Source organism: Collinsella sp. AF14-35 (genome assembly GCF_003464565.1).
Taxonomy (GTDB): domain Bacteria; phylum Actinomycetota; class Coriobacteriia; order Coriobacteriales; family Coriobacteriaceae; genus Collinsella.
This window is the reverse complement of sequence record NZ_QRZD01000001.1, coordinates 115,344-171,959: the sequence shown is the minus strand read 5'-3', so window position 1 is coordinate 171,959 and position 56,616 is coordinate 115,344. Positions and strand designations below refer to the sequence as shown.

General features: G+C 61.5%; 56 protein-coding genes and 2 pseudogenes (2 of these 58 running past the window's edge). 50 read left to right on the top strand and 8 right to left on the bottom strand.

Translation table 11 applies throughout. The features are described from left to right. Positions 1 to 387: the 3' end of a PTS transporter subunit EIIC gene (locus tag DWW12_RS00780; protein WP_117854530.1), read on the top strand. 1,011 nt of this gene lie to the left of the window's left edge; only the last 387 of its 1,398 coding nucleotides appear in the window; its start codon lies beyond the left edge, outside the window; its stop codon occupies positions 385 to 387. 48 nt (positions 388 to 435) lie between these two features. Further along, complete coding sequence (locus DWW12_RS00775) at positions 436 to 1,839, top strand: glycoside hydrolase family 1 protein (protein WP_117854529.1); 1,404 nt, start codon at positions 436 to 438, stop codon at positions 1,837 to 1,839. A 157-nt stretch (positions 1,840 to 1,996) separates the two neighbouring features. On the opposite strand, the gene DWW12_RS00770 is transcribed toward DWW12_RS00775, so the two are convergent. Beyond that, complete coding sequence (locus tag DWW12_RS00770) at positions 1,997 to 2,683, bottom strand: hypothetical protein (RefSeq protein ID WP_117854527.1); 687 nt, start codon at positions 2,681 to 2,683, stop codon at positions 1,997 to 1,999. A 105-nt stretch (positions 2,684 to 2,788) separates the two neighbouring features. On the opposite strand from DWW12_RS00770, the gene DWW12_RS00765 reads away from it, so the two are divergent. The 12 genes from DWW12_RS00765 (at position 2,789) to rpsJ (ending at position 20,453) form a co-directional block, all read left to right on the top strand. Further along, positions 2,789 to 3,925, top strand: coding sequence for a pyridoxal phosphate-dependent aminotransferase (locus DWW12_RS00765; RefSeq protein ID WP_117854525.1), 1,137 nt, complete (start codon positions 2,789 to 2,791; stop codon positions 3,923 to 3,925). A gap of 504 nt (positions 3,926 to 4,429) precedes the next feature. Next, positions 4,430 to 4,951, top strand: coding sequence for a 50S ribosomal protein L10 (gene rplJ, locus DWW12_RS00760; protein ID WP_117646079.1), 522 nt, complete (start codon positions 4,430 to 4,432; stop codon positions 4,949 to 4,951). A gap of 102 nt (positions 4,952 to 5,053) precedes the next feature. Beyond that, complete coding sequence (gene rplL, locus DWW12_RS00755) at positions 5,054 to 5,431, top strand: 50S ribosomal protein L7/L12 (RefSeq protein WP_006235005.1); 378 nt, start codon at positions 5,054 to 5,056, stop codon at positions 5,429 to 5,431. A gap of 311 nt (positions 5,432 to 5,742) precedes the next feature. Next, the gene (locus DWW12_RS00750) at positions 5,743 to 6,651 is read left to right on the top strand and encodes a UTP--glucose-1-phosphate uridylyltransferase (RefSeq protein WP_117802937.1); all 909 of its coding nucleotides are present in this window, start codon (positions 5,743 to 5,745) and stop codon (positions 6,649 to 6,651) included. Between the two features lie 350 nt (positions 6,652 to 7,001). Then, positions 7,002 to 10,430, top strand: coding sequence for a DNA-directed RNA polymerase subunit beta (locus DWW12_RS00745; RefSeq protein WP_233506176.1), 3,429 nt, complete (start codon positions 7,002 to 7,004; stop codon positions 10,428 to 10,430). A gap of 6 nt (positions 10,431 to 10,436) precedes the next feature. Beyond that, positions 10,437 to 14,912: a DNA-directed RNA polymerase subunit beta' gene (locus DWW12_RS00740; protein ID WP_199570608.1), complete on the top strand. Its 4,476-nt coding sequence runs from the start codon at positions 10,437 to 10,439 to the stop codon at positions 14,910 to 14,912. Positions 14,913 to 15,223: 311 nt separating this feature from the next. Further along, the gene (locus DWW12_RS00730) at positions 15,224 to 15,742 is read left to right on the top strand and encodes an RNA polymerase sigma factor (protein ID WP_117854521.1); all 519 of its coding nucleotides are present in this window, start codon (positions 15,224 to 15,226) and stop codon (positions 15,740 to 15,742) included. Further along, positions 15,693 to 16,769 (top strand): DUF4179 domain-containing protein, encoded by a 1,077-nt coding sequence (locus tag DWW12_RS00725; RefSeq protein ID WP_117854519.1) that lies wholly within the window; start codon positions 15,693 to 15,695, stop codon positions 16,767 to 16,769. The genes DWW12_RS00730 and DWW12_RS00725 overlap by 50 nt, the downstream gene beginning before the upstream one ends. A gap of 269 nt (positions 16,770 to 17,038) precedes the next feature. After that, entirely contained in the window at positions 17,039 to 17,416 is a 378-nt protein-coding gene (gene rpsL / locus DWW12_RS00720; protein ID WP_006235012.1) for a 30S ribosomal protein S12, read from the top strand. 74 nt (positions 17,417 to 17,490) lie between these two features. Further along, entirely contained in the window at positions 17,491 to 17,964 is a 474-nt protein-coding gene (gene rpsG / locus DWW12_RS00715; RefSeq protein WP_006235013.1) for a 30S ribosomal protein S7, read from the top strand. Positions 17,965 to 17,983: 19 nt separating this feature from the next. Continuing rightward, a complete protein-coding gene (fusA, locus tag DWW12_RS00710; RefSeq protein WP_117854517.1) occupies positions 17,984 to 20,083 on the top strand; it encodes an elongation factor G in 2,100 nt (699 codons plus the stop codon). A gap of 61 nt (positions 20,084 to 20,144) precedes the next feature. Beyond that, positions 20,145 to 20,453 (top strand): 30S ribosomal protein S10, encoded by a 309-nt coding sequence (gene rpsJ / locus DWW12_RS00705; protein WP_117854516.1) that lies wholly within the window; start codon positions 20,145 to 20,147, stop codon positions 20,451 to 20,453. A gap of 115 nt (positions 20,454 to 20,568) precedes the next feature. Here rpsJ and DWW12_RS00700 read toward each other — a convergent pair whose 3' ends face one another. Beyond that, positions 20,569 to 21,345, bottom strand: coding sequence for a biotin--[acetyl-CoA-carboxylase] ligase (locus tag DWW12_RS00700; RefSeq protein WP_158564333.1), 777 nt, complete (start codon positions 21,343 to 21,345; stop codon positions 20,569 to 20,571). Between the two features lie 176 nt (positions 21,346 to 21,521). On the opposite strand from DWW12_RS00700, the gene DWW12_RS00695 reads away from it, so the two are divergent. The 25 genes and pseudogenes from DWW12_RS00695 to rplX all read left to right on the top strand — a co-directional run bounded on the left by DWW12_RS00695 (position 21,522) and on the right by rplX (position 40,163). Continuing rightward, on the top strand, positions 21,522 to 22,481 hold the full coding sequence (locus DWW12_RS00695) for a 3-oxoacyl-ACP synthase III family protein (RefSeq protein WP_117854513.1): 960 nt from the start codon (positions 21,522 to 21,524) through the stop codon (positions 22,479 to 22,481). 52 nt (positions 22,482 to 22,533) lie between these two features. Further along, positions 22,534 to 22,770 carry an acyl carrier protein gene (locus DWW12_RS00690; RefSeq protein ID WP_117797419.1) on the top strand — a complete coding sequence of 79 codons (237 nt, stop codon included), beginning with the start codon at positions 22,534 to 22,536 and terminating at the stop codon, positions 22,768 to 22,770. Between the two features lie 2 nt (positions 22,771 to 22,772). After that, complete coding sequence (fabK, locus tag DWW12_RS00685) at positions 22,773 to 23,717, top strand: enoyl-[acyl-carrier-protein] reductase FabK (RefSeq protein ID WP_117854511.1); 945 nt, start codon at positions 22,773 to 22,775, stop codon at positions 23,715 to 23,717. Continuing rightward, a complete protein-coding gene (locus DWW12_RS00680; RefSeq protein WP_117854509.1) occupies positions 23,705 to 24,631 on the top strand; it encodes an ACP S-malonyltransferase in 927 nt (308 codons plus the stop codon). The genes fabK and DWW12_RS00680 overlap by 13 nt, the downstream gene beginning before the upstream one ends. A gap of 30 nt (positions 24,632 to 24,661) precedes the next feature. Further along, entirely contained in the window at positions 24,662 to 25,435 is a 774-nt protein-coding gene (gene fabG / locus DWW12_RS00675) for a 3-oxoacyl-[acyl-carrier-protein] reductase (protein WP_117854507.1), read from the top strand. A gap of 36 nt (positions 25,436 to 25,471) precedes the next feature. Further along, the gene (fabF, locus tag DWW12_RS00670; protein ID WP_233544181.1) at positions 25,472 to 26,722 is read left to right on the top strand and encodes a beta-ketoacyl-ACP synthase II; all 1,251 of its coding nucleotides are present in this window, start codon (positions 25,472 to 25,474) and stop codon (positions 26,720 to 26,722) included. A 3-nt stretch (positions 26,723 to 26,725) separates the two neighbouring features. Then, a complete protein-coding gene (gene accB / locus DWW12_RS00665) occupies positions 26,726 to 27,202 on the top strand; it encodes an acetyl-CoA carboxylase biotin carboxyl carrier protein (protein ID WP_117854504.1) in 477 nt (158 codons plus the stop codon). Positions 27,203 to 27,211: 9 nt separating this feature from the next. Next, positions 27,212 to 27,634 (top strand): 3-hydroxyacyl-ACP dehydratase FabZ, encoded by a 423-nt coding sequence (fabZ, locus tag DWW12_RS00660; protein WP_022094192.1) that lies wholly within the window; start codon positions 27,212 to 27,214, stop codon positions 27,632 to 27,634. 10 nt (positions 27,635 to 27,644) lie between these two features. Next, a complete protein-coding gene (locus DWW12_RS00655; protein WP_117647602.1) occupies positions 27,645 to 28,988 on the top strand; it encodes an acetyl/propionyl/methylcrotonyl-CoA carboxylase subunit alpha in 1,344 nt (447 codons plus the stop codon). Beyond that, positions 28,975 to 30,699: an acetyl-CoA carboxylase, carboxyltransferase subunit beta gene (gene accD / locus DWW12_RS00650; protein WP_117854502.1), complete on the top strand. Its 1,725-nt coding sequence runs from the start codon at positions 28,975 to 28,977 to the stop codon at positions 30,697 to 30,699. The genes DWW12_RS00655 and accD overlap by 14 nt, the downstream gene beginning before the upstream one ends. Before the next feature lie 40 nt (positions 30,700 to 30,739). Next, on the top strand, positions 30,740 to 31,954 hold the full coding sequence (locus DWW12_RS00645) for a PTS fructose transporter subunit IIB (protein ID WP_117854500.1): 1,215 nt from the start codon (positions 30,740 to 30,742) through the stop codon (positions 31,952 to 31,954). Between the two features lie 150 nt (positions 31,955 to 32,104). Further along, positions 32,105 to 33,259 (top strand): cation diffusion facilitator family transporter, encoded by a 1,155-nt coding sequence (locus tag DWW12_RS00640; protein WP_117854499.1) that lies wholly within the window; start codon positions 32,105 to 32,107, stop codon positions 33,257 to 33,259. Positions 33,260 to 33,297: 38 nt separating this feature from the next. Then, complete coding sequence (locus DWW12_RS00635; protein WP_117854497.1) at positions 33,298 to 33,924, top strand: histidine phosphatase family protein; 627 nt, start codon at positions 33,298 to 33,300, stop codon at positions 33,922 to 33,924. Between the two features lie 450 nt (positions 33,925 to 34,374). Next, positions 34,375 to 34,995, top strand: a complete 621-nt coding sequence (rplC, locus tag DWW12_RS00630) for a 50S ribosomal protein L3 (RefSeq protein ID WP_035137484.1) — start codon at positions 34,375 to 34,377, stop codon at positions 34,993 to 34,995. A gap of 46 nt (positions 34,996 to 35,041) precedes the next feature. Continuing rightward, positions 35,042 to 35,668 carry a 50S ribosomal protein L4 gene (gene rplD / locus DWW12_RS00625; protein ID WP_006235032.1) on the top strand — a complete coding sequence of 209 codons (627 nt, stop codon included), beginning with the start codon at positions 35,042 to 35,044 and terminating at the stop codon, positions 35,666 to 35,668. Then, positions 35,669 to 35,956, top strand: a complete 288-nt coding sequence (rplW, locus tag DWW12_RS00620; protein ID WP_006235033.1) for a 50S ribosomal protein L23 — start codon at positions 35,669 to 35,671, stop codon at positions 35,954 to 35,956. Positions 35,957 to 36,135: 179 nt separating this feature from the next. Then, positions 36,136 to 36,966, top strand: coding sequence for a 50S ribosomal protein L2 (gene rplB, locus DWW12_RS00615; RefSeq protein ID WP_055250219.1), 831 nt, complete (start codon positions 36,136 to 36,138; stop codon positions 36,964 to 36,966). Positions 36,967 to 36,998: 32 nt separating this feature from the next. After that, positions 36,999 to 37,259 (top strand): 30S ribosomal protein S19, encoded by a 261-nt coding sequence (gene rpsS, locus DWW12_RS00610; protein WP_006235035.1) that lies wholly within the window; start codon positions 36,999 to 37,001, stop codon positions 37,257 to 37,259. A 14-nt stretch (positions 37,260 to 37,273) separates the two neighbouring features. After that, positions 37,274 to 37,645 carry a 50S ribosomal protein L22 gene (gene rplV, locus DWW12_RS00605; RefSeq protein ID WP_006235036.1) on the top strand — a complete coding sequence of 124 codons (372 nt, stop codon included), beginning with the start codon at positions 37,274 to 37,276 and terminating at the stop codon, positions 37,643 to 37,645. A 6-nt stretch (positions 37,646 to 37,651) separates the two neighbouring features. After that, on the top strand, positions 37,652 to 38,362 hold the full coding sequence (rpsC, locus tag DWW12_RS00600; RefSeq protein WP_117638027.1) for a 30S ribosomal protein S3: 711 nt from the start codon (positions 37,652 to 37,654) through the stop codon (positions 38,360 to 38,362). Then, positions 38,362 to 38,757: pseudogene (gene rplP, locus DWW12_RS00595) on the top strand (50S ribosomal protein L16); the annotation flags it as partial. The gene rpsC and the pseudogene rplP, both read left to right, overlap by 1 nt. Before the next feature lie 107 nt (positions 38,758 to 38,864). Then, positions 38,865 to 39,080, top strand: a complete 216-nt coding sequence (rpmC, locus tag DWW12_RS00590) for a 50S ribosomal protein L29 (protein WP_006235039.1) — start codon at positions 38,865 to 38,867, stop codon at positions 39,078 to 39,080. A gap of 16 nt (positions 39,081 to 39,096) precedes the next feature. Further along, positions 39,097 to 39,357, top strand: a complete 261-nt coding sequence (gene rpsQ, locus DWW12_RS00585) for a 30S ribosomal protein S17 (protein ID WP_006235040.1) — start codon at positions 39,097 to 39,099, stop codon at positions 39,355 to 39,357. 118 nt (positions 39,358 to 39,475) lie between these two features. Beyond that, the gene (gene rplN, locus DWW12_RS00580) at positions 39,476 to 39,844 is read left to right on the top strand and encodes a 50S ribosomal protein L14 (protein WP_006235041.1); all 369 of its coding nucleotides are present in this window, start codon (positions 39,476 to 39,478) and stop codon (positions 39,842 to 39,844) included. Positions 39,845 to 39,857: 13 nt separating this feature from the next. Further along, complete coding sequence (rplX, locus tag DWW12_RS00575) at positions 39,858 to 40,163, top strand: 50S ribosomal protein L24 (RefSeq protein ID WP_006235043.1); 306 nt, start codon at positions 39,858 to 39,860, stop codon at positions 40,161 to 40,163. A gap of 767 nt (positions 40,164 to 40,930) precedes the next feature. Here rplX and DWW12_RS09985 read toward each other — a convergent pair. Together DWW12_RS09985 and DWW12_RS09980 are read right to left on the bottom strand one after the other, a co-directional pair. After that, positions 40,931 to 41,032, bottom strand: coding sequence for an IS3 family transposase (locus DWW12_RS09985; RefSeq protein ID WP_231501554.1), 102 nt, complete (start codon positions 41,030 to 41,032; stop codon positions 40,931 to 40,933). Positions 41,033 to 41,324: 292 nt separating this feature from the next. After that, positions 41,325 to 41,432, bottom strand: a pseudogene (locus DWW12_RS09980) (hypothetical protein); the annotation flags it as partial. Here DWW12_RS09980 and DWW12_RS00565 point away from each other — a divergent pair. From DWW12_RS00565 to DWW12_RS00530, 8 genes are all read left to right on the top strand, one after another. Further along, positions 41,389 to 41,706 (top strand): hypothetical protein, encoded by a 318-nt coding sequence (locus tag DWW12_RS00565; protein WP_197032764.1) that lies wholly within the window; start codon positions 41,389 to 41,391, stop codon positions 41,704 to 41,706. The pseudogene DWW12_RS09980 and the gene DWW12_RS00565 sit on opposite strands and share 44 nt — an antisense overlap. Positions 41,707 to 41,933: 227 nt before the next feature. Then, positions 41,934 to 44,675 (top strand): PRD domain-containing protein, encoded by a 2,742-nt coding sequence (locus tag DWW12_RS00560; protein WP_117854495.1) that lies wholly within the window; start codon positions 41,934 to 41,936, stop codon positions 44,673 to 44,675. 123 nt (positions 44,676 to 44,798) lie between these two features. Further along, positions 44,799 to 45,272, top strand: coding sequence for a PTS sugar transporter subunit IIB (locus DWW12_RS00555; RefSeq protein WP_089572478.1), 474 nt, complete (start codon positions 44,799 to 44,801; stop codon positions 45,270 to 45,272). A 9-nt stretch (positions 45,273 to 45,281) separates the two neighbouring features. Continuing rightward, positions 45,282 to 46,067, top strand: a complete 786-nt coding sequence (locus tag DWW12_RS00550) for a PTS sugar transporter subunit IIC (protein WP_117854493.1) — start codon at positions 45,282 to 45,284, stop codon at positions 46,065 to 46,067. Positions 46,068 to 46,069: 2 nt separating this feature from the next. Next, the gene (locus DWW12_RS00545; protein WP_089572476.1) at positions 46,070 to 46,903 is read left to right on the top strand and encodes a PTS system mannose/fructose/sorbose family transporter subunit IID; all 834 of its coding nucleotides are present in this window, start codon (positions 46,070 to 46,072) and stop codon (positions 46,901 to 46,903) included. 26 nt (positions 46,904 to 46,929) lie between these two features. Next, positions 46,930 to 47,328 (top strand): PTS sugar transporter subunit IIA, encoded by a 399-nt coding sequence (locus DWW12_RS00540; RefSeq protein WP_089572475.1) that lies wholly within the window; start codon positions 46,930 to 46,932, stop codon positions 47,326 to 47,328. Between the two features lie 12 nt (positions 47,329 to 47,340). Continuing rightward, a complete protein-coding gene (locus DWW12_RS00535) occupies positions 47,341 to 48,465 on the top strand; it encodes a glycoside hydrolase family 172 protein (RefSeq protein ID WP_172676343.1) in 1,125 nt (374 codons plus the stop codon). Between the two features lie 79 nt (positions 48,466 to 48,544). Then, entirely contained in the window at positions 48,545 to 49,429 is an 885-nt protein-coding gene (locus tag DWW12_RS00530) for an ROK family protein (protein ID WP_197032763.1), read from the top strand. A gap of 115 nt (positions 49,430 to 49,544) precedes the next feature. On the opposite strand, the gene DWW12_RS00525 is transcribed toward DWW12_RS00530, so the two are convergent. Then, positions 49,545 to 49,787, bottom strand: coding sequence for a hypothetical protein (locus tag DWW12_RS00525; RefSeq protein ID WP_117639601.1), 243 nt, complete (start codon positions 49,785 to 49,787; stop codon positions 49,545 to 49,547). Positions 49,788 to 50,413: 626 nt separating this feature from the next. Here DWW12_RS00525 and DWW12_RS00520 point away from each other — a divergent pair. Continuing rightward, entirely contained in the window at positions 50,414 to 51,493 is a 1,080-nt protein-coding gene (locus tag DWW12_RS00520) for a Gfo/Idh/MocA family protein (protein WP_117854492.1), read from the top strand. A 3-nt stretch (positions 51,494 to 51,496) separates the two neighbouring features. Then, the gene (locus DWW12_RS00515; RefSeq protein WP_117854490.1) at positions 51,497 to 52,243 is read left to right on the top strand and encodes a DeoR/GlpR family DNA-binding transcription regulator; all 747 of its coding nucleotides are present in this window, start codon (positions 51,497 to 51,499) and stop codon (positions 52,241 to 52,243) included. Between the two features lie 116 nt (positions 52,244 to 52,359). Here DWW12_RS00515 and DWW12_RS00510 read toward each other — a convergent pair whose 3' ends face one another. Both DWW12_RS00510 and DWW12_RS00505 read right to left on the bottom strand, forming a co-directional pair. Further along, positions 52,360 to 53,019 carry an RluA family pseudouridine synthase gene (locus tag DWW12_RS00510; RefSeq protein WP_231501551.1) on the bottom strand — a complete coding sequence of 220 codons (660 nt, stop codon included), beginning with the start codon at positions 53,017 to 53,019 and terminating at the stop codon, positions 52,360 to 52,362. Between the two features lie 15 nt (positions 53,020 to 53,034). Next, complete coding sequence (locus tag DWW12_RS00505) at positions 53,035 to 55,530, bottom strand: U32 family peptidase (RefSeq protein WP_117854489.1); 2,496 nt, start codon at positions 55,528 to 55,530, stop codon at positions 53,035 to 53,037. A gap of 298 nt (positions 55,531 to 55,828) precedes the next feature. Here DWW12_RS00505 and DWW12_RS00500 point away from each other — a divergent pair, with 298 nt between their 5' ends. Beyond that, positions 55,829 to 56,206 (top strand): RidA family protein, encoded by a 378-nt coding sequence (locus DWW12_RS00500; protein WP_089572469.1) that lies wholly within the window; start codon positions 55,829 to 55,831, stop codon positions 56,204 to 56,206. 118 nt (positions 56,207 to 56,324) lie between these two features. Here DWW12_RS00500 and DWW12_RS00495 read toward each other — a convergent pair whose 3' ends face one another. Next, positions 56,325 to 56,616, bottom strand: partial view of a transcriptional regulator gene (locus DWW12_RS00495; protein ID WP_233505654.1) — the final stretch only. 365 nt of this gene lie beyond the right edge of the window; only the last 292 of its 657 coding nucleotides appear in the window; the start codon falls outside the window, past its right edge — the gene reads right to left on this strand; it ends in the stop codon at positions 56,325 to 56,327.

Genomic DNA, 56,616 nt, shown 5'->3' with positions numbered 1-56,616 from the left:
AATATCGACCAGGGTGCCGCGTGCGCTGCCGTAGCCTTCAAGACCAAGCACGACGAGAATCTGCGTTCCGTCGCCTCCGCTTGCGCCGTCACGGCTATCGTGGGCGGTGTGACCGAGCCCGGTATGTTCGGCGTCAACCTTAAGCTCAAGACGCCTATGTACGGCGCTATGATCGGCTCCTTCTTTGGTGCCCTCGTTGCCGGCTTTGGCCATGCCTACCTCTACTCCATGATTGGTTCCGGAGGTCTCTTTGCCCTTCCCGCATACCTGGGTGGCGACAACCCGTTTGCCAGCATGGCCTGGATGGCTGCCGGTCTTGTTGTTGGTGCCATCGTGACCTTTATCGCCACCTACATCCTCTACAAGCCCGAGGTTGCCGAGGCGTAATCGTCGATTGTTCCAATCAGTTGTCCAATTTTTAGATAGGAGATAAGCATGTCTTTCCCTGAGAACTTCCTGTGGGGTGGCGCTACCGCTGCTAACCAGTGCGAGGGTGCCTACCTCACCGACGGCAAGGGCCTCAGTACCGCCGACGTTATGACCGCGGGCGACAAGGATACGCCGCGCCGCATCACCGACGGCTGCCTGCCTGGCGAGAACTACCCGAGCCATGTGGCCATCGACCACTATGGTCACTTCAAGGAGGATATAGCCCTCTTTGGCGAGATGGGCTTCAAGACCTATCGCATGTCCATCAATTGGGCGCGCATCTTCCCCAACGGCGACGATGATGAGCCTAACGAGGCCGGTCTTGCCCACTATGACGCTGTCTTTGACGAGTGCCATAAGTACGGTATCGAGCCCTTGGTGACGCTCTCCCACTACGAGACGCCGCTCGGCCTGCAGAAGTACGGCTCGTGGGAGAACCGCAAGGTCATCAATTTCTACCTCAACTACGTCAAGACCGTCTTTACGCGCTACAGGGGCAAGGTTAAGTACTGGCTCACCTTCAACGAGATTAACTGCATGTCGATGAGCCCGTGGATGGCCGGCGGCATTGCCCCCGATGCGAGCGAGCAGGTCCGCATGACGGCCGCCTACCACCAGTTTCTGGCGAGCGCCCAGGCGGTGCAGCTGGCGCACGAGATTGACCCGGAGAACAAGGTTGGCATGATGTACGGTGGCATGTTCAGCTATCCCAATAGCTGTGATCCGGCCGACGTCAAGGCCAACGAGGAGTTCATGCGCACCAACCTGTTCTACCCGGACGTGATGTGTCGTGGCTACTATCCCGCCTACAAACTCAAGGAGTTCGAGCGCCGCGGGATCGTCCTGCCCGAGGAGCTGGGCGACAAGGAAATCCTGCGCGCCGGCACGGTAGACTTCCTCTCGTACAGCTATTACTTCACCATGGTGTGCGGTAAGAAGACCAACGCCATGGCGCTCGACTGCGGCAGCGTCGTGACGGGCTATACCAACCCCTATGTTGAGCAGACCCCCTGGGGCTGGAGCATCGACCCGTACGGTCTGCGCTACTCGCTCAACCTCTTCTACGACCGCTATCAGATTCCGCTGATGATCGTGGAGAACGGTCTGGGCACGTATGACAAGGTCGAAGAGGACGGCTCGATTCACGACCCGTATCGCATCGACTACCTGCGTGCCCATATCAAGGCCATGAAGGAGGCTGTCGAGATCGACGGCGTCGACCTGATGGGCTACACGCCGTGGGGCTGCATCGATATCGTCTCGGCCGGTACCGGCGAGATGAAGAAGCGTTACGGTTTCATCTACGTGGACGCCGACGACGAGTGCAAGGGCTCGCTCGCACGTAGCCGCAAGGATAGCTTCTTCTGGTACAAAAAGGTTATTGCCAGCAACGGCGAGGACCTGGACTAGCTTTCGGACGGGGTCGCAATCCTGCGGCCCCGTTTTGCCCCATTAAAGGCCTTAGCCTGTGCGCCGTGCGCAGCGCGGCCCGAAACCCGTGAGGGCCGGCGCCTCTAAACGCATAACGGAAATCCAAGGGCTATACCCTAAGAGCAAACCACCCCTTTTAGGGGTGGTTTTGATGCGCGGCCACTAGGTGCCAGAGCGGGGCGGGGGGCGCAGGCTTGGCCATGACGGCGCCGTCGCTGTCAAAGACGCTCACGTCGGCGCCGCCGAGCTGCTGTGCCCGTTTGACCGAGCATCCCATGCGCACGGCACCCACGAGTTTGTCGATGGCCTCGGAGAATGGCCTGCGCAGGGCGCCCATGCGGGGCGACCCGCAGAGCTTTGCCGATAGTCCGCCCATCGCGAGCACGGTGGCTCCGCCCCAGAGTATGTTGCCCGTTTGGGCGTTCCTCTGTAGCCTTGCGAGCACGCCGCGCGCTGCCTCGGGATCCGTGCCGTCGGTTTCGACGATCGCATAGAGCCGCGTGCCGTGTTGTGCAATAGCGCTAAGTGCGGAGAGCCTGGTGGCATCGAGGGCCTCTGCGGTGTTCGACCCGCCTTGCCTGATCGCCAAGACAATGGCGTCAAACGTCCCGGTCGGGTGCCCTTCTGCTAGTTTCATCGACTCAAACGAGGGCAGTTTCGTGTCCGAGATTCTGGCGTAGGCGGTATATGCGTCCTTAAAGTCCTCAAGCAAAAAGACGAGTCCGGGATCGGCATCGAAAAATGTGAGCGCGATGCTCTCCGGCGTCGAGGGCGTCTCGGCATCGAGCTCCTCCTGGTTTTCGTGCGCGCGATCGGGCGACATGGTTCCTTCTTTCTGGTCGATGGCCTCTACAGTACAACGTTACAACAAGGTTTCGGCGCTCTCGCGGCGCTATCCTTATGCAATCAAGCACTTGAGAGGAGATCCATGCGTCTGCCCATGAACACATCGCTCGCCGGCCTCAAGCCCTCCGGCATCCGCCGGATCAATGCGCTCGCCGCTCAGCACCCGGGGTGCATCGCGCTCGCGCTTGGCGAGCCCGATTTTCCCACGCCCGATGTGATTGGCGCCGAGGTGACTACCTCGCTGGTGCGCGGTGACACGCACTATCCGCCCAACAACGGTCGCCCCGCCCTGCGCGAGGCGCTGTCTGCCTACATGGGCGACGCGGGTCTTACGTTTTCTGCCGACGAGGTCATCCTGACCGACGGCGCGACCGAGGCCCTGTCGGCAACGTTCATGGCTATGCTCAACCCTGGTGACGAGGTCATTATCCCCACACCGGCCTTTGGCCTGTACGAGAGCATCGTCGTGGCCAACCATGCCAAAGCTGTCTTTTTGGACACGGAGCCCGCACAATTTCAGATTGACGAGGACGCCCTTCGTGCTTGCGTGACGCCGGCGACCAAAGCCATCGTCATTTGCTCGCCCAACAATCCCACGGGCTGTATCCTCAACGCGGCTTCGCTCGACGCCGTGGCGCATGTGGCGGAGCGGACGGGCATCTACGTGGTCTGCGACGACGTCTACAACCGCCTGGTCTATGTGGATGGCTACGAGCGCTTTGCCCAGCGTCACCCGGAGCTGCGTGAGCAGACGGTAGTCATCGAGAGCTTTTCCAAGCCATGGGCTATGACCGGCTGGCGCTTGGGCTGGCTTGCGGCGGCCGCTCCGGTGGTTGCCGAGATCGCAAAGGCTCATCAATACCTCGTATCGAGCGCTGTATCCTTCGAGATGAACGCCGCCCGCGTGGCGCTCACCGTGGACCCGTCGCCGATGCTCGAAGTCTACCGAGCCCGCCGCGAGCGCGTACTCGCAGCCTTAGACGCCATGGGCCTCGACGCAGTAGAACCAGCAGGAGCCTTCTACGCCTTCCCCAGCATTAAACAATTCGGCCTAACAAGCGAAGACTTCTGCATCAAAGCCATCGAAGAAGCCAATGTAGCCCTAGTCCCCGGAGACTGCTTCGGCTGCGAAGGCCACATCCGCCTAAGCTACTGCGTAAGCGACGAAAACCTAGACAAAGGCCTAAATCGCCTGTCCACCTTCATTTCGACTTTGTAGTCCTCAGGGATGCAACACATCAGCCCACCGACATAAGGGTTATGCGTGGGGCGCGTCGCTCAACGGACACGAGGATTCGCAGCAAAGGCAACGTAGCTCCGGCCGGGAGGGGCAGGGCGAGTTTTCCGTAGATTCCGCACGAGCCGAAGGCCACTTAATGTGGCCTTCGTGCGAGCCCAGGACTTGACCGAGCGGAAAACTCGCCCTGCCCCTCCCGACCGGAGCGTATGCAGGGTTTGTGTGCGAATCCTCGTGCCCGTTGACCGACGCCGGGGTCCCCGCCATAATACTTTCGGTTCACGCACGAATCCGCTGCCAGAGACAGCCGGTGCAAACGGGCATCGCTCGCGAGCTTAATGGGACATCCCGCCAGCCGAGGTGGTCGAGTAGATATGTCTTCTCGCCCCCGTCGCTCATGCAGCGCGGGGGCTTTCTTTTTGGACATGCCCCCGTCACGTCCTTGTGGCGGACCGTGCCCGGAAAGAAATCGAGGAGGTGTAATTCATGCCCCAGCAGTACAAAATCGACAAGGTTGCAGAGATCGAGTCCCGTATCGCCGAGAACGCCGGTCTGTTCGTCGTCAACTACAACGGTCTGACGGTTAAGCAGGCTCAGGAGCTGCGTCATCAGCTTCGCGAGTGCGGCGCCGAGATGAAGGTCTACAAGAACAACCTGGTCAAGATCGCTCTCAAGAACCAGGAGCAGCCCGAGCTCGACGAGATCCTCGCCGGCCCCGTCGCTTATGTGTTCTACGAGACCGAGCCGGTCGAGGCCGCTAAGACCCTTAAGGACTTCTCCGCTAAGTCCAAGGGCGTCCTTGAGATCAAGGGCGGTATCTCCGACGGCAAGGCCGTTTCCGCTGATGATGTTAAGGCTATCGCCGAGCTGCCCACCAAGGATCAGCTTCTCGGCCAGATCGCCGGTCTCATCTCCGGTTTCGCTCGCGACATCGCTGTCTGCGTCAACGGCGTTTCCTCTGGTCTCGCTCGTTCGATCCAGCAGGTCTCCGAGCAGAAGGCAGCCTAGTCGCTGTTTTCACCCGCGGCGGCAACGCCGCACTCCTGGCGCATTCGCGCCGTGTTTTAACTGATCTCCGTGCATTCGCACGGAAACCGAAAGGACTTAGAAATGGCTAAGCTTACCACCGATGAGATCATCGATGCTCTTAAGGAAATGACCCTTCTCGAGGCTTCCGAGCTCGTTAAGGCTATCGAGGACACCTTCGGCGTTTCCGCCGCTGCTCCTGCCGCCGTTGTCGCCGCTCCCGCTGCTGGCGCTGCTGAGGCCGAGGAGAAGACCGAGTTTGACGTCGTGCTCGAGGGCTTCGGCGACAACAAGATCCAGGTCATCAAGGCCGTCCGTGAGCTCACCAACCTTGGCCTGAAGGAGGCCAAGGAGGTCGTCGAGGGCGCTCCCAAGGCTGTTCTCGAGGGTGCCAAGAAGGAGGACGCCGAGGCTGCCAAGGAGAAGCTCGAGGCTGCTGGCGCTGCTGTCACCCTCAAGTAATCAGGCTTTCTCGCCAGATTTCTTTGCAGACGGGGTTCGCATTGCGAGCCCCGTCTTTTTCATTTTGACCCCTCTATTTTGCTGACTCGGCATGCAAATTGCTGCCGCTTGCAGTGCTTTGGGGTCGCTACCGTTGGGCGATAAAATTGCACCATTCGAGCAATAATTTGCGTTGACCTGCTGAAGAATGGCGCTTGCCTACATTAACGTTAATGAACGGCGGTAAGATAAACCGGTATCGCAATTTGGTCTGCGGCTGTGTGCCGCACGCATGGGGCGCTTTTGCGCCTGCGAAAGGATCTTTGAATAACATGAAGGCAATCATCCCCGCCGCCGGTCTTGGCACGCGTTTTCTGCCTGGCACCAAGTGCACGCCCAAAGAGATGCTGCCGGTGCTCGACAAGCCCGTCATTCAGTACGTCGTCGAGGAGGCGCTCGAGCCCGAGGAGGTCGACGATGCCATCATCGTTACTTCTCCCGGTAAGCCCGAGCTACTGAACTACTTCCAGCCTGATCGCTCGCTCGAGAACCTGCTGCGCGAGCGCGGCAAGAACGCCTATGCCGATGCTGTCGCCCACGCTGGCGGTATGCCGGTCGACTTCCGTTATCAGTACGAGCCCAAGGGCCTCGGCCATGCTATTCGCTCTGCTGCCGACGCCGTGGCAGGGGAGAACTTCCTGGTTCTTCTGGGCGACTACGTTGTGCCTAACCGCGATATCTGCGACAAGATGCTCGCCGTTTCCAAGGAGCACGGTGGCGCTTCGGTTATCGCCGTCGCTGCTTGCTCGCCCGAGGAAGTCAGCCGCTACGGCGTTATCGCCGGCGAGCGCGTCGGTTCGCTCGAGGGCGCCGAGAACGTTGCCGATGCCGAGCCGGGCGCTGTCTGGCGCATCGGCGGTCTGGTCGAGAAGCCCGCTCCCGAGGCGGCTCCGTCCAACCTGTACATCGTCGGTCGCTACCTGCTGAGCCCGCTGGTCATGGACTTGCTGGCAGATCAGCAGGCCGGCAAGGGCGGCGAGATCCAGCTCACCGACGCCATGGCCCGTTCGCTCGACCGCGAGGCCATGTACGCCGTCGTCATCGACCCGCTGTCGGGCTACGACACCGGCACTCCCTCTGGTTGGATGGCCACTAACGCCCTCATGGCTGCAAACGACCCCCGCTTTGCCGATGCCTTCTGGGACGCCATCGACGAGCGCGGCGGATTGATGCGCAAGTAAGCCATCGGGCACCGACATTTACGGGCGTGGACCTCGGTTCGCGCCCGTTTTTTATAAGAGCTGCGATTGCTGGCTCTCTGTTCACAGAAAATATATGAACAGATGTTCGATACACATACATCTACCTGCGTGTTTTCTGTCGAAAAACTTTGCTACTCCAAAAACTCAATCGCGTCAAGGCTTTTCTTGCCCAACGGTCGGTACCTGATAAACTATTAGGTTGCGATAACTGGCGAAGCTATGCCTCGCCAACCCACCGAGCATTTCCGTGAAGGAGGAAAAACCTGGTGACCTACGCATACACTGCCACTGAGCGCAAGCGCGTCAGCTTCGGGAAAATCCCGGAGGCCATGGAGCTCCCCAACCTTATCTCTGTTCAAAGGGAATCCTTTGAGCGTTTTAAGGACGAGGGCCTTCGTGAGGCGTTCAAGGAATCCAGCCCCATCCAGAGCCAGAACCATGTTCTCGAGGTTACCTTCGGCGAGCATCAGTTCGGCGACCCCGCGCACACCGTCGAGGAGTGCCGCGAGAAGGATATGACCTATCAGGCTCCGCTTCTGACCGACGTCCGTCTCACCAACAAGGAGACCGGCGAGATCAAGGAGCAGCTCGTCTTTATGGGCGACTTCCCCATGATGACCGATCAGGGCACCTTCATCATCAACGGTACCGAGCGTATCGTCGTCTCGCAGCTCGTCCGCTCCCCGGGCGTGTACTACAGCTCCGAGATGGATTCGGGCAAGCAGATCTACAAGGCCCAGATCATCCCGTCCCGCGGTGCCTGGCTTGAGTTTGAGGTCGACAAGCGCGACCAGCTCATGGTCTCCATCGACCGTAAGCGCAAGCAGAGCGCCACGATGTTCCTGCGCGCCCTTGGCATCGCCGTCACCAACGACGACATCATCGAGCTGCTCGGCAACTCCGATGTGATCAAGCGCACCCTGGAGCGCGACACCGCCCTCACCCGCGAGGACGCCCTCATCGAGATCTACCGTCGCCTGCGCCCAGGCGAGCCTCCCACCGTGGACGCTTCCCGCAGCCTGCTCGAGGGCCTGCTCTTTAACCCGCAGCGCTACGATCTGGCCCGCGTCGGTCGTTACAAGGTCAACAAGAAGCTCAACCTCACCACCGAGGAAGAGGTCACGGTGCTCACCGACGAGGATATCGTCGCGACGCTGCGCTACCTGCTGTCCCTCGCTGCCGGCGAGCAGGGCTTCAAGGTCGACGACATCGACCACTTTGGCAACCGCCGTATCCGCACCGTTGGCGAGCTCGTCGCCAACCAATTCCGTATCGGCATGAGCCGTATGGAGCGCGTCGTCCGTGAGCGCATGAGCTCCCAGGACATCGACGAGATAACCCCACAGTCGCTCATCAACATCCGCCCGATCGTGGCCTCCATCAAGGAGTTCTTCGGTTCCTCGCAGCTCTCGCAGTTCATGGACCAGGCGAACCCCCTGACCGGTCTGACCCACAAGCGCCGTCTGTCCGCACTCGGCCCTGGTGGTCTTGCCGGTCACAAGTCCGGCTCCAGCCGCCGCACCAACGTGCCGACGGCCGTCCGCGACGTTCACAACTCGCACTACAGCCGCATGTGCCCGATCGAGACCCCCGAAGGCCCCAACATCGGCCTGATCGGCTCGCTCGCCCTCTACGCCCGCGTCAACGAGTATGGCTTCATCGAGGCCCCGTTCCGTCGCGTCGAGAACGGCGTTGCCACCGACCAGATCGACTGGATGACCGCTGACGAGGAAGAGAAGCACGTTATCGCGCCGGCCAACACGCCGCTCGATCCCAAGACCAACGAGTTCATCACGACCGATGCCGAGGGCAAGCTTGTCCGCCCGCACACCGTGATCGCCCGTACCCGCGACTTCGACGGTTCCTTCGGCGCTCCCGCCGACGTGCCCGTCGAGGACGTCGACTACATGGACGTCTCGCCGCGTCAGATGCTCTCCGTCGCAGCCACGCTGATCCCGTTCCTTGAGCACGACGACGCCAAGCGTACGCTGATGGGCGCTAACATGCAGCGTCAGGCCGTGCCGCTGGTTCACCCCGCCGCTCCCTATGTCGGTACCGGCATGGAGCGTCGCGCCGCTCTGGACTCCGGCGAGGTCACCCTGGCCAAGAACGCCGGCGAGGTTATCTTTGCCGACGCCGCCAAGATTATCGTCAAGCATGCCGGCGGCATGGACGAGTATCATCTGGCCAAGTACCAGCGCTCCAACCAGTCCACCTGCATCAACCACCGTCCGCTCGTGCGCGTCGGTGACACCGTTGAACAGGGCGAGCCTCTGGCCGACGGTCCTTCGACCGATCACGGCGAGCTCGCACTGGGCCAGAACCTCACCGTGGCCTACATGCCGTGGGAAGGCTTTAACTACGAGGACGGTATCGTCGTGTCCGAGCGCCTGGTGGCCGAGGACCTGCTGACGACCATCAACATCACCCGTCACGAGATCGACGCCCGCGACACCAAGCTCGGCCCCGAGGAGATCACCCGCGAGATCCCGAACCTCTCCGAGGACATGCTTGCCAACCTCGACGAGGACGGCATCATCCGCATCGGCGCCGAGGTCGGCCCTGGCGACATCCTGGTCGGCAAGGTCACGCCTAAGGGCGAGAGCGCTCTGACCGCCGAGGAGCGCCTGCTGCGCGCCATCTTCGGTGCCAAGGCCCACGACGTCCGCGATACCTCCCTTAAGATGCCTCACGGCGCTTACGGCCGCGTCATCGATGTCGTCCGCTTTAGCCGCGAGAACGGCGACGACCTGGCCCCCGGCGTCAACGAGCAGGTGCGCGTCTACGTCGCCCAGCGTCGTAAGATCCAGCAGGGTGATAAGATCGCCGGCCGCCACGGCAACAAGGGTGTTATCTGTAACGTTCTGCCGGTCGAGGACATGCCCTACATGGCTGACGGTACCCCGATCGACGTTATCCTCAACCCGCTGGGCGTTCCTTCGCGTATGAACGTCGGCCAGCTGCTCGAGTGCCACCTTGGCTGGGCTGCTGCCTGCGGTTGGGATACCGAGCAGGCCGACTCCGACAAGTACGTCCCCGGTCCGTTCTTCACCGCCACGCCCGTCTTCGACGGCGCCAAGGAGGACGAGATCGCCGAGGTCATCCGTCGTGCCAACAAGAACATGCTCAACAAGGCCACCGCTGCCTTTGGCGATCACATGCGCCCCGAGTTCGTCACCCAGCTTGACGAGCGCGGCAAGACCCGTCTGTTCGACGGCCGCACCGGCGAGGAGTTCCGCGAGCCCATTACCGTGGGTACGTCCTACATCCTCAAGCTCGGCCACATGGTCGACGACAAGATCCACGCCCGTTCGACTGGCCCTTACAGCCTGGTTACCCAGCAGCCTCTGGGCGGCAAGGCCCAGTTCGGCGGCCAGCGCTTCGGCGAGATGGAAGTTTGGGCACTGTACGCTTACGGCGCTTCCAACGTCCTGCAGGAGATCCTGACCGTCAAGTCCGACGATACCGTGGGCCGCGTCAAGACCTACGAGTCCATCGTCAAGGGCGAGAACGTTCCTGTCCCGGGTATCCCCGAGTCCTTCAAGGTTCTCGTCAAGGAGATCCGCTCCCTCGCGCTGGACATCGAGCCCATGCACGATGCCGACGAGGACGCCTCCGCCCCTGTGACCGCCGAGGAGACCTCTGCTCTCGACGACCTGGCTGCGCTCGCCGGCGTTGACACCGACGTCGAGGCCGAGGATGCCGAGACCGCCGAGGCACCCGAGGCTGTCGCCGCCACGACCACTGATAAGGAGTAGTTGACTGTGGCAGATTTCGAAGCTACTGATTTTGACTCGGTAAAGATCTCCCTTGCCTCCGCCGACCAGATCCGTTCCTGGTCGCACGGTGAGGTCAAGAAGCCGGAGACCATCAATTACCGTACCCTCAAGCCCGAGAAGGACGGCCTGTTCTGCGAGAAGATCTTCGGTCCCGCCAAGGACTGGGAGTGCTCCTGCGGCAAGTACAAGGGCATCCGCTTTAAGGGCATCGTCTGCGAGCGCTGCGGCGTCGAGGTCACCTCGGCCAAGGTGCGTCGCGACCGCATGGGCCACATCGAGCTCGCCGCTCCCGTGTCCCACATCTGGTACTTCAAGAGCCCCACGAGCTTCCCGATGAGCCGTATGCTCGACATCAAGTCCAAGGACCTCGAGAAGGTTCTGTACTTTGCCAGCTACATCATCACCGAGGTTGACTACGAGGCTCGCGAGGCCGACGCCGACGACCTGCGCGAGGAGCTCGCCGCCGATCTGGAAGAGATCGATGCCGAGTGCGCCCGCCAGATCGAGTCCCTCAAGGAGCAGGGCGACCCCGAGAACTTTGACGAGTTCTCCGACGAGGAGCCGCTGACCCCCGAGGAGATCGCCTCTGGCATCGTCGATATCGAGGAAGAGTGCAAGGACGAGAAGCAGCTCCGCACGGACGCCTTCAACGCCTTCATGAAGCTCACCGAGCGCGACCTCATCTCCGATGAGCCGCTGTTCCGCGAGATGACCCGTTACTACTCCATGTACTTCAAGGGTGGTATGGGTGCCGAGGCCGTCCGCGACCTGCTCGCTGCCATCGACCTCCCCTCCGAGGCCGAGAAGCTCAAGGCCATCATCGCTGACGAGGATTCTCAGAAGCAGAAGCGCGAGAAGGCCGTCAAGCGCCTCGAGGTCGTTGACGCCTTCCTGAAGGGTGGCAACAGCCCCGCGAACATGATTCTGGACGTCATCCCGGTCATTCCGCCCGATCTGCGCCCGATGGTCCAGCTCGACGGCGGCCGCTTCGCCGCGTCCGACCTCAACGACCTGTACCGTCGCGTGATCAACCGTAACAACCGACTCAAGCGCCTGCTCGACCTGGACGCCCCTGCGATCATCGTGAACAACGAGAAGCGCATGCTCCAGGAGTCCGTGGACGCCCTGTTCGACAACGGCCGTCGTGGTCGCCCGGTCTCTGGCCGTGGCGGTCGCCCGCTCAAGTCGCTCGCCGAGGCCCTCAAGGGCAAGCAGGGTCGTTTCCGCCAGAACCTGCTGGGTAAACGTGTCGACTACTCCGGCCGTTCGGTTATCGTTACCGACCCCAAGCTGCTGCTGCACCAGTGCGGTCTGCCCAAGACCATGGCGCTGGAGCTCTTCAAGCCCTTCGTCATGAAGCGCCTGGTCGAGCTTGGCAAGGTCGAGAACATCAAGGGCGCCAAGCGCGCTATCGACCGCGGTGCCACCTTTGTGTGGGATATCCTCGAAGAGGTCATCGACGGCCGCGTCGTGCTGCTCAACCGCGCACCGACCCTGCACCGTCTGTCTATCCAGGCCTTTGAGCCGGTTCTGGTCGAGGGCAAGGCTATCCACCTGCACCCGCTGGTCTGCTCGCCCTTCAACGCCGACTTCGACGGCGACCAGATGTCTGTCCACGTGCCGCTGTCCAGCCAGGCTCAGGCCGAGGCTCGCGTGCTCATGCTCTCTGCGAACAACCTGCGCTCGCCGGCATCCGGCAAGCCGGTCAACATCCCCTCGCAGGACATGATTATTGGTGTGTACTACCTGACCCAGGTCCGCGACGGTCTGCCGGGCGAGAACCACGTGTTCGCCAGCTTCGACGACGCGCTGCACGCCTATGACTGCCGCTCCGAGGTCGACATGCAGGCCAAGATTCAGGTCCGCGTGTCCGCCGAGAACGCCAACGTCATCAACGAGGACGGCACCCGTATCTTCCGCGTCAAGAACGGCAAGAACGAGTTCGTCGACTACGACGTCACCGGCAACAAGACCGCGCGCTTCGAGACCTCTATCGGCCGCATCATCTTCAACCGCCAGTGCCTGCCCGAAGACTACGAGTTCATGAACTACAAGATGGTCAAGGGCGATGTGGCCAAGCTGGTTGCGGACTGCTGCGATCGTTACCCCGAGGCCAAGGTCGGCCCGATCCTCGACGCCATCAAGTACTCCGGCTTCCACTACGCTACCCGCGCTGGCCTCACCATCTCGGTGTGGGACGCTCTCATCCCTGCCGAGAAGCAGGAGCTGCTCGATCGCGCCCAGGCCAACGTCGACCAGATCAACGAGTACTTCGAGGAGGGCTTCATCAACGAGACGGAGCGGCACATCGAAGTCGTTAACGAGTGGACCGCTTGTACCGATAAGGTTGCAGCGCTCATGCTCGACTTGTTCGACGAGGAGAACCCGCTCTACATGATGGCCGACTCCGGCGCCCGTGGTTCTAAGACCCAGCTGCGTCAGCTCGGCGGCATGCGTGGCCTGATGGCAGACATGTCCGGCGAGACGATCGACCTTCCCATTAAGGCGAACTTCCGCGAGGGCCTGCTGCCGCTCGAGTACTTCATTTCGACCTACGGCGCCCGTAAGGGCCTGGTCGATACCGCATCCCACACCTCGGACTCTGGTTACCTGACCCGTCGTCTGGTCGACGTGGCCCAGGACGTCATCGTCCGCGAGGAGGACTGCGGTACGCACGAGGGCGTCACCTACAACCTCATCATCCCCGGCACCACCGACCTCAACACCGACCTCGTCGGCCGTTGCTTCATTGAGGACGTCGTGGCTCCCGATGGCACCGTGCTCTTTGAGCAGGACGGCTACATCGAGAAGGTCGCTGACATCCAGAAGATGGTCGATGCCGGCCTTAAGAAGGTCAAGCTTCGCGCGCTGCTCACCTGCCGCTCCAAGTACGGCGTGTGCCAGAAGTGCTACGGCTGGGATCTTTCCACCCGTCGTCCGGTCGCCATCGGTACCGCGGTCGGCATTATTGCCGCCCAGTCCATCGGCGAGCCCGGTACGCAGCTTACGATGCGTACCATTCACTCCGGCGGCGTCGCTGGCGTCGACGATATTACGCAGGGTCTGCCTACGGTCAGCCGTATGTTCGATATCGTCGGCAACGTCAACGAGAAGATCCTGGGTCGCGAGGCCGAGCTGGCTCCGTACTCCGGCCACCTCTCGATTAAGCCCGAGAAGTCCGAGTACGTGCTGACGCTCACCGACTCCGAGGATCACACCCGTGTCCTCGACGAGCGTCGCGTCCCCGCTTCGGTGCGCTTCATGCCCGAGATCGAGGACGGCTGCGAGGTTCGCGCCGGCGACCAGATCACCAAGGGCTTCGTTAACTTCCGCAACCTGCGCAAGCTGACCGACATCGAGTCGACGATGCACACCTTCGTCGAGAGCGTCAAGGACGTCTACACCAGCCAAGGCGTCGACCTGAACGACAAGCACATCGAGGTGCTCGCACGTCAGATGCTGCGTCGCGTTCAGATCACCAACCCCGGCGACTCCAAGTACCTGCTTGGTCAGTACGTCGACCGCTACGAGTTTGCCGACGAGGTCGAGCGCGTTGCCCGTCTGGGCGGTCAGGCTCCCGTGGCCGAGCCCGTCATCCTGGGTACGCTCAAGGTCGCGTCCAACATCGACTCCTGGCTGTCGAGCGCTTCGTTCATCCGTACCGCTGGCGTCCTTACCGAGGCTGCCATCGAGGGCAAGGTCGACCACCTGCTCGACCTTAAGTCCAACGTCATCGTCGGTAAGAAGATCCCGGCTGGTACCGGCCTCAAGCCGTACGCCAACGCCAAGCTGACGTATCGCACGGCCGACGGCTACGTGGACATCGACGACCCGGCTTCGCCCAACGCCAAGTCGCTGCCCGAGTGGGCTCCTGTGGAGCTCAAGGACCTGGACGAGCAGCTCCCGCAGCAGCTCGACTGGGCCGGCTACGACGAGTTCGGTGGTGCTGACGGTTCGTTCACCCGCAACGGCCACACCATCTCCGCCGAGAAGGCTCGTCTGTACCTGTTCGACGACCTGGGCGTGTCGCAGCGCTGGACCAACAAGTTCAGCGAGGTTGGCATCGAGACGGTCGGCGACCTGGTTGGCAAGTCCGAGGAGGATCTGCTGCGCATCGATGGCATCGGCGCCAAGGCGATCGAGGAGCTCCGTGACGGCCTGGAGGCCCACGATCTGCTCTACATCCTCGAGAACAACGACGACGTTGCCGACGAGGAAGACCTCTCGCAGCTGCTGCAGATGGTCTTTAGCCCCGACGGTCCGGACGATATCCTGCTGGGTACCTCCGCTCCGACGCATCACGCCGACGCCGACGAGGAGCTCCTGGGCGCCCCGATCGACGACAAGAAGGCTCCCGCCAACGGCGCGATCAACGAGGACATGGCTTCCCTCGACGAGCTGCTCAACCAGCTCGTGGACACCGACGACGCCGAAGAGGCCAAGGACAACGACGAGGAGTAACTAGTTCCGCCGTTCTAACGAACGGCGGCGACCTCCGTCGCTGCGCGGCCCCCAGAGCTACAATCTGTCATTCAAAAGGCAGGGCATGACCAAAAGGTCAATGCCCTGCCTTTTTCATGCCACCTTGTACGCTCTGGGGGCCGCTCGCTTGCGTATGCTCAACCTGTTGCGTTCCGTTGATCCCTTGCCAAAAAAGGGACAGGTTTATTTTGGTAGGTTTTTCCTGCTTGAATTTGAAACATTTCGTCCGGTCAGAGCGTATCTATGGTGAGGGCCTCATCGAGAACTATTAACGTCACCGGGAGGTGATTATGGAAGAACAAGCATTTAGACAGGCGGTCGAAGACCACCGGGATGTCGTGTTTCGGATCGCGTTGACGTACCTGCGTGATCGCGCCGACGCCGACGATGTCGCTCAAGACGTCTTTCTGAAGTTACTCAAAAGCGATGCGCAATTTGAAAGCTGGGAACATCTTCGTCGATGGCTTATCCGGGTCACGATCAATGAATGCAAATCTCTCTTTCGAAAGCCGTGGAGACGCGTGGAGGATATTGAGAACCTGGCCGATTCGCTTTCGATGGCGCAGGACGAGACCAAGGCCGTCCTGTCGGACGTCATGCGGCTTCCAGAACGATTTCGTATCCCCATCGTGCTCTATTACTATCTGGGCTTCTCGACTTCAGAGATTGCCGAGTTGTTGCACGTACCAGCCGCGACCGTTCGAACGCGTTTAGCTCGCGGCAGATCGAAACTCAAGTTCATCCTAGAGGAGGGCGACCGTGAAATCCAACCAAATCAAGCAGGCCTTCGAGTCCGTCCAAGCCGATAGCGATCTTGCTGACCGTGTTCTTTATGCCGCTGCTGGTGAGCCGCTTCGCCGAAAGGGTCACGCGAAGCCTCTGTATGTTGCTGTGATCGGATGCCTTGCCGGGGTGTTGGCGACCGGAGGGGTCGCCTACGCCGTTGTCAATTCCAGTTATTTTGCCTCTGCCTGGGGAAACCATGGCAACGGAGAGTCCGTTACCTGGACTCAAGGTGGCTCGTCGGGGACTAAATATACCTACACCAGAGAGTTTGGTGATGGTATCGCGCCCCAAAGCTTGGAGGGTTCAGTACAGAAGGTCAATCTGTCCGTCGAGGGCAACGGCTATACACTCGACATTCATGATATGGCTATCGACCAAAACGGCTGCGGTGCTGTGACGTTTACGCTGTCCAATCCAAATGGTGTTAACTACTACAAGCCGGCAGCAGAGACAGGCGAACTTGTTCTCTATGGTGAAGAAGAACAAGGCATCGGTACACCCAGCATGAACTTCGGCGAGGAATGGGCTGACACACGCTGCACCATTGATAAGGACACATCAAGCGATACTGTCATTAATGGCACGATGTACTTTGCTTCTATGGATCGCGAGCGAGGTTTTCAACATGCGGTCACCTGGAATATCTCGTGGACCGAGGGCGAAGGAGAGGATGCGAAGCCGTTCGAGGCATCGACGCCCGAGTTTAGCGTTGGAGCGTACGTCGATACTAAGGAACTCCGCTCCGATGACTCGCCTCTCGAGATCAGCCCGTTTTCCATCCAGACGCACATCGATGATCTGGGCATTGACGCAGTCACGAAGAAGTTGACGGTTACCTACAAGGATGGATCGGAGCAGATTATCGAAGATGACGACGCAGGGGCGTACAATTTCTATGTTTCGATGGCGCGCAATAGCGGAGAGAACATTTGGGTGCCAACGAAGTTGATTGATGTCGACCAAGTGGTCTCAGTAACCCTTGAGGGCACGAGGTACACATCAACAGGAGAGACCGAAACAGAAGTACCCTTTACCATCGTCTATTCGTAAGGTCTGGGCCGCTTCCCAAGAGGGGAAGCGGCCTATTTTGCGTTACATGGACGGCTGGAATGGGCACTTGCGCACAGGCGGGGATTCCTTTTATGGAGGCTTTGCGGAAATATAGCTATTTTGGGATACGCCCGGCGGCGTGGTCTGTTGACGGCACAGCTAACGCCACGTATCCTATCGAACTGCGTGTTTCGTAGGGGGATGCTGACCCCTCGATTCAAGCCGTTGCACTTTACAGAAAGCTGGAATCATTCGAGAAGGAGTACGCTTTGCCTACTATTAACCAGCTGGTTCGCCAGGGCCGTCGTTCCGTGCCCAAGAAGTCCAAGAACGCTGCTCTGCAGCACAACTCCCAGAAGCGCGGCGTGTGCACTCGCGTCTTCACCACGAGCCCCAAGAAGCCGAACTCGGCTCTTCGTAAGGTTGCCCGTGTTCGCCTTGTCAACGGCATCGAAGTTACTGCTTACATCCCGGGTGAGGGCCACAACCTGCAGGAGCACTCCATCGTGCTTGTCCGCGGCGGTCGTGTCCGTGACCTCCCTGGTGTCCGTTATCACGTCATCCGTGGCGCCTACGACGCTGCTCCGGTCCAGAACCGTATGCAGGCCCGTTCCAAGTACGGTGCTAAGCGCCCCAAGGCTAAATAAGCCAGATAACGTTTTGATACTTTCGCCGTGTGCCGTCTTGAGCGCCGCACGGTAGACACTTAAGGAGATTTCACATGCCGCGTCGTGCAGCAGCTAATCGTCGTGAGGTTCAGCCTGACGCCGTTTACAACAACCGCCTGGTGACTCAGCTCATCAACAAGGTCCTTCTTGACGGTAAGAAGGCCACCGCTGAGCGCATCGTTTACACCGCTTTCGAGATCGTTGCCGAGAAGTCCGAGGGTGGCGACGCTCTCGCTACCTTCAAGAAGGCCATGGACAACGTCAAGCCCACGCTCGAGGTTAAGCCCAAGCGTGTCGGTGGCGCTACCTATCAGGTCCCGATGGAGGTCAACTCCCGTCGTTCCACCGCTCTGGGCATCCGCTGGATCGTCAACTTCTCCCGCGCTCGCAAGGAGAAGACCATGGCCGAGCGTCTCGCCAACGAGATCCTCGACGCTTCCAACGGCCTGGGCGCTTCCGTCAAGAAGCGTGAGGACGTCTTCAAGATGGCCGAGGCCAACCGCGCGTTCTCTCACTATCGTTGGTAAGTTAAGGTAAGGAACTAACATGGCTAAGCCTAAGTACAAGCTTTCCGATACCCGTAACATCGGCATCATGGCCCACATCGATGCCGGTAAGACCACCACGACCGAGCGTATTCTTTACTACACCGGTAAGACCCACAAGATCGGTGAGGTCCATGAGGGCGCTGCCACCATGGACTGGATGGTTCAGGAGCAGGAGCGCGGCGTAACCATTACCTCCGCTGCCACCACGTGCTTCTGGAACAAGGACGGTAAGGACTACCGCATCCAGATCATCGACACCCCGGGCCACGTTGACTTCACCGCCGAGGTCGAGCGCTGCCTGCGCGTCCTCGATGGCGCTGTCGCCGTCTTCGACGCCGTTGCCGGCGTTCAGCCCCAGTCTGAGACCGTTTGGCGTCAGGCTTCTACCTTCAACGTCCCCCGCATCGCCTTCATCAACAAGTATGACCGCGTGGGCGCTGACTTCTTCAACGCTATCGAGACCATGAAGGATCGTCTCGACGCCAACGCCGTGGCCGCTCAGGTCCCGATGGGCGCCGAGGACAACTTCTGGGGCGTCATCGACCTCGTCACCATGACCGCATGGGACTTCAAGGCCGACGACAAGGGCATGACCTACCCCGAGCCGATGGACGAGATCCCGGCTGAGTTCGCCGACATCGCTGCCACCAAGCGTGAGGAGCTCCTCGACGCTGCTGCCAGCTTTGATGACGAGCTCATGGAGAAGATCCTCATGGAGGAGGACTTCACCGTCGAGGAGCTCAAGGCTGCTCTGCGCAAGGGCGTTCTGGCCAACGAGCTCAACCTCGTCTTCGTGGGCTCCGCCTACAAGAACAAGGGCGTCCAGGAGCTGCTCGACGCTGTCGTTGACTACCTGCCCAGCCCGCTCGACGTCGAGGCCGTCACCGGTACCGATCCGGACACCGGCGAGGAGATCGAGCGTCATCCTTCCTTCGACGAGCCCTTCTCCGGCCTGGTCTTCAAGATCATGACCGACCCGTTCGTCGGTAAGCTCACCTACGTCCGCGTTTACTCCGGCCGTGCCGAGTCCGGCTCCTACGTTGTCAACGCTTCCAACGGTCAGCGCGAGCGCCTCGGCCGCATCCTCGAGATGAACGCCGCCGAGCGTATCGACCGTGACGACGCTGCCGCCGGCGACATCGTCGCTTGCGTCGGCTTTAAGAACTCCACCACCGGTGACACCCTGTGCGCCGAGGGCAAGGAGATCGTTCTCGAGAAGATCGAGTTCGCCAAGCCCGTTATCGACGTTGCCATCGAGCCCAAGACCAAGGCCGAGCAGGACAAGATGTCCCTGGCCCTGACCAAGCTCGCCGAGGAGGACCCGACCTTCCAGGTGTCCACCAACCACGAGACTGGCCAGACCATCATCGCCGGCATGGGCGAACTGCACCTCGAGATCATCGTCGACCGTCTGCTCCGTGAGTTCAAGGTTGACGCTAACGTTGGTAAGCCCCAGGTTGCCTACCGCGAGACCGCTGGTCACGACGTCGAAAAGGCTGAGGGCAAGTTCGTCCGTCAGTCCGGTGGTCGCGGTCAGTACGGCCACGCCGTCATCAAGCTCGAGAAGATGGAGGAGGGCTTCGGCTACGAGTTCGTCAACGCTATCGTCGGCGGCGTCGTGCCCAAGGAGTACATCCCGTCCATCGACAAGGGCATTCAGGAGGCCCTGAACACCGGTGTTATCGCCGGCTTCCCGGTCCTCGACGTCAAGGTCACCCTGTTCGACGGTTCTTACCACGAGGTCGACTCCTCCGAGGCCGCCTTCAAGATCGCCGGTTCCATGGCTATCAAGGACGCTCTCAAGAAGTCCGATCCGCAGCTGCTCGAGCCGATCATGGCTGTCGAGGTCGAGACCCCCGAGCAGTACATGGGCGACGTTATGGGCAACCTCTCCGGTCGCCGCGGTAAGATCGAGGGCATGGAGGATCGCAAGAACAGCAAGCTCATCCGTGCCAAGGTGCCGCTGGGCGAGATGTTCGGTTACGCTACCGACCTTCGCTCCCAGACCCAGGGCCGTGCATCCTACACGATGCAGTTCGACTCTTATGAGCCCGCGCCCAAGTCCATCGTGGACGAGGTCATGAGCAAGAACGCCTAAGTTCGAGCTCCCTGTTACGTAATCCTGCGAGAACATCTCTCGCACTCTTTGGAGGTTTAAGTTGGCTACCCAGAAGATCCGCATTCGCCTCAAGGGCTATGATCACGAGGTCGTCGATCAGTCCGCGAAGCTCATCGTCGAGACCGCTCAGAAGACCGGCGCTCGCGTTTCCGGTCCTGTCCCCCTGCCCACCGAGCGCAACCTGTACACGGTTATCCGCTCGCCGCACACGAACAAGGACTCCCGTGAGCAGTTCGAGATGCGCACCCACAAGCGCCTCATCGACATCCTCGACCCCACCTCGGGCACCGTTGATTCGCTCATGCGTCTCGACCTCCCCGCTGGCGTCGACATCGACATCAAGCTCTAAGCGATACCGCTCATAGCTTACAGAGCCCCGCTGCCATTACGGTAGCGGGGCTCTTTTGTTTTGAATGATGGCTTTGGGGGTCCGGTGATGCAGCCGGATGGGTGGCTGTGGCGCCTTATGTGCCCATGGGTCGCAGCGATGCCTCCTCAAAATGGAAGGATCGCAAGCCGTCTTCCGTCTCGACACACGCGCGACCAAAGTCATCGACGGTTTGAAAGATGCCTCGCGCCAGTTCGTCTCCAGCGGGGGAGCGGGCGATAACGTGCTCTCCAATCCAATTGAGGTGAGCGATATATTCGTCGTGGACGGGCGCGAGCGGACCGGCGTCTTTTTCATTGGCGTTGAGGCGCTCTGCCCAGGCATCTACAGCGTCTATAACTGCGTGATAGACCTCATCGAGGAGCATGTCGACGGCAGGAACGTTCTCGTTAAGGTCCGAGAGACCGATTGCCGGTAAGCCGCCATCGGGCACCTCTTGGGGCGCATAGTTCACATTGACGCCAATGCCGCATACGGCGAAGGGCATGCCTTTGTTGTCGCGTGCCGCCTCGACCAAAATGCCACCGAGCTTATGTCCTCGCGCGACGAGGTCGTTGGGCCATTTGAGGCCGATCTCGTTCGCAAGACCTTGCGCCCCGAGCGCTTCGAGCACCGCTAGGCCGCTGACGGCAGCAAGACCAGAGTACTTGGCGGCATTAACATGTGGACGTAGGACAATCGAAAGCAACAGGTTGCCGGCGGTTGAGTCCCACTTGTGGCCGCGTCGGCCGCGTCCTGCCGTCTGAGCCCGGGCGGCAAGTCCCGTGCCGTGCGGCGCACCCTGTTTTCCAGCCTCGAGCAGGTCATCGTTGGTCGATCCGGTTACGTCGACTATCGTTAATTGGGCATCCATAGCGGCTGCTACCTCCTTAATGAATAAGTGAATGACGCAATGGTGTCGAGAGATAGACACAATGTGAAGCCTTTGTCGCATTTGGACAATTTGATGTTAACACGTCAACAAAGCGCAGAATGCGCTATCCTCTCTTGGTCGATGTAAACACATCAACAACTCAAAGGAGGTGAGCGATGGGTTTCACGATACTGGGAACGGGCTCGGCACTTCCTGAGCGCAGCGTTTCCAACGACGAGCTGTCCGAGTTCCTGGACACCTCGGATGAGTGGATTTTTACCCGCACGGGGATCAAGAGCCGCCATGTGTGCACTGCCGAGTCACTCGACGACCTTGCCGTGGCAGCGAGCGAGCAAGCGCTCCAGACGTCCGGAATCGATGCAAGCCAGCTGGATCTTATCGTCTGTTCGACGACGACGGGCGATCATCTCGTCCCCGCCGAAGCGTGCGCCGTTGCTGAGCGCCTGGGTGCCGCATGTCCTGCCTTCGACGTTTCGGCGGCTTGTGCCGGCTTTGTATTTGCGCTCGATGTCGTCGAGGGCTATATCGCCCGCGGTCGCGCCAAACACGTGCTGGTCGTTGCCGCCGAGCAGATGACGCGCGCGCTCGATTGGACCGACCGTGCCACGTGCGTGCTTTTTGGCGATGGCGCGGGTGCTGCGGTCATAGAGGCTGGGGGAGAGAATCCCCTTGCCGTTGAGCTTTCGACGTCGCCTGACGTCGAAACACTGCGCGTCCCCGGATTGACGGGCTTCTCGCCGTATAAGACGGCGCAGGACCGCGAAAGCGTGCTTTCCATGAACGGCCGTCGCGTCTTCAAGTTTGGTGTCAATGCCATCTGCGACACGGTCAACAAGCTCGCCTGCGACGCGAGTATCGCGGTCGAGGACATCGACCACTTTGTATTCCATCAGGCTAACGAACGAATCTTGAGCCAGGCGGTCAAGCGCTTAGGTGTGCCGGACGACCGTGTGGTCCGAACGTTGCGTGAAACCGGCAACATCTCGAGCGCCTGCATTCCCTTTGCGCTTGACCGGCTGGCACGTACCGACGCACTGAATGCGGGCGACACCATCGCCCTCGTTGGATTTGGCGCCGGCCTGGATATAGGTGGCTATTTGCTTCGTTGGAAGTAGTCGCACATAGGAAATAAAAACGCCCCTAGGGCACAAACAAAGGAGAACTACCATGGCAGATCAGAAGACCTTCGAGCGCGTTTGCGACGTTATCCGCGAGACCGCCGGCCTTGACGACGTCGAGATGAAGCCCGAGTCCACGCTCGAGGAGATCGGCCTCGACAGTCTGGGTACCGTCGAGATTCTCGTGGCCGTCGAGGACGAGTTCGATATTCAGCTCGATACCGAGGAGAACCCTAAGACGGTCGGCGAGTTCGTCGATACGGTTGAGGCGGCATTGGAGAAGTAGAGATGCTCAAGACTCCTCTCTGCGAGCTGCTCGGCATCGAAAAGCCCGTGTTCCAGGGCGGCATGGCCTGGATTGCCGATGCCTCGCTGGCGTCTGCCGTGTCCGAGGCAGGCGGCTTAGGGATTATCGCGGCCATGAATGCCGACGCAAACTGGTTGCGCGATCAGATTCACGAGCTGCGCACCAAGACGGATAAGCCCTTTGGCGTCAACGTCATGCTCATGAGCCCGTTTGCCGACGAGGTCGCGCAGGTTGTGATTGACGAGCGAGTGCCGGTCGTCGTGACAGGCGCCGGCAATCCCGCCAAGTACATGAAGGCGTGGAACGAGGCGGGCATCAAGGTCATCCCGGTCGTTGCCTCGGTGGCGCTGGCGCGCCTCGTGGCGCGTCGTGGAGCCACGGCGGTTGTTGCCGAGGGCACCGAATCGGGCGGCCATATTGGCGAGACCTCGACGATGGCGCTGGTGCCGCAGGTCGTCGATGCGGTCGACATTCCCGTCGTGGCCGCCGGCGGTATTGCCGACGGCCGCGGCGTGGCGGCCGCCTTTATGCTGGGTGCCGCCGGCGTGCAGGTGGGTACGCGCTTTCTGGTCGCAAATGAGTGCACCGTCTCGGAGCAGTACAAGGAGATGGTCCTGAAGGCCAACGACACTTCGACGCGTGCGACCGGTCGCTCGACGGGACATCCGGTGCGCGCCCTCAAGAGCCCCTTCACCAACGCCTATGCCAAGAGCGAGGCGGCTGGCGTAAGTGTCGAGGAACTCGGGGCCATGGGCACGGGCGCCCTTCGCAAGGCCGCCAAGGACGGCAACTACGAAGAGGGTTCGTTTTTGTGTGGACAGATTGCCGGCATGGTTAGTGAGCGCCAGAGCGCACGTGAAATCGTTGACGATCTGGTCGATGGCGCCGAGCGCGTCCTGAAGGGTGCGTCCGCATGGGTAGCGTAGCGTTTCTGTTTGCCGGCCAGGGTGCCCAACACCCCGCGATGGGCGTCGACCTGATCGAGGCATCGCCGGCGGCTGCTGAGGTGTTTGCAATCGCCGATGAGGTGCGTCCGGGGACCAGTGAGCAGTGCCGGAGCGCCTCCAAGGAGGAGCTCTCGCAGACCGAGAACACGCAGCCGTGCGTGTTCGTTCACGACCTGGCAGCGGCTATCGCTCTGCGTGAGCGCGGCGTGGTGCCTGCCGCCTGTGCGGGATTCTCGCTGGGCGAGGTCGCCGCGCTCACCTTTGCGGGGGCATTCGATACGCGAGCGGGCTTTGAGCTCGTGTGCGAGCGCGCGGCGCTGATGGCCGCGGCTGCCGAGCGCCATCCGGGCGGCATGCGCGCCGTCATCAAGCTCGATGCGGTGCAAGTCGAGGGCCTGGCAAAACAGGCCGGCGAGGACTGCTGGCCGGTCAACTACAACAGCCCCCAGCAGACGGTTGTGGCCGGAGCGCCCGATGCGTTGCAGACCCTCGACGCCCTGGTAAAAGAGGCTGGTGGCCGGGCCATGAGGGTCGCGGTGTCGGGTGCATTCCATAGCCCCTATATGGCCGAGGCGACTGAGGGGCTGGCGACGTATATCCAAGCCGGCCACGCGCCGTCTCCGCTGCTGATTCCGGTCATGGCAAACATGACGGCGGCGCCCTATCCGGCGGACCCGCGAGCGGCATCAGATGTCTTGGTCAACCAGGTGAGTCATGCCGTTCGCTGGGTCGACACGCTGCATACTCTGCAGGATCAGGGGATCGACACGTTTATTGAGGTCGGCCCCGGCAAAACGCTGTCGGGCCTGGTCAAGCGTACGCTGAGCGACGTTCGCGTGTATTCGTGCGAAACGGCCGAGCAGGTCGCAGCTATTGCCGACGAGCTCGCATAGTCCACAGGGCTGTAACCCGAAAGGAATGACATGGGCAACTTGAACAACGGCGCGCTCGAGCGCAACGACTCACGTCGCGTGGTGCTGGTTACGGGCGGCTCGCGCGGTATCGGCCGCGCCTGCGCTGTCGGTCTGGCGGAGGACGGCTTTGATATCGCCGTCGTCTATGCCGGCAGCGTCGATGCGGCGCGCGAGACGTGCGAAGCCTGCGAGGCGGCTGGCGCCGCGGCACGCGCATATCAATGCGACGTGGCCGACCCCGCTGCCGTCAACGCGTGCGTGGAAGCGGTCCTCAACGACTTTGGCTCCATTTGGGCGCTCGTCAACAACGCCGGCATAACGCGCGACGGTCTGCTCATGCGTATGGGCGACGATGCCTTCGACCGCGTGCTCGATGTCAATCTCAAGGGCACGTTCAATATGACGCGCGCGCTCACCAAGACCTTTATGCGCCAGCGCGGCGGTTGCGTCATCAACATGAGTTCGGTCGTGGGCCTGATGGGCAATGCCGGGCAGGCCAACTACGCTGCCTCCAAGGCGGGCGTCATCGGCCTGACCAAGGCGGTAGCGCGCGAGCTTGCACCCCGCGGCGTACGAGTGAACGCGGTCGCCCCGGGGTTTGTCGAGACGGATATGACGTCAAAGCTCTCGGAGAAGGTTCGCGCGGCAACCGAGGAGCAGATTCCCCTAAAGCGCATGGCGCGCCCCGAGGAAGTGGCCGGCGTGGTGCGCTTTTTGGCGAGCGATGCGGCTGCCTACATTACGGGCGAGGTCGTACGCGTTGACGGCGGAATGGCGATGTAGAAATCAGGGCCGAAGAACGGCTTGGATGAGGAGACCATGATGGAACAGAGAGTTGCAATTACCGGCATAGGTGCCGTATCGCCGCTCGGTAACACCGCGCTTGCCACCTGGGCGGCCATGTGCGCTGGCACGTGCGGCATCGGCCCGATCACGCACTTCGATACCGATGCGTTTGCCGTCAAGGTGGCGGCCGAGGTCAAGGGCTTTGACGGCAACGATTACTTTGGCAAGCGTGACGCCAGGCATCTCGACCCCTGCGTTCAGTTTGCGATGGCGGCTTCGGACGAGGCCATGCACGATGCGGGCTTTGATGTCGAAGGCGCCATCGATCGAGAGCGCCTGGGCGTCTACGTGGGCTCGGGTGTGGGCGGCATGCAGACACTCGTCGACAACGTCCACGCGATCGCCGATCGGGGGCCTCGTCGCGCATCGCCTTACATGATCGCGATGATGATTCCCAACATGGCTTCGGGCAACATCGCGATTCGCCATAAGGCAAAGGGCCCGACCCTACCCGTCGTGACTGCCTGCGCGACTTCTGCCCATGCGGTGGGTGAGGCGTTCCGCGCCATCAAGCACGGCTATGCCGACGCGATCCTCGCGGGCGGCGCCGAGGCCGCAATTATCCCCGATGCCGTTGCGGGCTTTACGTCCTGCCGCGCATTGACCACCAACCCCGATCCCGCGACGGCCTGCCGTCCGTTCGATGCAGACCGCGACGGCTTTGTGATGGGCGAGGGCGCCTGCGTGCTCGTGCTCGAGAGCATGGAACATGCGCAGGCGCGCAGTGCGCACATTTATGCCGAGGTCGTGGGCTACGGCAACACCGATGATGCCTATCACATCACGAGTCCCGATCCCGAGGCTGCCGGCATTGCCCGCGCGATATCGCTGGCGGTGGTCGAGGGCGACGTCAAGCCTTCCGAGGGCCTCTACATCAATGCCCACGGCACCTCGACCAAGCTCAACGATTCCTCCGAGACGGCGGGCATTAAGCGGGCGCTCGGCGAGGACGCGGCGCGCGCCGCACATGTCTCGTCGACCAAGTCGATGACGGGGCACATGATCGGTGCCACGGGGGCCATCGAGGTCATGGCCTGTGCCATGGCGCTCGAGCAGGGCGTGGTGCCCCCGACCATTAACTACCGCACGCCCGATCCCGCCTGCGATCTTGATTACACGCCTATTCGAGCGGTTCGCGCCGACCTTACCTGGGCGCTTTCGACCAACCTGGGCTTTGGCGGGCACAACGCCGCCATCGCGCTGCGTAGATATACGAGGAGCTAGAGCATGGATTCCAAAAGACTTGCCGAGATAGCCGATGTGATGGAGGACCGCGGCCTTACGCGCGTACGTGTTGAGGAGCCCGATGGCACCGCGGTCGAACTCGAGCGCGCGAGTGCCGCGCAGCCGGTTGCCGTGCCCATGCCTATGCCGGGTGCCGTGGCCGCTCCGGCGGTGGCTCCTGTCGCCATGCCTGCCGCCGCGCCGGAGCCCGCCGCGCAGGGGCCTGCCGCCGCGCCGGAGCCCAAGGGCACCGAGGTGACTGCTCCCATGGTGGGCGTCTTCTATGCTGCCCCTGCGCCGGGCGACGAGCCGTTTGTGCGCGTGGGCTCCAAGGTCAAGGCCGGCGAGACCCTTTGCATCATCGAGGCCATGAAGGTTCTCAACGAGGTGACGGCCGAGGCAGACGGCGAGGTGCTCGAGATCTGCGTGGCCGATGGCGACCTCGTGGAGTTTGGCAGCTGCCTCATGAGGATCGGATAGGTGATATCCATGAACAAAGAAGAGCTCAAGAAGCTGTTACCGCATCGCGAGCCGATGCTTTTGCTCGACGAAGCCGAGCTGGTGGGCGACGAGGCCCACGGCAAGATCACGATTACAGGCGACGAGTACTTTTTGCAGGGACATTTTCCGGGAAACCCGGTCGTCCCCGGCGTGATTCAGTGCGAGATGCTCGCCCAGAACTGCTGCGTGCTGCTGATGGGCGATGAGGAGGCGCGCGGCGCGACGCCGTTCTATACGAGCCTCGATAAGGTGCGCTTTAAGCGTCCGGTGCGCCCGGGCGACACGGTTGATCTGGTGTGCACCATCACGCGTGCGCGCGGGCCGTTCCGCTTTGCGACGGGTACTGCGAGCGTCAACGGTGAGGTTTGCTGCCGCGCCGATATGTCCTTTGCACTCATGCACGAAAGTTAAGGAAGGCTTCATGTTCGACAAAGTGCTCATTGCCAACCGTGGCGAAGTCGCGGTCCGTGTTATCCGCGCGTGCCGCGATATGGGCATCAAGACCGTCGCCGTCTATTCCACGGCCGATGCGGACGCGCTGCACGTGCAGCTTGCCGACGAGGCATATTGCATCGGTGGCCCGCGTCTTGCCGAGAGCTACCTCAACGACGATGCCGTGCTCACCTGTGCCGTAAAGTCGGGAGCTAAGGCAATTCATCCCGGCTATGGCTTTTTCTCCGAGAAGGCGAGCTTCGTGCGCGACTGCGACAAGTTCGGTCTGGCGTTTGTCGGTCCTTCGGCCGAGGTGATCGACAGCATGGGCGACAAGGACGCCGCACGCCGAACGGCCGCTGCTGCGGGCGTGCCCATCGTGCCGGGCTGCGATTTGCTCAAAAGCCCCGAGGAAGCAACGGCCGAGGCCGAGCGCATCGGCTGCCCCGTGCTTATTAAGGCGCGCGCGGGCGGCGGCGGTCGCGGTATTCGCAAGGTCGAGCGCGTGGAAGATGCGGCAAAGGCGTTCATCGAGGCGCGTGCCGAGGGTGAGGCCGTTTTTGGCGACGGCGAGTGCTACATGGAGAAGTTCGTTGCGCCGGCGCATCACGTTGAGGTACAGATTATGGCCGATAAGCAGGGCCATGTGTTTTCGCTCGGCGAGCGCGAGTGCTCGGTGCAGCGCCGCAACCAAAAGCTGATCGAGGAGAGCCCCGCGCCGTGCCTCGACGGACGCGATGATATTCGCGCGCGCATGCACAAGGCCGCGCGCGACCTGGCTCGTGCCGTTGGCTATGAGGGCGCTGGCACCATCGAGTTTTTGTACTCAGATGACGGCAATTTCTACTTTATGGAAATGAACACGCGCTTGCAGGTGGAGCATCCGGTTACGGAGTTTGTGACCGATACCGACCTGGTTAAGTGGCAGCTGCGCGTGGCTGCCGGCCAGCCTCTGCCCTTTGAGCAGGAGGACGTACCGGTCCGCAACCACGCCATGGAGTGCCGCATCAATGCCGAAACGCCGGACTTTCTACCGTCATGTGGAACGGTCACCGCGTTGCGTGTGCCGGGTGGTCCGCGCGTGCGCTGGGATTCCGCCATGTTTACCGGAGCGAAAGTTCCGCCGTACTACGACTCCATGCTCGGCAAGCTCATCGTGTGCGCGCCCACGCGTGACGGTGCCATTCGCAAGATGCGCTCGGCCCTGGGCGAGCTCGTGATTGAGGGCGTGAGCGAAAATAGCGAGCTTCAGCTCGACGTGCTGGCAAACGACGAGTTTTTGTCGGGCATGTATCACACCGATCTGATGGGGCATCTCTATGCTGATGAATAGAAAAGCGAAGACGGTCAATGTCCTTGAGGGGCCGATAACCGAGTCGTGCGCCGAGTTCCCCGCGCGCCACGTGTTTGTCAAATGCCCGGAGTGCCGCCGTGTGATCGATGAGGCGCGCCTGCACGACAACCTCGAGGTCTGCCCTCGTTGCGGCAAACACTTTCGCGTGAGCGGTCGCGCGCGCATGCGCATGACGGTCGACGCGGGTACCTTTGAGGAATGGGATGCCAATCTGGCGTCGAAGGACTTCCTCTCGTTTCCCGGTTATGCCGACAAGCTTAAGAGCGTGAGCGAGCGTTCGGGCGAGCGCGATGCCGTTGTGTGCGGCAGGGGCAAAATCTGCGGCTGCGATACCGCGCTCTTCTTTATGGATGCCAACTTTATGATGGGCTCAATGGGCTCCGTGGTGGGCGAGAAGATCTGTCGTGTCTTTGAGCGCGCGGCCGAGTTGGGGCTGCCGGTCGTTGGCTTTACCGTATCGGGCGGCGCCCGCATGCAGGAGGGCGTGACCTCGCTCATGCAGATGGCCAAGATTTCTGCAGCGGTTAGGCGCCACAGCGAGGCGGGCGGCCTGTATATCACGGTGCTCACCGATCCCACGACCGGAGGTGTAACCGCGAGCTTTGCCATGGAGGGCGACATTATCCTGGCCGAGCCCGATGCCCTGACGGCATTTGCCGGCCCGCGCGTGATCGAGCAGAACATGCACAAGCGTCTGCCCAAGGGATTCCAGCGTTCCGAGTTTTTGCTGGAGCACGGCTTTTGCGATGCCGTTGTTCCGCGTGGTGAGATTGCGCTCACGGTAGGCGAGCTGCTGGCGCTGCACGAAGGGCACGCGCCCGGCCTGGGGGCACCGCATGAGATCGTGCATACGGGTCGTCGCGACAAAAAGCTGGGACACTTGTTTAAGCGCTCGGCCGCACCAAAAAGCGCGCTCGAAATCGTCAAACAGACTCGCTCGGCGAACCGCGCCACGGCAGGCGAGATGATCTCGTTGGGTCTCGACGGATTCGTAGAGCTGCACGGCGACCGCTACTTTGGCGACGACGCCGCTGTGGTGGCTGGCATTGGCTGGAAAGACGGACGCCCCGTAACGGTCATCGCCATCGAGCGCGGTACCACGACCAAAGAGCGCATGCGTCGCAACTTTGGTATGGCACATCCCGAGGGCTACCGCAAAGCACGTCGCCTTATGCGCCAGGCCGAAAAGTTTGGTCGACCGGTTCTGTGCCTGGTCGATACTTCGGGCGCGTTTTGCGGCATCGGTGCCGAGGAGCGCGGCCAGGGCGAGGCGATTGCCCAGAATCTCATGGAGATGAGCGGCCTTAAGACGCCGATTGTCTCGGTGGTGACAGGCGAGGGCGGCTCTGGTGGCGCGCTGGCGCTATCCGTGGCCGACCGCATCCTGATGCTCTCGAGCTCGGCCTATTCGGTCGTGAGCCCCGAGGCCTGTGCGTCGATCCTGTGGAAGGATACCGAGCGCGCGAATGAGGCCGCCGAGGCGCTTAAGCTCACGGCCCCCGATCTGTTGGCGCTCGGCATCATCGACGGCATCGTTGACGATAGGGGCCTGTCGCATGAGGAGATCGCCGGTGCCGTCATGTCCTCGGCATTTGATGCCTTCGATACGCTTGGGCAGCTCGACGACGCGACCCTCACAAACCTCCGCTACGAAAAGTACCGCGCAATCGGTCGATACCGCACGATGTGACAAAGGGGCAGTCCGCATGTCACATTGGGAAAGGCGTTCCATGTCACAAGTTACTAACACCTCGTTTATAACGACGGTTTCATCAAACGCCATGGCCGTGGTGGAATATCTGTCCAAAAGCATGATGTCGGCGCTGCCCTTTATTGTCTGCGCGGCGTTGTTCCGCACCGTCGCCGTCATTATGGGCGAAGGCATGCTGGGCCTGTGGTCTGCCGATTCCGAAATCTATCGCCTGTTCTACAGTTGGCTCTATAACGCCGGCTACTACTTTTTGCCCATCTATCTTGGTTGGGCGGCCGCCCGCCAGCTCGGTTGCTCGGAGCAGCTGGGCATGATGCTGGGCGGCGTATTGATTGCGCCCGATCTGCTTAAGCTCGTCGATGCCGCATCGACGACGGGGGCATCGATGACTTCCGTGTATGGTCTGCTTCCCGCGCCGGTCAACGATTACACGACGACTGTTATCCCGGTTCTCATCTCGGTGCCCGTGCTATGGCGAGTGGAGTGTTTCTTTTCGTGCGTTATCCCTAAGGCCGTGGCGTTTTCGTTCGTTCCGTTTGCGACCATGCTCGTCATGGTTCCGGTTTCCCTGTGCATTACGGCGCCGGCGGGCAGCTATCTGGGCATGCTGTTGGGCCAGCTTATGTTTATGCTTGGCAATTCCGGTGGCATCGTGTCGCTGCTCACGCTCATGGGGCTTGCCGCGGGCTGGGAGTTCCTAAAGATCGCCGGCGTCAGCAACGTTGTCCTATCGCTTGCCTATGCGCAGTTTATGAGTGTGGGAACGGATTCGTGCATCTTGATCGCCGCGACGATGGCAACGTTCGCCGTTTGGGGCATGCCCTTTGGCGCGTCGCTTCGCGTTGTGGATAAGGACGAGAAGGCTCTCATGCTGGGCTATTCAATCTCGGGTGTTCTTGGCGGCGTAAGCGAGCCGGCGCTGTACGGTTGCGGCTTTAAATATGGCAGGTGCCTGACGTGCATGGCCATTGGCGGCGCCGTCGGAGGCCTTGTTGCGGCCGTGGGCCACGTTACGGCCTATACCATCGGCATGACGAATGTCCTCATGGTCATTGGCTTTGCCACGGGCGGCATCTCGAACCTGCTGTGGTGCTGCGCTGCCGGCGGTATGGCATTTGCGGTGTCTGCGGCGCTGAGCTACTGCTTTGGCGTGGTTCCGGCGAAGGGGCAGGCGGCGGGGGATGGAGCCGATTTGCCCGAAACCTCTAAGAGCGCGGCCGAAGTAAGCGCGTAAACCTGTGCGGCACAAGGACGATTCCTTTGCCACATTCCAAGGCCGTGGCCCGTGTGGGTCGCGGCCTTTTTGTATCTGGGGGACAAAGTGGCTACACTACAATCCGTTTGAACAATAGATATATAAGTAGCACCGTGGGGGCGGATGTAGATGGTCGAGTGGATTGTTAAGCGTGCGCAGGGCGATCGTGCGCGTGTGGGCACGTTAGCGGGCATGGTGTGTATTGTCGCCAATGTCGCGCTTTGTGCTGCGAAGGGCGCAATTGGTGTGGTTTCGGGATCGGTTTCGATTGTGGCGGATGCCATGAACAACCTATCCGATGCCAGCTCGAACATCGTGAGTGTCCTTGGCTTTAAGCTGGCGAGCAAGCCGGCCGACCCCGAGCATCCTTACGGCCACGGTCGCTACGAGTATCTCTCGGGTCTGGTCGTGGCGGCGCTCGTGCTGCTGATTGGCGTTGAGCTGGTGAAGTCCTCAGTTGAGCGCGTCATCCACCCCGAACCTGTCGAGTTCTCGCTTGCCCTGGTGGCAGTTCTCGTGCTTTCGATGGTCGTAAAGCTCTGGATGGCGACCCTCAACCAAAAGCTCGGCGATCGCATTGAGTCCGAGACGCTGCATGCGACCGCCCAGGATTCCAAGAACGATGTCCTTGCTACGGGCGCCGTGCTGGCGTGCGCAATTGTTTCGCAGGTGACGCACATCAATCTTGACGCATGGGTCGGCCTTGCCGTTGGCGCCTATATTGGCTGGAGCGGTTTTGAACTCATCCAGGATACGGTGAGCCCGCTTTTGGGCCAGACGCCCGATCCTAAGCTGGTCAAGCACATTCGAGATAAGATCATGAGCTATCCCGGTGTTTTGGGCGTTCACGATCTGATGGTTCACGACTACGGCCCGGGCAGGAAGTTCGCAAGCGCTCACGCAGAGATGGCGGCCGAGGCCAGCCCGCTGGAAAGCCACGACACGCTCGACAATATTGAGCAGGCGTTTAGGAACGAAGACGGCATGATTGTCACGCTCCATTACGACCCCATCGTGACCGACGATCCAAAGGTGGCGAGCATGCGTTTACGCATTAACGCCATGGCCCAACAGATCGATAACCGCCTTTCGATTCACGACCTTCGCTGTGTGCCGGGTCCTACGCACACCAACGTGATCTTTGACTGCGTGCGTCCCTCGGATCTGCAGATGAGTGCCGAAGACGTAAAACACGCGCTGGCACAACGGGTCGAATCGGAATATCCCAAGTCGATTGCCAAGATTACGATCGACGAAGACTACGTAGGCCATACCCACGAGTAGGCCGCGCCGGCAAAGCAAGTTATGCAGAAGGGGAGAGCATGAAGCGCCTATACCTACTCCGCCACGGTCAGACGGAGTTCAACGTCAAAAAGCTGGTCCAGGGCCGCTGCGATTCACCGCTGACCGGCCTGGGCCGTCAGCAGGCACGGGTGGCAGCCGCGTGGCTCAAAGCCCACAACGTCGTTCCCGACAAAGTGGTCTCTTCGCCCTTGGGCCGAGCCATGGACACAGCTCAGCTCGTTGCTACCGAACTCCTCGGTCCGGACGCCGCTGTCGAGCCCTGCGAAGGCATCATCGAGCGCTGCTACGGCACCTTCGAAGAAGGTCCCCACGATGCCCTCCCCACCGACGTCTGGGATCCGGGCGAGGACCTGGTCCCCTTCGGAGGAGAAGGAAGCCGCGCGTTGCAAGAGCGCATGGTGGACACCCTCACCAATATCATGGGCGCCGATGGTATCGAAACCCTCCTAGCAGTAAGCCACGGCAGCGCCAGCCGCCAATTCATCAAGGCTGCAGCCCCAGAGGGCTTCGAGCTCCCAACAAAACTCCCCAACTGCGCCATCATGATCTTCGATTTTGACGAGGCGGAGCCACAAGTAGAGGGCGAGCCAATGCAATGCAAGTTCACCCTCCAGCAAATAGTGGACCCCCAACAAAGTCATTAGCCTGAGCGAGCAGAGTTAAGCAGACATCAACGTGTCGTCTCCCGAGCACGGCGGAGGGCCGGAGAAATATATTAAGGTCATCGCGAGTTCCGCACGCAAAGGAGAGCACTTAATGTGCTCTCCGTCTTGCGCAGGACTGTAGAGCAGGGACCTTAATATATTTCTCCGGCCCTCCGCCGTGCTCGGGAGCCATCCACGCACTTTACCTGCGTAAACAATGTGAGTGAAATATGAATCTCGATGGATACGCCCGCAGCCGTGTATACTAAACAGCTGTGTGAAACCAGGGGAGTATTCTGGCTGGACAAAATGCCTGCTTAATAGGGTTGTCAGGTAGTCCGGGCGTAATACAAGACTGGGGAGCACGTCGTGTAAGTAGTGGTCCTCTAGGGGCGTACGCTCGGTGGTGTACGCATTGTCCCAAGACCACGCGAGAGTTGGGATCATATCTTGATCAGCATGATTCTCGGCCGCAAGATTGGCATGACCCAGGTTTGGGACGAGGACGATAACGTCGTTCCCGTCACGGTCATCCAGGCTGGCCCCTGCGCTGTCTCGCAGGTTAAAACTCAGGCAACCGACGGCTATGACGCCGTCCAGATCGGTTTCGGCGACATCAAGGCCAAGAACGTGAACAAGCCCATGGCTGGTCACTTCGCCAAGGCTGGCGTCGAGCCTGTCCGCTTCCTTCGTGAGGTCCGCGTCGAGAACGGCGAGGAGCACAAGGTCGGCGAGGTCGTCACCGTCGCTGATTTCGCTGATGTCGAGAAGGTCGACGTCATCGGTACCTCCAAGGGTAAGGGCTTCCAGGGTCGCATCAAGCGCTGGGGTCAGCGCCGCGGTCCTATGACGCATGGTTCTCACTTCCAGCGTCACCCCGGTTCTATCGGTCAGTGCGCCTATCCTGCGCGCGTCCTCAAGGGCGTCAAGATGGCCGGTCACATGGGTAACGAGCGCGTTACCGTCAAGAACCTTTCCGTTGTCCGCATCGATGCCGAGCAGAACCTCATCTTGGTCAAGGGCGCTGTCCCGGGTGCCAAGAATGGTCTCGTCGCCATCCGTATGGCCTAAGGGCCCAGCCCATTTAGCCCAGCGTCATACCAAGGAGAACACTTAAATGGCAAAGTTTGAAGTAAAGAACAGCGAGGGCAAGAAGGTCGCCGAGGCCGAGCTCGCCGCTGAGGTGTACGGCATCGAGCCGAACATCCACGTTATGCACCACATCGTCAAGTGCCAGATGGCCTCTTGGCGTCAGGGCACCCAGTCTGCTAAGGGTCGCTCTGAGGTTTCCGGTGGCGGCAAGAAGCCTTGGCGTCAGAAGGGCACCGGCCGTGCCCGCCAGGGTTCCATCCGTGCTGCCCAGTGGCGTCACGGTGGCGTCGTCTTCGCCCCCAAGCCCCGTTCCTACGCTAAGCGTATGAACAACAAGGAGGTCAAGCTGGCTATGCGCTCCGCGCTGTCCGCCAAGCTGGCCGATGGCGAGCTCGTGCTCGTCGACGACTACGGCTTCGAGAAGCCTTCCACCAAGGCTGCCGTCGCCATGCTCAAGGCTCTCGGCCTTGAGGGCAAGCGTCTGACCATCATCGTTCGCGATGAGGACGTCAACGCCTACCTGTCGTTCCGCAACATTCCCAAGACGTTCATCATCACCGCTGACGAGGCCAACACCTACGATCTCGTCAACAACAACGCTGTGCTGATGCCCGCCGACATCGCCGCTCACTTCGGGGAGGTGCTTGCATAAATGACCGCCCACGAGATCATCATCCGTCCGATCGTGTCCGAGCGTTCCTTCTCCGGCATGGAGCAGAACAAGTACACGTTCGAGGTCGCCAAGGATGCTAACAAGTATCAGATCAAGGACGCTGTCGAGGAGATCTTCGGCGTCAAGGTCGTTCGCGTGAACACCTTGACGGTCAAGCCCAAGACCAAGCGCGTGCGCTATGTCGCCGGCAAGACCCGTTCTTGGAAGAAGGCCATCGTCACGCTGGCCGAGGGCGACACCATCGAGGTCTTTGGCAACCAGGCCTAAGACTCGCTGCTGTTGAGTGAGCTCATGCCTCCCAAATAGGGGAGGCGAGAGCTCAAGGTTTCGGGCGTATAAAATGGACACGCCCGGAACCGTGTATACGTCCGGTGTCATCGCACCCGAGGCAGAACCTCGAATCCCTGTCTGCGATGGCTAACGGATTCCTATTGAAAGGGATTGTAATGGCTGTAAAGCACCTTAAGCCGACCTCCGCTGGTAGGCGTTGGCAGACGATCTCCGATTTCTCTGAGATCACCTGCACCAAGCCCGAGAAGTCTCTTCTCGAGCCCCTGCCCAAGAAGGCCGGTCGTAACAACAACGGCCGCATCACCACCCGCCACCAGGGCGGCGGCGTGAAGCGTCGTTACCGCGTGATCGACTTCAAGCGCAACAAGGACGGCGTGCCCGCCAAGGTTGCCACGATCGAGTACGATCCGAACCGTTCCGCTCGCATCGCTCTGCTGCACTACGCTGACGGTGAGAAGCGCTACATCTTGGCCCCCAAGGGCCTCGAGGTCGGTCAGACCATCATGTCCGGTTCTGACGCCGACATCAAGCCGGGCAACGCTCTGCCCCTCGCCGACATCCCCGTCGGTACGCTCATCCACGCCGTTGAGTTCCAGCCGGGCAAGGGCGCCGCTATCGCCCGTTCCGCCGGTAACTCCTGCCAGCTGATGGGTAAGGAGGGCAAGTACGCCATCGTCCGTATGCCTTCCTCCGAGATGCGTCGCATCCTCGTTACCTGCCGCGCCACCGTCGGTGAGGTCGGCAACGCCGATCACGCCAACATCGTCATCGGCAAGGCCGGCCGTAAGCGTCACATGAACGTGCGCCCGACCGTCCGCGGTACCGTCATGAACCCTGTCGACCACCCGCACGGCGGTGGCGAGGGCAAGAACCACACCTCTGGTCGTCCCTCTGTTACCCCCTGGGGTAAGCCGACGAAGGGCCTTCGTACGCGCAAGAAGAAGAAGGTCTCGAACCAGCACATCATTCGTCGCCGTAAGAAGTAATTTCGGATACCGAGTTTTAGGAGAAAGCACTTATGAGCAGAAGTCTCAAAAAGGGCCCGTTCGTGGAGACTCGCCTTCTCTCGCGTATCACCGCGATGAACGAGGCTGGCAAGAAGGACGTCGTGAAGACCTGGTCCCGCGCGTCCACCATCTTCCCCGAGATGGTTGGTCACACCATCGCCGTCCACGACGGCCGCAAGCATGTGCCCGTGTATGTTACCGAGTCCATGGTTGGTCACAAGCTCGGCGAGTTCGCGCCGACTCGTACGTTCCGTGGCCACAAGGCCAAATAGGGGGTTAACCGTAAATGGCAACTAAGTCTATTGAAACTGAGGCCACCGAGGTTCGCGCCGTCGCTAAGTACGTGCGTGTTTCCCCCAGCAAGGCCCGCCTGGTGGTCGATCTGATCCGCCGCAAGCCTGTCGCTCAGGCCTTCGACATCCTCCACTTCTGCGACCGCGCCGTCGCCGTGGATGTCGAGAAGGTTCTCCGTTCCGCCGTTGCGAACGCCGAGAACAACAACGGTCTGCGTGCCGACAACCTGGTTGTCGCCGCTGCCTATGTTGACGAGGGTCCGACGCTTAAGCGCATCCGTCCCCGCGCCAAGGGTTCCGCTTCTCGCATTCTGAAGCGTACTTCCCACATCACCGTCGTCGTTGCTCCTCGAAAGGAGGCGTAAAGCTGTATGGGTCAGAAAGTCTACCCCACCGGCTTCCGTCTTGGCATCACCGAGAACTGGCGCTCCCGCTGGTTCGCAGAGAAGGATTACGCTAAGACCCTCGGTAACGATCTCGAGATCCGCAAGTACCTCGAGAAGCGTCTTTCCCGCGCAGCTGTCTCCCGCGTCGAGATCGAGCGCGCTGGCGACAAGGTGAAGGTCATCATCCTCACCGCTCGCCCCGGCGTTGTCATCGGTAAGAAGGGTGCCGAGATCGATACCCTCCGCATCGAGCTCGAGAAGGTCGCTGGCGTCTCCAAGGGCCAGCTCTCCGTCGACGTTGTCGAGATCAAGCGCCCCGAGCTCGACGCCAACCTCGTTGCTCAGTCTATCGCCGAGCAGCTCGAGGGCCGCGTTGCCTTCCGTCGCGCTATGCGCAAGGCTGTCCAGTCTGCCCGCAAGGCCGGCGCTAAGGGCATCCGTATCCAGTGCTCCGGTCGTCTCGGCGGTGCCGAGATGGGCCGTCGTGAGTGGTACCGCGAGGGTCGCGTGCCTCTGCACACCCTCCGTGCCAAGATCGACTACGGCACGGCTGTCGCCAGCACCACCATGGGCGCTTGCGGCGTGAAGGTCTGGATCTACCTGGGCGAGAAGCTCCCGGGCCAGCCTGTTCCCAACCCTGCACTCGAGGGCTCTTCCCGTCCTCGTCGTCGTAACTCCGAGAGGAGGGGTCAGTAGTGCTTGCCCCTAAGCGTATTCTTCACCGCAAGGTGCAGCGTGGCTCCATGAAGGGCCAGGCCAAGGGTAATACCGAGCTGCATTTCGGCGAGTTTGGTATCCAGGCTCTCGAGGCCCATTGGATCACCAACCGTCAGATCGAGGCCGCTCGTATTGCCATGACCCGCTACATGAAGCGTGGCGGTCGTGTCTACATCACGATCTTCCCCGATAAGCCCATCACCAAGAAGCCTGCCGAGACTCGCATGGGTTCTGGTAAGGGTAACCCCGAGGAGTGGGTGGCCGTCGTCAAGCCCGGCCGCATCATGTTCGAGGTCAAGGGCGTGCCCGAGGAGGTCGCTCGCGAGGCTCTGCGTCTTGCACAGCACAAGCTTCCCATCAAGACCAAGATTGTTGCTGCCAAGAACGCTGAGCAGCGCATCGAGAAGGAGATGGCTGAGGAGGCCGCTCTCGAGGCCAAGTGGGCTGCTGAGGACGCCGCCGCCGCCAAGGAGGAGAACTAATGAAGCCCGCAGAGATTCGTGAGCTCTCGGACGCTCAGCTCGTTGAGAAGCTGAAGGAAATGCGCGCCGAGCTCTTTAACCTTCGTTTCCAGATGGCCACCAGCCAGCTGGACAACACCGCTCGCGTCAACACCGTGAAGAAGGACATCGCTCGCGTCCTCACGGAGCAGCGCGCCCGCGAGATCGCAGCGGAGAAGTCCGCTGTCGCCGAGTAGGACCTAAGGAGAGAACATGACTGATTCGCGTAACTCGCGTAAGGTCCGTACGGGTGTCGTTACCTCCGTCTCCGGTGCCAAGACCATTGTTGTCACCATCACCGAGCGCAAGCGTCACCCCAAGTACGGCAAGATGATGACCAGCTCCAAGAAGCTGCACGCTCACGACGAGGAGTGCACGGCTGGCGTGGGCGACACCGTCCGCGTTATGGAGACCCGTCCTATGTCCAAGATGAAGCGTTGGCGCCTCATCGAGGTCGTCGAGCGCGCTAAATAAGCAGTCGCTCTTACGACTTGTACGTTTCCGAAGATGTGCGTATGCCTGGCTTGCATACCACGGGCCGTATAAAGGCTGCGCACCTCTCTTCGGTTCTTAGTTCGGAGGAACATCTACCATGATTCAGATGCAAACCATGCTGAACGTCGCCGACAACTCCGGCGCTCGCAAGATTCGCTGCATCAAGGTGCTTGGCGGTTCCAAGCGTCGTTATGCAGGCATCGGCGATGTGTTCATCGGTGCTGTCCAGGAGGCTACCCCTGGCGCCAACGTCAAGAAGAAGGACGTTGTCCGTTGCGTCGTCGTTCGCACCGTTAAGGAGATCCGCCGCAAGGATGGCTCCTACATTCGCTTTGATGAGAACGCCTGCGTTGTCATCAACAACGATGGTTCGCCCGTCGGCACCCGTATCTTCGGGCCCGTCGCTCGCGAGCTTCGTGACAAGAAGTACATGAAGATCGTCTCGCTCGCTCCCGAGACCCTGTAGTTAGGGGAGATATATGTATATCAAGAAGGGCGATAAGGTCCAGGTTCTCTCTGGTAAGGATCGCGGCAAGCAGGGCGTTGTCCTGCGTGCTCTCCCCGCCGAGAACAAGGTCGTTGTCGAGGGCGTTTCGGTCGTCAAGAAGGCCGTCAAGCCCAACGCTGCCAACCAGCAGGGCGGCATCGTTTCGCAGGAGGCTCCCATCGACGCCTCCAACGTCAATCTCGTCTGCCCCGAGTGCGGTAAGGTTACCCGCGTCGGTCACGAGAAGGACGGCAAGAACAAGCTGCGCGTCTGCAAGAAGTGCGGCCACAAGTTCTAAGCTGCCCGCAACATCAAGTTGCTAGCAAAGGCCCGGATGCCACGGCACCCGGGCCTTTTTCTATCCCCACTCGATGGCTTCGGTTCTGCCGTCCTGTCATTCCGGTTGCATCCAGTTTTCGGTGCCGTCTCGAATCGAGTGCCGCCAGGTGACACCCTGTCGCGTTTCGTCGGCTTCGGGGACAAAAGTCGGGACAACTCCAAAAACTATTTTCGAACTCAGGGCTTTGAGTTTTTGTTTTTGTCCCAAAGGGCGCGACGGGATGCCTTTGGAGGCTCGATAGCGCCGAAAACGCCCGTTTTGAAACTTAAATGCCTTTTCGCGTGCAAGCCGCCAGCTGCAATAGGAAGTGAATCAACGCAGGTGGCTTTCAAGCAGTTTGCAAAACTGCAGGTCGCAGGTCTTCATTGCCAGTAGGAGAAATGAGTAGTCTCAGGTGGCTTGCCCATGAGTTGACGAACGGGATTTGAGATTACGCTGACGTCCGGAAACGCTTCGAGCACGGCGTTACGTTTTTGGGGTTTGGGCGTAGCCCCTGCACCCGCGAGCGCGGGCCTTAAGCCCGCCGAGAGGGTGACGCGTCGAAAACGAAGGGGAAAGAGAGAAGGGGCCGTCCCTATCATTCAGGTTGCGACCGAAGAAGACAAGGAGACCCCCTGAGCCTGAATGATGCCCCACAGACCGCGTCCGACCGAGCTCAAGCCGAGCTTTTCCTGACGTCCGCCTTCGCGAAGATGATGGCTGGATTGGCTATGGATTGGCAACACTTATTTGGACGATTCCGGGAGGGACGGCCCCGCCTCCCTGAACTCGACCGGCGACATGTAGCCCAGCGTCGAGTGGATCCTGAAGTTGTTGTACCAGTGCACGTAATCCAAGAGCTTGGCTCGGAGCTCGCGCGTCCCTCCTCGATCCTTCGGAGTGGCCGACGATTTCCCCGTTGCAGAGGTCGACGAGCAGGCAGACGTAGTTCCACGACGCCCCGACGCGCACGCAGGCCAAGTCGCTGCATATATGGGTGTACGGCGCCCTGCCGCCGAAGCCGCGCGCGACGACGTTCGACACGTCGGCCTCGTTGATCGCCCCGGGGTGCACCTTGAACCTTTTCCTGCCGTATGCGCCGGCCAGGCCGTTCTCCCTCATGATGCGGCAGACGCGGCGCCGGCTGACGGTAACGCCCGACCTCCCGGGCGACGCCTTGATCTTGCGCGATCCGCTCCGGCCCTTGCTGGCGGCGTGCGCCGCCGCGGCCGCCGTCGCCCCCGACATTAAGGTCCTCAAGGGCCGCGTCGTCTCCGGCGACCAGTTTGTCTCGCCCGCGGAACAGAAGGAGCGAATCCTCGCGATCTTCGGCGACCTGTGCTGCGAGATGGAGGGCTGCACCATCGCGCAGGCCGCCTATCTCAACGGCGTGCCCCTCGTCGTCGTGCGCGCCATCAGCGACAAGCCCTGCGCCGAGGGCCGGGTCGTCGACTACAACACCTTCGAGAAGAAGGCCGCCTGCGACTGCGCCCGCATCGCCGCGCGCATGGTTAAGCTTTAGGCCCTGCGCGCCGGGGCCCTTCTTTATGTTGGGACCCCGGCGCGCCGGGGCCCTTTCCAAAGCGAAGTGTCGAGCCGAAGTGTTGAGCGTCGGCCCTGAATGTTCAATGGCCGTTGTTTTCTGCCCCTCAAGTGGTGGACTTTTCCTCGGAGCTGTTGATTCCCCCACGCGCCCCCTTCCGTTCTCTGTTCTCCCCTTATACTCCTTGTACGAGGAGGTAAGAAGTCATGGACAAGACCACACAGGACAGCTTGGCAAAGAAACCCGTCGACATGAGGGACAGGATTCTCGAGCATCTCGAGGCCCTCACCTCTGCCGTCTCGCTCGACGACCTTGCCCGTCTGTCCACCTCCGACATCGCCGAGACACTCATCATCTCCAGGAGCCTGGCGAGCCAGTACCTCAACGACCTTGTTCGCGCCGGTCTTGTGGTTAAGGTGGCGGGCAGGCCTGTCCGTTATTTTCATCGCCGCGCGTTCCAGAAGCGTTTTCAGGTAAAGCTCTCTGCAAGCGAGTACGCCTCGCTCGCCGACCTCATCCAGGCGACGGGAATCGCCGATCACCGCGACTTCGCGCGTGCCGTGGGCTTCGACATGAGCCTCAGCTCCGTTGTCGAGCAGTGCAAGGCTGCGGTTCAGTACCCTCCGTTTGGCCTGCCCATCCTCTTGAGCGGCGGCGTGGGTGTCGGTAAGTCTTTCCTTTCTCGCCTTGTGTACGAGTACGGCAAGAACCAGGGCTTGCTGTCCCGCGACTCCTCCTATGTGCGCATCGACTGCGCCGGGGTCCCGGACGCCGCCTCGTTCAACGGGCTTCTTGACGAGTCGATCGCGAATGCGCGCGGGGGTGTGGTCTTTGTCAACGGCATCGAGGCACTCTCTCCCTCTGCGATGGAGCACTGCCTTGCGACGGCCCTCGGGCTCGATGCCTCCCAGGATGCGCCGCGCGCTCGCCTCGTTCTTTCGACGACGCTATCCGCCGATGACCTGAAGGTTTCCTCGGCCTACAGCAAAATGCCCATCTGTGCCCGCGTCCCCTCACTCAAGGAGCGGACCCCCGAGGAGCGCGAGGATCTCATCTTGAGCTTCCTGCGCAGCGAGGGGTGCCGAATCGGTTCTGATGTGAAGATCAGCCGCGGCGCATACCGTTGCCTCGTGAACGCGGACTTTTCCGATAACATCGCCGGCTTGCGCGCCTGCGTGACGAACTGCTGCGCCAAAGCGTTCCTCAATCGCGAGGGCGACTACGTCGTCGTTCGCCCGTATCTTCTTCCCAGCGGGCTCCTCTCCTCCGCGCAGATCGATCAACAGCCCGACGATGGCGTTCTGATCGACGCGTCTCTGGATGCCGCCGAGAGCACAGGGCCGGTCGAGCAGGCGCTCGATGCCCTGTGCTCCCTCGATGAGCGATTCTGCGCCGGGGAGCTCTCTGTCTCCGAGCTTGTCTCGCAAGCTGTCTCCGCTGTGCGCGGCGTTGAGGATCACTTGATCTTCGACCACGGCGTCGCCTCCTCGAGGTCGCGCGCCTTCGAGCGCGTCGTGGGCGCGGTCCTTGCCGACGCAGGCTCTTCTTATGGCATCGAGCTTTCGAGGAAGGTCGCTTTTCTACTGGCCCAGGAGATTTGCCTGCAGTTGTGGCCGGGTATCGGCCTGGCTAAGCGAAAGTCTGCCTGTGCGGAGCAAATCTCCCATCTCCTCGGTGCCGTGACCTCCGAATTGCCGTTTGCCTCGAGTGTCTCCGATCAGGTCGCCGCAGACGTGGAAGGGGCGCTGGGAATCTCGCTCGATCACTTCACGAAGACGCTTCTGACGCTGTGCGTCGCATCGGAGTCTCGCGATACGAAGGCCCTTCGGACGCTCTGCGTCATCTTGTCCCACGGCTACTCAACGGCGACGAGCATCGCCGACGCGGCGAACCGTATGCTCGGCATGCATGTGTACGAGGCTGTCGACATGCCCTACGACCAGCAGCTGAAGGACATCGTCGGTCCGCTCCAGCGCCTCGTCGACCGCCATTCCTACTGCACCGGGGTCGTGTTCCTCGTCGACATGGGCTCCTTGGAGGAGGCCTATAAGGCCCTCGAGAACGTTACCGACTCCACTATCGGCGTGGTGAACAACGTCTCTACCGGTCTTGCGCTCGAGATCGGGGTCGGGCTGCTCGGCGGCAAGTCCATCGCCGAGGTTCTTGGCGATGCGACCGCCGCGTGCGTGACGCACTGCAAGGTGATCGAGCGCGTCAACCGTGAGGACGCCATCGTCTTCTGCTCCGAGTCCGGGGTCGACGCCGCGGAGAGGATACGCCAGCTCGTCTCGCAGAGCCTCCCGCGCACCATAGGCGCGCGCCTGCTCACGAGGCCCTTCAAGCAGCTCGTCGCGAACGGGTCGAACGACGCCGTTTTCTCCGAGCACCGCGTCTGCGCCGTCATCGGCACGGGAGACCCCGGGGTCGCCTCCGTCCCCTTCGTCGCCCTCGAGGACATCATGTCGACGGCGTCCGCCTCTAAGGTTGATGTCGTGTTCGGCAGGTGGCTTGACGCTTCCGAGCTCTCTTCTTTCCACGAGAAGCTGCTCTCGAACATGACGCTGCAGAACGTCATCCGCTCCATCACCATCCTCGACCCGGAGCGGCTATTCCATGAGATCGAGAGCGCCGTGCACGAGCTTCAGCGCAGGACAGGCGAGAAGATCGGCAGCAACGCCATCATTGGGCTCTACGTTCACCTCTGCTGTCTCGTCGAGCGCCTTGTTACCAGAAACCCCATTGAGACCTACGTTGGCCAGGACCGCTTCGAGGAGGAACGCGCCGATTTCATCGAGTCCTTCAGGCAGAGCTTCTCGAGCATCTCGACGCGCTATCGCGTAGAGGTTCCCGTAAGCGAGATCGCATATGTCTTCGACTACATAAGCGTGAGCGCCGCCCCGGCGCGAGAAGAGCGCCTCGGCTCCTCGGACCTCCTGCTCGACGAGTGACCTTCCCCGCGCCGCCGCAAGCTGACCGCGCGTCCTCAATAATCCGATAACCCCTTGCCCGGCGCGAATCCGGATAGCGCCGAGGCAGTACCGAACGTAAAACTTCATTTGATAGGAGCAAACATGAGTGTTGTTATGGCACGAATCGACAATCGCCTGCTTCACGGCATCATCGTGACGCAGTGGGCCCCGGTGTCGGGCGCGACCCGAGTCATGGTCATCGACGACAAGGTCGCCGGCGACGAGGTCCTGAAGTCCACCATGAGGATGGCGCGCCCCGCGGGCATGGCCGTTTCGATCATCTCCGAGCAGACCGCGCTCAAGAACTTCGCCGCGGGCAAGTACGACCGCGAGAAGGTCTTCGTCATCGCCAAGGAGCCCGAGACGATGCTTCGCCTGGTCGAGTCGGGCGTCGAGCTCCCGTCGCTGGTCGTCGGCGGCTCGCTCGTCAAGGAGGACGGCATCCAGCTCACCCAGCGCGCCTACGCCTCCGCCGAGAACGTCCAGAGCTACAAGGCGCTCATCGCCCGTGGCGTCAAGGTGACGGCCCAGTTCGTGCCCGCCGACAAGCCCGTCTCCGTCGCAGACCTCATCTAAGGGGGAAATATGGTCAACTTCACTATCCTGCAGGTCGTCCTTTTGACCCTGCTGGCCTTCATCAAGCACGTGGACTACTACGGCATCCCGATGATCTTCGTCAATTACGCCGTTTTCTGGGGCCTCATCACCGGAGTCGTCATGGGCGACTGGAAGACCGGCCTTGTCATCGGCGGCACCATTCAGCTCATGCAGCTCGGCGTCGCGGGCTTCGGCGGCTCCTCCATTCCCGACTACGGCACGATGGCCATCATCGCCACCGCCTACGGCGTGACCCTGGGCTCCGACACGGGCCTCGCCATCGGCCTGCCGGTCGGCATGCTCGGCATCCAGCTCGACGTCGTCGCCAAGATCCTCAACGGCTTTGTCGTCGAGAAGTCCCAGAAGTTCTGCAACGAGGGTAAGTTCAATCAGATGAACGCCATCCTGTGGGTCTGCCCCGCGCTCTTCGGCCTGTGCGCCGCCCTGCCCGTCTTTGTCTCCGTGACGCTCGGCCAGCCCGCCGTCAACTGGCTCCTCGAGGTCATGCCCCAGTGGTTCCTCTCCGGCCTCACCCTCGCCGGCAAGATGCTCCCGGCCGTCGGTATCGCCATGCTGCTCCGCTACATGCCAACCGCCAAGTACTTCCAGTACCTGCTCGCCGGCTTCTTCCTCTCGGCCTTCCTGAACGTGCCCATCATCGGCGCCGCCATCGTCGGCGTTGCCCTCGCGATTGCGTTCTACCAGCGTGCCGAGAGGGACACCGGGCTCGCCGCCCACGCTTCCGCAGACGCCTTCATCGGAGAGGATGAGTAACCATGGAAAACGAGAACATCACCGCCGTCGCCGAGGGCAAGCCCTCCGGCTACAAGGTCACCAAGAAGGACCTGCGCAACGCGAACTGGCGCTGGCTCATGAGCGTGTGCACCTTCAACTACCAGACCCAGCAGGGCGCCTCAGTCGCCTACGCCCTCTCGCCGGTCCTGAGGAAGATCTACACGAACGACGAGGACTATAAGCAAGCGCTCAACAACCACTTCCGCTACTACAACACCCAGCCTTGGCTCGCCGCCATCATCCTTGGCGCCTGCGTGGCCATGGAGGAGCGCGACGGCCTAGCGGCGGCGGACGCCGTCCAAGACCTGAAGATCGGCACCATGGGACCGCTCGCCGGCGTCGGCGACTCCCTGCTCATGACCATGATCCCGACCATCATGGGCTCCATCGCCGCTTACATGGCCATCGAGGGCAACCCCGTGGGAGCCGGCATCTGGTTCGCGCTCATCCTGGCCATCTTCTGGGTCCGCATGCACGCCCTCGAGTTCGGCTACAAGCAGGGCGTGAAGCTCGTCACCGACTTCAGCGAGAAGCTTCCCAACCTCACTGCCGCCGCCTCCGTGCTCGGCCTCACCGTGGTCGGCTGCCTCATCGCCTCGGTCATCGGCGTCACCTGCCCGATTAGCTTCAGCTTCGGCGACGTCGCGATGGAGATTCAGCCGCTGCTCGACAAGATCCTGCCTGCCATGATCCCCGCCGCCATCACGGGAAGCGCGTATTACCTTCTTACCAAGAAGAACGCGAGCATGACGGCCCTCATCCTCGTGGTGATCGTCCTCGCGATGGTCGCCTCCGCCGCCGGCATCCTCGCCTAGCTTCGACCCAAGAGATTGGTGAATCAATGAGAAAGATAGTTGTGGCGAGCCATTCCCTTCTCGCCCAGGGCTTCAAGGACACCCTCGAGTTCCTTACGGGTAAGGGCGACGCCGTCAACGCCGTGTGCGCCTACGTGAACGACAACGGCGAGGGGCTCGACGCGGCGGTCGAGGCGGCTCTTTCGGGCACTGACGAGGTCGTCGTCCTCACCGACGCGTACGGCGGCAGCGTGAACCAGCGCTTTTCCCGCTTCGCCTCCGACCGGATCCACGTGATCGCGGGTGTCAACCTCCCGCTCGCCATGACGGTCGCGCTCGCGCGCCCCGACGAGAAACTCGACTTCGACGCCCTCGTCAACGAGGCGCGCCAGCAGATCATCTACGTGAACGGTGCCAGTTCCGCCGAGTGCGACGACGACGAATAGAGGAGGTCGACGATGAGAGAGTTCCTTAAGGACGTGTGGATGCACGGCGGTGAGGAAAGCCGCGCCATCACCCCCGAGAACATCACGGGCGAGAAGGGCCGCGCCGCCATGTCGGCCAGCCACCTCGGCGTCGGCCGCAAGGGCTCGTGCTGCGTGCCCCTTGAGTCCGGCGAGACCATCACGCTCGCGGACATCGAGGGCCCCGGCATCATCCGCCACATCTGGATGACCGTCCCCGACAAGACCGCCGCCGGCAGCTTCGTCATGCGTGACCTCGTGCTGCGCTTCTACTGGGACGACGAGGAGACCCCCTCGGTCGAGTGCCCTGTCGGCGACTTCTTCTGCAACGGCTTCGGTGAGCGCGCCATCGTCAACTCGATGCCCATCTGCGTGAACCCGACGGGCGGCATGAACTGCTACTTCGAGATGCCCTTCAGGAAGCACGCCAAGGTCACGCTTACGAGCGAGCACCCCGGGTTCATTAAGTACATCTTCTACACGTTCAACTACGCGCTCACCGACGTGCCGGACGACGCCATGTACTTCCACGCCCGCTTTAACCGCGAGCGCAGCACCCGCAGGGGCGTCGACTACACCGTGCTCGACGGCGTGCGCGGCAAGGGCTACTACGTCGGCACCTACATGGCCCTGTGCGCCCTGGAGCGCTATTGGTGGGGCGAGGGCGAGATGAAGTTCTTCCTCGACGGCGACGAGGAGTTCCCCACGGTCACCTCGACGGGAGCCGAGGACTACTTCGGCGGTGCCTGGGCCTTCCTCGACAGGCCGCCCCACGCGCTGCCCGAGGCGCAGTGCTTCAACACGCTGTTCGCCGGCTACCCGTACCGCTCGACGCGCGACGCCACGCGCGACCGCTTCAGCGCGGGCAAGCCGAACCCGAATCCGATGCTCGCGACTAACGACGACGCGCTGCCCAGGCACGGCCTCTACAGGTGGCACCTTCCCGACCCGATCTCGTTCAAGGAGGACCTGCGCGTGACGTTCCAGGACCTCGGCAACGACGACATCAAGCTCTACGAGCGCGAGGACGACATCTCCACCGTCGCCTACTGGTACCAAAGCGAGCCGCACGCCGTGCTCGCCCCGTTTGCCGCAAGGCAGGACCGCGTGCCCAGGTAGGGTCGCCTCGAAACAAGCCAACGTTATGGGCGCCCGCGGTTGACCATGACTGCGGGCGTCCCTTTGTAAGGAGGATCACATGAGCGAAAAGCAAATGAGGCTCGGCGCCCTCGAAGCCGGCGGGACCAAGATGGTCTGTGCCGTGGTGTCCGGCGACGGCGAGGTCCTCGACCGTATGGAGACCCCGACGCTTACGCCCGCCAAGACCGTCCCGCAGATGATCGAGTGGTTCACCGCCCGCGATGTGGACGCGTTGGGCATCGGCGCCTTCGGCCCGACCTGCGTCGACCCCAACGACGAGCGCTACGGCTCCATCCTCCAGACGCCCAAGCTCGCGTGGCGAGGCCATGGTCTTCGCGCCGCGTTCGCCGACGCCCTCGGGATTCCGGTGGCCTACGACACGGACGTGAACGTTGCCTGCCTCGGCGAAGTGGTCTTCGGCTGCTGCAAGGGGCTCGAGGACGCCGTCTACGTGACCATCGGCACCGGCGTGGGCGCGGGCGTCATGTGCGCGGGCAGACTCCTTCACGGTATGCTGCACCCCGAGGCCGGTCACATGCTGGTAAGGACCCGTCCCACCGAGGAGGGACGCTGCGTCTGCCCGAGCCACGCGAGCTGTCTCGAGGGGCTCGCCTCCGGCCCCGCCATCGCCGCGCGCTGGGGAAAGCCCGCGGCCGAGCTCGCGGACAACGATGAGGTGTGGGCGCTCGAGGGGGATTATCTGGGGCAGATGTGCGCGAACCTCGTGCTCATGTACTCGCCTCGCCGCATCGTCCTCGGCGGCGGCGTGATGCACCAGGAGCAGCTCTACGGCATCGTCCGCAAGAAGACCCTCGAATATCTGGGTGGCTACATCCAGACCGCCGAGCTTAAGGACATGGAGAGCTACATCTGCGCCCCGGGCTGCGGCGGCGACCAAGGAATCCTCGGCGCGGCCGAGCTGGCAAGAAGGGCGCTCGCGTAACTTGCGCTCTCTCCGCCATACAACGCGTTAAGAAAAGACGAGCGCTTCTTGCCAATTGAGCGGCAAGAAGTGCTCGTCTTTTGCATTTGTTTTTGGGCAGGACGCCCCGCCTCCGCTAGAGTCCCTGGACCGCCACACCCACGAGGTTTGGACCGGTGTGGACAAGAAGCGCGGGGCTGATGTCGGAGCGGACGACCTCCACCGCGTTGGCCACGCGCTCGCACAGGGCCTGCTCCATACGGTCGTAGAGGTCGGCGTGGGCCGAGGTGCGGCTCGCGGCAAAGCGCACCTTGGGGTGCTTCTCGACGATGGCGGCGATGAGCTTGACCTCGGTGCGATGCGGTGCTTGCACAGCCATTTCGTGTGCGCGAGGCTGTTGGCTTTCTGGGCCACAGCAATCACCTTCCCCCTAGTATGATGACCTGAACAATCCTCATGCTAGGGGGAAGGTTTTTGTCGCGTAGCGGAAATTGGCCTCCACCCGCTGAGCGGGTGGCTTTCTATGCCGCGCGTGCCGCGCGGCACGGACTAAAGTCCATGAATAAAAACGAGGAAGGCCACGTCCGGCCTCCCTCGCAAAGGGTCTCTGATTACTCCCACTCATTGGGGACAGACTTAAATGAGTGCTCTTGAAATGCCGGCGCCTGGGGACGTTCTTTTTCTGTCTGCAGTTTGGAACGTTCCTTTTCTGTCGGCAGTTTGGGACGGTCCTTAGAGCTGCAGCGCGCCATGAGCGACGAGGCGAAGCGGATCATCCTGTCTTTTGAGTTCTAAGCATAAGCCCCTGTCTCTGAGCAATGACCGGTTCGCATTTGTGCGTATTTGCGTGCGTGGGATTGCGTGAATATGCGTATAGATGCGCCGTTTACGGGACAAAAATGACCGTTTAGCGGTGAGATACGTACAAACACGCACAGACGCGCGTGTTTGTGCGAATATAGAGCTATCCGAAATGCAAGACGTTCTATGACACAGGAGGCACATATGGTAGATTCCAAGCAGGCTCCACTCGACTCCGCGGCAGCCGCAAAAGCAGCGTTCGCTTCGGTCCAGGACAAGCCATTCCCCGATGATATCTTTACGGCTCCCGAGCTTCGTTGGGCTGTGATCGGGTGCGGCGTTATCGCCAACCAGATGGCCCAGTCTCTCGCTCTTACCGGCCGCAAGCTTGCGGGCGTCGCCAACCGTACGCTGTCCAAGGCTCAGGCTTTTGCTGAGCAGTATGGCATCGAGAAGGTCTATGAATCGGTTGAGGACCTCTACGCCGATCCGGGCATCGACGCCGTCTATATCACCACGCCGCACAACACGCATATCACCTATCTGCGTGACGCGCTGGCCGCCGGCAAGCACGTGCTCTGCGAGAAAGCCATTACCCTCAATTCCGCTGAGCTCGACGAGGCGCGTGCCATCGCCGACGAGCACAACGTCGTCCTCATGGACGCCACCACGGTGCTTCATATGCCCTTGTATCAAGAGCTGCGCCGTCGCATGGATGCCGGCGAGTTTGGTCGCATGAACCTCGCCCAGCTCAACTTTGGTAGCTACAAGGAGTACGGCGATCTGACCAATCGCTTCTACAACCGCAACCTTGCTGGCGGTGCCATGCTCGACATTGGCGTGTATGCCCTGTCCGTCATGCGTCTCTTTATGGCAAGCCAGCCCATTGAGGTCGTTTCGTTGGGCAACACCTGTGAGACCGGTGTTGACGTTGCGGGCGGCATCGTCTGCCGTAATGCCGAGCAGCAGCTGGGTGTTGTGAGCCTCACGCTCCACTCCAAGCAACCCAAGCGCTCGATTATTAGCTTCGATAAGTGCTATATCGAGGTCAACGAGTATCCGCGCGCCGATCACGCGACTATCGTGTGGACTGCGGACGGCCACCGCGAGGAGGTCCACGCCGGCACCGAGGCTTACGCCCTTTGCTATGAGATGGCCGATCTTGAGAAGGCCGTTGCCGGCGACGACTCTAAGCGTGAGCTTCTGGGCTATGCTTCTGATGTTATGGAGCTGATGACCAAGCTACGCGCCGACTGGGGAGTCGTGTACCCCGAGGAGGAGTAAGCGATGCTAGCGGAAGATAGGCTCAACGCGATCGTGTCGATGGTTCAGCAGACCGGCTCGGTTACCGTGCCGGAGCTTGCCGAAGCCCTGGGCGTGACGGCGTCTACCATTCGGCGCGACCTGCAGACGCTCGACCGAGCACACCGTATCGCCAAGGTGCACGGAGGCGCGACAAGTCTGGAGCGCGCGCACGTGACGCGCGACCTAACGCTTAATGAGCGCAGCGACCTCCATAACGACGACAAGGAGCGTATCTGCGCCCGTGCGGCGGCGCTTGTGGAGCCCGAGAGCTTTGTATACATCGACTCGGGTTCGACGACGCTCAGGCTCATCGAGCATCTTCCACACCTTGAAGATGTCACCTATGTGACCGATTCCGTGCTCCATGCTCAACGCCTTGCTTTGCGCGGCATGCGTACCGTGGTGCTGGGTGGCGAGCTCAAACCCGAGACCGAGGCGCTCGTTGGCCCCGATGCCTTGGCAACCTTAGACCGCTACAACTTCAACTGTGGCTTTTGGGGCTCTAACGGCATTGCCGCCGAGCAGGGCTTCACGGCGCCCGATATCGAGGAGGCGCAAGTAAAGCGTATCTCGATGCGCCATACGGCCAAGCGCTTCGTAATCTCGGACGCCAGTAAATTTGGCATGGTGGCGCCCGTCAAGTTCGCGGACTTCCGTGACGCAACGATTATTACCGCAGGCGATGTCCCTGCCAAGTACCGGGCAATGGACAACGTCATCACGGTCTAACAGCAAGGGACGGGCTAAGGCCAAAACCACCGCGAAGGGGCAGGAACCTTTGTGGTGGTTTTGACGTTTGTCCAGATAAAACCTGCCAAAATAAACCTGTCCCTTTTTGGCAGGTTTTAGGGCTCCCAGGGGCAGGGGGCTTCGATGTGGATGTGCTCGCCGGTTACGGGATGCGTAAAGGACACGCTGTGGGCGTGGAGCATGAGGCCACAAGGACGCGGCGTCCCGTACAGGTCGTCGCCCACCAGGGGATGGCGCTCGCTCGCCAGGTGCACGCGAATCTGGTGTTTGCGGCCGGTGAGCAGCTCGACATCGATATACGAGCGCGTGGGCAGGCCGCGGCGGCTCTTAAGACGCTTGAGCACCTTCACGCGCGTTTGAGACGGCTTGCCGCTGGCGCCGACGCGCATCTTTCGGCTGTCGTGACGGTCGCGGGCGATGGGCTTGTCGATGAGCTTTTCGTTCCAGTCGATCTTGCCCTCGGCGAGCGCCAGGTAGTGCTTTTCGAACGCGTGGTCGATGATCATCTGGTCAAAGGCGGGCTGCGTCTGCTTGTCGAGTGAGAACAGCACCACGCCGGTGGTGTCACGGTCCAGGCGATTGAGCGGCTGCATGTCGGTCGCGGCAAAGCCGTCGCCCATCGCCAGCAGCAGGTCGCTGGCGTAGTCGGTAAGTGTGCGCTCGCCGGTGCCGTCACCGTGGACGATCATGCCGGCGGGCTTGTCGATGGCCATGAGCCAGGCGTCGCAGTAGAGGACTTGAGGTTCTTCGTTCACGTGTAAGCCTTTCGGTTAGCTAATTCCCACAAACATGCAGCCCGAGGTGGCGCCGCGCAGGCGGGCGGCCGGCTTGCGGCCGGCTTGAGCCGCCTCGACAGCGCGACGGACGCGAGCGACGGCACGGCCAATCTCATCGGCCTCGAGCAAGGTTCCGTCGACCATAAGACGGCGCACGTCGGCATCGAGCAGCTGCGGAACTTGCGGCGTGAGGTCGATGGGGTAGGCGTCGTACAAGCGTGAGCGGCCGTGGATGTCGGTACGCACCGGCATGACCTTTCCGTCGATATTCTTGAGCGAGAGCTTGCGGGCACGCAGGCGGCAGTTGGCGCAATCGTGGATGCAGCCGTTGGCAACCTGCAGAATGCAATGCTCGCTTGTCATGACGCGCGGGCGGCCAAAGACGGTGATGCCCAGAGCCGCGGGCGCGGCGGCGCCGAGCGAGACAATCTCGTCGAGCGTGATCTCGGGCGAGAGCCAAAACGCGCCGGCTCCGCGTTCGGCGAGTGCCTCCATGCAGGGCGTGTTGTGCACCGGCAGGCAAGAGCGAATCTCGGCCGTGGCGCCAACCTGGGCGGCCAGGGCAAGCTCAGAGATGTTGCCAATAGCGACCGTGGCGCCAGCAACAACCCATGGGTCAACGCGGACGTGGTCAACGGCGCGGCAGACCTCATCGAGCACGGGTACGATGCCCTGCTCAAACGTATCGGCGGGGGAGAGCTTGGCCGCATCGAGCGCGTCGGTGGTCATGTAGATGCGCGTTGCACCCTCCGCGCGAGCGGCCTCGGCGGCCTCGAGCGAGGTGACGGTAGCGCAGATCTGCGGCTCATCGCGGTAGTGCTCGGGCGCGGGGCGGGAATCATTGGTGACAGTCGCCGGTAGCTCGAGCGTGCGGGCGCGCTCCTCATACGGTGCCAGAATGGCCTCTTCCAGCGCCTTACAAGCGGCGGCGCGCACCTTGTGCACGGCGGAAAAGCCCATGCCGCAGCCCTCATCGAGCGCCACCTCAAAGCTCGCGGCCTCAAAGGGAGAGGAGCCCATGCGCCCGACGTGCTCAACCAGATCGGACGCCTCGACCGCACGGGTCTTGGCGGCCTCGACGGTGAAGCCCGTGGCGGTGGCGGTGAGCGCGGGGTCGTCACAGCAGGTGAGTGTGACAGTAAACGGCTTGCCCAGGCGCGCCACGACGGACACATCAACAGCGCGGCGGCGCAGCACATCGCGCTTGAGCGCGGCGCCGGCGGCGTCGATGGCACGCTGGCTGCGAATCACGCGGACGCGGCAGCCCTCGGGCATGCTACGGGGCACGCGACACTCGATAACATCGCCGGCAGCGGCATCATCGGCGGCAATGGTGGTCAGGAACTGGTCAAACTCGTTATCGTGGCGAAGCTCCAGCAGGTCGCCCTTGCCCACGGGCTCAAACAGCTCAATGCGGGCGATGGCGGCGCGGCGACGGCGGTCGTCGGGCTTGAGGCCGCGCACATCGCGGTTGGCCGGGCGGCTGCCCAGCACCGTGCCCACGATCTGTCCGCGGTTGTTGGAACGCTCATAGCTCATCATCTCGTCGCCCGAGGTGCCGTCCTGATAGGCGTGCGTAAAGTCGCGGTTAAAGCAGCGCTTGAGCTGGCGCTGACGGGCGGCTTCCTCGTCCTTAGAGGTCGAAACATCGGCCAGCATATCGTCAATCTGATGACGATACACGTCGACGATGGAATACACGTAATCGGGAGCCTTCATGCGGCCCTCGAGCTTGAGCGATGCGGCGCCGGCGTCATACAGACGGCGAACAAGCTGCGAAGTGTTGGTGTCGCGCGGGCACAGCGCGCGCTCGCGACCGGCAGGGGAGAGCGAGCGGCCGTTCTCGTCGATCAGCTCGTAAGGCAGGCGACAGGGTTGAGCGCACATGCCGCGGTTGGCCGAGCGGCCCGCCATGGCAAAGCTCGAAAGCAGACACAGGCCAGAGTAGCAAAAGCAGATGGCGCCATGGCTAAAGACCTCAAGGTCCACATCGGGCGCGGCATCGTGAATGGCGGCAATCTCGTCGATGGAAAGCTCGCGCGAGAGGGTCACGCGGTCGGCGCCCTGCTCGCGGCACCAAAGGGTTCCGCGGTCGTCGTGGATGTTCGCCTGGGTCGAGATATGCGTCTCGATGCCGGGCATGGTGCGCTTGACCTCAAAGAACAGGCCCCAGTCCTGGATGATGAAGGCGTCGGCGCCCAGCGTGGAGCAGCGATGGATGAGCTGCAGCGCATCGCTCATCTCGGACTGCTTGATGACGATGTTGACCGTGACGTAGACGCGCGAGCCGGCTAGATGCGCGGCGCGGCAGGCCTGCTCAAAGGCCTCGTCGGTAAAGTTGGTGGCCTTGCGGCGTGCGTTGAAGCTGCCCATGCCGCAGTAGATGGCGTCTGCCCCGGCGGCGAGTGCGGCAGCAAAGGGCTCGGGCCCTCCGGCGGGCGCCAAAAGCTCGGGTCTGCGGTTGGTGGTTCGACTGGCGGTTGCGGTCATATCCTGCCTTTCAAAATGCTCAGATACTCAAAAGTATAGTGGTGCCGTCGCGGCAGGCGATGCCCGTGCTCTAAGCGGGATAAAGTCTTCAGCAGCTTGGACTGGTTGCTCCACATGAGAACCGTTCAGCGGTCCGGGGAAACCGTTGGGCGATAAAATATTCTCGCAGCGTGATAATAATCTTGCATCGCGCGGAAACCTTGAGTACTATCCCAATCAAGCGCGGTGTTCAGACCGAACTGTGCCTCCCGGTGTGAACGCCGCGCTCCCGTTCCCTTTTACTTGTAAGGAGAAAAACATGAGCAAGACCGTCGTGTCTTCCGATAACGCACCCGCAGCCATCGGCCCGTATTCCCCCGGTATCCAGACTGGCAACATGGTGTTCCTGTCCGGCCAGCTGGGCATCGATCCCGCGACCGGCAAGCTGCCCGAGGGTGTCGAGGCCCAGGCCAAGCAGTCCCTCGCCAACGTCGAGGCTCTGCTGACCGCTGCCGGCGCCACGTTTGCCGATGTCGTCAAGACCACGGTCTACCTGGCCGACATCGCCGACTTTGCCGCCGTGAACGAGATCTACGCCTCCAAGTTCGAGGCCCCGTTCCCCGCGCGCAGCGCTTTCCAGGTTGCCGCTCTTCCGGCTGGCGGTCTGGTCGAGATCGAGGTCGTCGCCGCTCTCTAAGGCGTTGGCCACAACTAAACATGACATGCAAAAAGACCCTGCAGCGCGAGCTGCAGGGTCTTTTGTCAAGCGATGCGACAAAAATGATCCGTTTCCCTTCGTCCCCAAGGGATCACGTTTAGCCCTCCTTGCGGACTTTTTGCAGGTAGCGGTACACGCTGGGCTCCGAGATGCCCAACGCGGTGGCAGCGCAGGCCACGGCGCCCTTGAGCATGAACACCCCGTTGCCGTTGAGGTGGCGAATGACGTCCACGCGGTCGTTCTGACCAAGCGACGCTACATCCAGCCCGCGCGCGCTCAGCAACTCGGCAATGCTGCGGTCGATGAGCTCCTGGGTGGACTCCGAAAGGCTTTCGACCTCGATAGGGGCGGGCTCCGTGCGCGTCGGCGCTGCGTCGAAGCACGCCATG

Coding starts and splice junctions, on each gene's coding strand:
- DWW12_RS00775 (WP_117854529.1), top strand. CDS start 436: ATGTCTTTCCCTGAGAACTTCCTGTGGGGTGGCGCTACCGCTGCTAAC.
- DWW12_RS00525 (WP_117639601.1), bottom strand. CDS start 49,787: ATGGCTGTGCAAGCACCGCATCGCACCGAGGTCAAGCTCATCGCCGCC.
- DWW12_RS00745 (WP_233506176.1), top strand. CDS start 7,002: ATGGAGCTCCCCAACCTTATCTCTGTTCAAAGGGAATCCTTTGAGCGT.
- DWW12_RS00520 (WP_117854492.1), top strand. CDS start 50,414: ATGGTAGATTCCAAGCAGGCTCCACTCGACTCCGCGGCAGCCGCAAAA.
- accD (WP_117854502.1), top strand. CDS start 28,975: ATGCTGATGAATAGAAAAGCGAAGACGGTCAATGTCCTTGAGGGGCCG.
- DWW12_RS00645 (WP_117854500.1), top strand. CDS start 30,740: ATGTCACAAGTTACTAACACCTCGTTTATAACGACGGTTTCATCAAAC.
- rpsC (WP_117638027.1), top strand. CDS start 37,652: ATGGGTCAGAAAGTCTACCCCACCGGCTTCCGTCTTGGCATCACCGAG.
- DWW12_RS00535 (WP_172676343.1), top strand. CDS start 47,341: ATGAGAGAGTTCCTTAAGGACGTGTGGATGCACGGCGGTGAGGAAAGC.
- rplX (WP_006235043.1), top strand. CDS start 39,858: ATGTATATCAAGAAGGGCGATAAGGTCCAGGTTCTCTCTGGTAAGGAT.
- fabF (WP_233544181.1), top strand. CDS start 25,472: ATGATGGAACAGAGAGTTGCAATTACCGGCATAGGTGCCGTATCGCCG.
- rpmC (WP_006235039.1), top strand. CDS start 38,865: ATGAAGCCCGCAGAGATTCGTGAGCTCTCGGACGCTCAGCTCGTTGAG.
- rplV (WP_006235036.1), top strand. CDS start 37,274: ATGGCAACTAAGTCTATTGAAACTGAGGCCACCGAGGTTCGCGCCGTC.
- DWW12_RS00545 (WP_089572476.1), top strand. CDS start 46,070: ATGGAAAACGAGAACATCACCGCCGTCGCCGAGGGCAAGCCCTCCGGC.
- rplD (WP_006235032.1), top strand. CDS start 35,042: ATGGCAAAGTTTGAAGTAAAGAACAGCGAGGGCAAGAAGGTCGCCGAG.
- DWW12_RS00770 (WP_117854527.1), bottom strand. CDS start 2,683: ATGTCGCCCGATCGCGCGCACGAAAACCAGGAGGAGCTCGATGCCGAG.
- DWW12_RS00700 (WP_158564333.1), bottom strand. CDS start 21,345: ATGGATGCCCAATTAACGATAGTCGACGTAACCGGATCGACCAACGAT.
- DWW12_RS00690 (WP_117797419.1), top strand. CDS start 22,534: ATGGCAGATCAGAAGACCTTCGAGCGCGTTTGCGACGTTATCCGCGAG.
- fusA (WP_117854517.1), top strand. CDS start 17,984: ATGGCTAAGCCTAAGTACAAGCTTTCCGATACCCGTAACATCGGCATC.
- DWW12_RS00750 (WP_117802937.1), top strand. CDS start 5,743: ATGAAGGCAATCATCCCCGCCGCCGGTCTTGGCACGCGTTTTCTGCCT.
- DWW12_RS00680 (WP_117854509.1), top strand. CDS start 23,705: ATGGGTAGCGTAGCGTTTCTGTTTGCCGGCCAGGGTGCCCAACACCCC.
- rplL (WP_006235005.1), top strand. CDS start 5,054: ATGGCTAAGCTTACCACCGATGAGATCATCGATGCTCTTAAGGAAATG.
- DWW12_RS00635 (WP_117854497.1), top strand. CDS start 33,298: ATGAAGCGCCTATACCTACTCCGCCACGGTCAGACGGAGTTCAACGTC.
- DWW12_RS00730 (WP_117854521.1), top strand. CDS start 15,224: ATGGAAGAACAAGCATTTAGACAGGCGGTCGAAGACCACCGGGATGTC.
- fabG (WP_117854507.1), top strand. CDS start 24,662: ATGGGCAACTTGAACAACGGCGCGCTCGAGCGCAACGACTCACGTCGC.
- DWW12_RS00765 (WP_117854525.1), top strand. CDS start 2,789: ATGCGTCTGCCCATGAACACATCGCTCGCCGGCCTCAAGCCCTCCGGC.
- DWW12_RS00540 (WP_089572475.1), top strand. CDS start 46,930: ATGAGAAAGATAGTTGTGGCGAGCCATTCCCTTCTCGCCCAGGGCTTC.
- DWW12_RS00560 (WP_117854495.1), top strand. CDS start 41,934: ATGGACAAGACCACACAGGACAGCTTGGCAAAGAAACCCGTCGACATG.
- rpsQ (WP_006235040.1), top strand. CDS start 39,097: ATGACTGATTCGCGTAACTCGCGTAAGGTCCGTACGGGTGTCGTTACC.
- DWW12_RS00505 (WP_117854489.1), bottom strand. CDS start 55,530: ATGACCGCAACCGCCAGTCGAACCACCAACCGCAGACCCGAGCTTTTG.
- fabZ (WP_022094192.1), top strand. CDS start 27,212: ATGAACAAAGAAGAGCTCAAGAAGCTGTTACCGCATCGCGAGCCGATG.
- accB (WP_117854504.1), top strand. CDS start 26,726: ATGGATTCCAAAAGACTTGCCGAGATAGCCGATGTGATGGAGGACCGC.
- DWW12_RS00550 (WP_117854493.1), top strand. CDS start 45,282: ATGGTCAACTTCACTATCCTGCAGGTCGTCCTTTTGACCCTGCTGGCC.
- rplB (WP_055250219.1), top strand. CDS start 36,136: ATGGCTGTAAAGCACCTTAAGCCGACCTCCGCTGGTAGGCGTTGGCAG.
- DWW12_RS00555 (WP_089572478.1), top strand. CDS start 44,799: ATGAGTGTTGTTATGGCACGAATCGACAATCGCCTGCTTCACGGCATC.
- fabK (WP_117854511.1), top strand. CDS start 22,773: ATGCTCAAGACTCCTCTCTGCGAGCTGCTCGGCATCGAAAAGCCCGTG.
- DWW12_RS00515 (WP_117854490.1), top strand. CDS start 51,497: ATGCTAGCGGAAGATAGGCTCAACGCGATCGTGTCGATGGTTCAGCAG.
- DWW12_RS00500 (WP_089572469.1), top strand. CDS start 55,829: ATGAGCAAGACCGTCGTGTCTTCCGATAACGCACCCGCAGCCATCGGC.
- rplN (WP_006235041.1), top strand. CDS start 39,476: ATGATTCAGATGCAAACCATGCTGAACGTCGCCGACAACTCCGGCGCT.
- rpsG (WP_006235013.1), top strand. CDS start 17,491: ATGCCGCGTCGTGCAGCAGCTAATCGTCGTGAGGTTCAGCCTGACGCC.
- DWW12_RS00695 (WP_117854513.1), top strand. CDS start 21,522: ATGGGTTTCACGATACTGGGAACGGGCTCGGCACTTCCTGAGCGCAGC.
- rpsS (WP_006235035.1), top strand. CDS start 36,999: ATGAGCAGAAGTCTCAAAAAGGGCCCGTTCGTGGAGACTCGCCTTCTC.
- DWW12_RS00530 (WP_197032763.1), top strand. CDS start 48,545: ATGAGCGAAAAGCAAATGAGGCTCGGCGCCCTCGAAGCCGGCGGGACC.
- rplJ (WP_117646079.1), top strand. CDS start 4,430: ATGCCCCAGCAGTACAAAATCGACAAGGTTGCAGAGATCGAGTCCCGT.
- DWW12_RS00640 (WP_117854499.1), top strand. CDS start 32,105: ATGGTCGAGTGGATTGTTAAGCGTGCGCAGGGCGATCGTGCGCGTGTG.
- DWW12_RS00655 (WP_117647602.1), top strand. CDS start 27,645: ATGTTCGACAAAGTGCTCATTGCCAACCGTGGCGAAGTCGCGGTCCGT.
- rplW (WP_006235033.1), top strand. CDS start 35,669: ATGACCGCCCACGAGATCATCATCCGTCCGATCGTGTCCGAGCGTTCC.